The organism is Promicromonospora xylanilytica (assembly GCF_054782895.1).
Genome location: NZ_BAAGRP010000011.1, coordinates 1 through 56,598, shown reverse-complemented (window position 1 = coordinate 56,598; position 56,598 = coordinate 1). Strand labels below are relative to the sequence as shown.

Here is a 56,598-nt window from a genome sequence, read left to right as displayed (position 1 = left end):
TGCTCGTGGCGGGCAAGCGCGGCGAGGACGAGCGCGTCGCGGCGTGCGTCGTCCCTGCCAGCACGTTCGCCGACGTCAACAAGCGGGTACGCAAGCTGCTCGACGTGCGCAAGGCGTCGTTCCTGCCGATGGACCGCGCCGTGGCCGACTCGGGCATGGAGTACGGCGGCATCACGCCCGTCGGGCTGCCGGAGGCCTACCGCGTGCTGGTCGACTCCCGGTTCGCCGAGGAAGGCACGATGGCGCTCATGGGCTCGGGGGTGCGCCGGTCCAAGATCCTCATGCCGGGTCCGCTGCTGTGCGGCATGCCGGGTGTCGAGGTGACGCAGGACCTGGGCGTCGAACGCTGACGGTGGCCTCAGGCCGGTGCGATCCTGCCGTCCATCGCGGCGTCCATGCGCTCGGCGAACCGGGCACCGTCGAACGGGGCACGGCCACCCGCCGCGGACGCCGACGACGTCAGGGCGGCCCGGACGTACCGGCGGAACTCCTCGCTCAGCTCCACGTAGTGCTGCAGGCGCGGGCGAGGTGACGCCCCGTCCATCGCCAGCCGCAAGGCGTCGTTGGCCTTGCGCTCCGGGTCGTTCGTACCTTCGGCGCCCTTCCCCGTCGCGTAGTTCACGAGGGAGGCGGCGAGCCCGTCCGTCCTCGGCTCCAGGGCCCAGGGCGCCTCAGGATCGCGGTACGGCGCCTCGCGGCTCGCCGCGAACCCGCCGCGCTCGAAGATGAGCTGGTGGCTGCGCTCGTCGGTGAGGAACTCGACGAGGCGCCGGGCCGCCACCGGGTACCGGGACGCCGCCGCGACGGCGAGGCTCTGGCCGCCCAGCAGGCCGCCGCCCGGCACCGGCATGAACCCGACCCGGAACGGCGCCGCGTCGCTGCCCCGCAGCAGGCGCAGCGCCCGCGGCCAGTGCCGCAGGAAGACCGCACGCCCCGCGGCGAAGGCCGCCAGCGAGCCCTGCTCGTCGAACGCGAGCGACGCCGCCGTGCCGCTCGGCCCGTCCGTCGAGTCGCGCAGCCGACGCGCCAGGCCGTCGACGGTCCTGCCGATCCGCTCGACGTCCTCGAAGACCGGGCGTCCGGCCGCGTCCACCGAGACGGCACCCGCGCCCAGCAGGATCTCCCACAGGTTGACCGTGAACCCCTCGTAGTCGGCCAGCTGGAGGGCGATCGCCGTGTCGACGGGCGGCCGGCTGAGCCTTCCGGCGTCGCCCCCGACCTTGGCGAGGGCCTCGTGCGCGAACGCGTCCAGGCTCGCCCAGTCGCGCACCGGGATCGGGTCCGTGGCGGGCACCTCGCCGTCGTAGTACTCCGTGATCAGGTCCAGGTTGCAGTACAGCAGCCCGACGTCGGAGTTGAACGGCAGCGCGTACACCGCGCCGTCCCAGGTCCCGGCCGCCCACGGCTCGCCGAGGAACCCGTCACCCGTCGCGTCGTCGAGCTCCCGGAGGTAGCCGCTCTGCGCGAACTGCGGCACCCAGGGGATGTCGAGGTTGTAGACGTCGTAGCCGGGCTCGCGGGCCTGCGCGGCCGACAGCATCGTGCTGTAGGCGCGGTCGGCGTTGCTCGACACCTCCACGATCTGTGCGGGGTGCTGCTCGTGCACCCGGTTCCAGAGGTCCACGAGCAGTCGCCGCTGCCCGCCGTCGGTCTCGTCGCGACCGCTCAGGATCGTGAGCTGGTCGCCCGGCGAGAACGTCTCCAGGTCGGCGGCACCACCGAACAGCCGCTCCAGGCCGAGCGGCAGCCCCGCCCCGGCCAGCAGCCCCACCGCACCGCCCACGATGAACCCCCGGCGCGTGATCACACCGTGCGTCCCGTTCACCGACCCGCCACCCGCCGCGCCTCCGGTCACGTCACCGACCTCCCAGCTGTCCGAACAGGGTGGCCAGGGTGCCCTCCAGCTCACCGAACGAGCTGTCCCAGCACTCGCCGTCCCACTCGGCCGCGATCCGCCGCAGGTCGCTCACCTGGCACGACGCCTCACCGACCGCCACGACGTAGACCCGCACCCCCGCGGCGGCCTCCGCGCGGGCGGAGCGCACCAGGTCGGACGCCGACAGCTCCGCGCCCGGACCACCGCCGGGCAGGTTCTCGCCGTCGGTCAGGACGACCAGCGCGGTGAGGTGCCTGCGGGACGCGCCGTCCGGGTCCAGGCGGATCAGCTCGGACGTCGTGGCGTCGATCGCGTCGTAGAGGGGCGTGTGGCCGAGCGGCCGCAGCTCGTCGCGCAGCAGCTCCGGCGCCTCGTGCCTGGCCACCTCGCTCGCGGTCACGTCGAGGACGGGGCGGGGGCTCGACCCGGCATCGCCGGAGAACGACCAGATGCCCACCTCGTCGGAGCCGCCGAGGTGGCCGAGCGCGCCCAGCACGCCACGCTCGGCGACGTGGATGCGCAGCCGGTCGCCGTCCGCCGGCCTGCCCATGGAGGCCGACGAGTCCACGAGCACCAGGACCCGCGCCGGCCGCCGGGCGGCGCGGTACTGCTGCTCGGTCGAGAGCACGCGCGTGTGCGCGACGACACCCGTGCCGGGCCGCACCGTCGGCGCGCCCTGCAGGCCGGGCAGCGGCCCGTCCTCGCCCGACGGCGGATGGCCGTTCAGACGACGCACGCCTACCAGCAGGTCGAGTGCCTCCTGCCCGTCGGTCGACCCGAGCCATTCGACGAAGGCCTCCGACGCGGCGGCACGGCGCTCGGACGGCTCCACGTCCGACCAGGTCAGCCGCACCGCCCGGTAGTCGAGGCCGACGGCGGAGTCCGGGTAGAACGGGACGAGGGCGGCGTCGCTGCCACCGGCGGCCGAGGCCGGGCAGGCCGCACCACGGTCGAGGATCGCACGCTCGCTGGTCAGCACCGCCACCCGGGGCGGTCCGGTCCGGGACAGCTCGTCGAGCCGGCACAGCAGCGCGCCGTCGGTCCCGAGCGGCAGACCTGCCCGCTCGAGCGCGTGCCCCAGGTCGAGCTCCAGCGCCTCCCGCGCCCCGGTCCCGGGCTCGGACCCGGCGTAGAGCCGTTCGGTGTGCACGGCCGCGGCGAACGACGTGTCCGGGTTCGCCCGTACGACGTCGAGGCCCGCGGCCGCGGCCGCCGCCATCAGCTCCTGGACCGTGTCGCCGTCACCCGTCGTCGCGGTCAACGCCTGCGCGTGCGGCTCCGGCACCGCGAGCACCAGCGGCGAGCCCGCCACGAGCGTCGGGGCGGAGGCCGTGAAGCCGTTGCCCGCCCCGCGCGGGGCCACGATGTCCGCCTGCGCCATCGACTCCGCCAGCCACACGTCGGGCCGGGGACCCAGGTCCAGCGAGGCCGTGCCGCCCTGGCCGGACCCAGCGCCCCAGCCCGACTCGAAGGCGGCGCGAAGGGCGGGCCAGCCCATCCCGAACGTCGTCACGTGGTACCGGGGGCAGGAGAACGGCGTGACCGAGGCGCGCTCGAAGGCGTCCGCCACCGCCGTGAAGCCCGCGGCGCCGTCGTCCGGGACCATGACGGCGACCTCCGTAGGGTCCTCGCAGGACCGGGCGGACTGCAGCGCGACCGCCGCACCCGTCGAGCCGGCCAGCACGACCACCGTCACCGCGGCGACGACGATCCGGTGCCCCTTTGCCCACGTCCACGCCGCCGCGAACCAGCGCGCGTACGTCCGCATCCGGACGAGACCGGCCAGGCCGGCCAGGAAGAGCACGACCGAGACCACCAGCAGGACGATCTGCGTCCTGCGGTCGACGACCCCCATCGCCGCGGTGCAGATCCCGGCCACCGTGCCGAACACCGCGAACACCGTCGTCCGGTGATCCCCCCACCACGGCCGGGAACCCTCCCGGCGGTCGGACTTCTTGAGAGGCTGCCCCGTCGCACCCATACGTCCTCCCGAACGTCAGGGTCCGATATTTACCACATTGACCATGGCTTTTGCGGGTTCAATGCAATATCGGCCGCCTGCGCCCGGGAGGAGTGCTCAGTTCTCCGAGCGGCCCTTGCGCCAGTAGCCCATGAACGCCACGGACTTGCGGTCCACCTGGCACTCGTTCACGAGATAGCGGCGCAGCGTCTTGATGACGCCGGCCTCGCCGGCGAGCCACGCGTACAGCACGGTCTCCTGCGCCAGGGGGCGGCCCGCCTCGTCGACCGGCACCTCCCAGAGGATCCCGGTGTCGATGTCGACGTCGTCGGGCTCGCCCGACAGGTCCACGCCGGCGGCGGTGAGCGCGGGCGCGGTGTCCGACGACGGCCGCACACCCATGGCGAGCAACCGGTCCGCGGCGTCCTGGACCGCGGGGACCAGCACGTCGCCGTGCTCGCGCCCGTCGCGGGCCAGCCAGTGCACGCGCACACCGTCGGGCGCACCGAGCTCCCAGCCGTCCTCGGGGTGCGGCACCTCGAGGAAGACCTCGCCCACCGCGTCGTCCGGCAGGGACTCGCAGATGGCGGCGATGGCCGGCACGGCGGTCTCGTCACCGGCCAGCAGCAGCGCGTGGCTGGACGACGGCGGGGCGAACTCGACACCACCGTGGATGCCGTCGTACTCGGCGTTGGGTCCCATGATGACCAGCGGGTCGCCCGCGACGGCGTTCAGGGCCCAGCGCGAGGCAGGGCCGGTGTCACCGTGCATGACGACGTCGACGTCGACCTCGCGCAGGTTCTGGCGCACGGTGCGGACCGTGTAGGTGCGCATCGGGTTGCGCTGCTCGTCCGGGAGAGAGCGCCACGTGGCGTACCAGTCGGGGTCGTCGCGGCGCAGGCCGTCCCAGCCACCACGAGGCGCGGGGAGGAGCAGCTTGATGCGCTGGTCGCGGCCGTTGTCGGCGAACTTGTCCAGGTCCGGGCCGCGGAACGTGAAGCGGACGAAGGACGGGCACAGGCGCGTCACGCGCGCTACCTCGACATCGAACATTCGCGAGGGCTTGGCTTCGAGCCCCTCGGTCTGGGTGGTCACGACGGTGAGCCTAACCTAACTTTGCACCCCCTGTGCCACCCCTCCACGCAGTGACCCTGGTCACCGGAGAATCCGCTCAGCGCCATTATCACGAAGTCGCGATCGACGAGAAACAGGACGACGGGCTACGGAATAGATCACCCCTTCTGGCGCATAATTAACCCTGTACAAAGGGTGCATCTTGCCTCCTGGCCCTCTTTACTGGGTAGCGATCGGCCTACGCAACGACCTTGCCCCTGGCGCCGTCGCCGCCGCCGTCCGCGGCCGGCCGCACGCTTACCTCGTACTCGCTGGAGAGCCTCCACCATGATCGACCACTTCGCGCTGGGCTGGGTCACGCCCGTCATCTCGTTCCTGCTCTCGTGCGCCGGGTGCGCCGTGGGCCTGACCTGCACCGCCCGGGCCCGCGTCTCGCACGGTCTCGCGAGCACCGCGTGGCTCGCCATCGGCGCCGTCTCCATCGGCGGTACCGGCATCTGGGTGATGCACTTCGTCGCCATGCTCGGGTTCCACGTGCGAGGCACCGAGACCCGCTTCGACGTCCCCCTGACGATCGCCAGCGGCCTGCTCGCCATCGCCGTCGTGGGGCTCGGCCTCTTCATCGTGCGCGCGGCGGGTGTCGGACCCTTCGCGCTCGTCGCGGGCGGCACCGTGACGGGTCTGGGCATCTCCGCCATGCACTACCTCGGCATGCGTGCCGTGCACGTCGGCGTCGAGCTCACCTACCACCTGCCCACCGTGCTCCTGTCGGTGGCCATCGGCATCGTCGCGGCGACGGCGGGGCTCTGGCTCTCCGCGAAGGTGCACAACTTCGCCGCGGGCGCCGGCGCCATGCTCATCATGGGGGTCGCGGTCTCCGGCATGCACTACACGGGCATGGCCGCGATGCGGGCCGAGGTCGTCAGGGGCACGGTCATCGTCCCGGACGTGGGCGTCTCCGTCGCCGCGCTGCTGGGCCCGCTGATCATCGGCGTCACCATCAGCACGATCCTGCTGCTCCTGGTGGTCGGCCTGGCGCCGAGCGCGGCGGAGCTGGAGGCCCAGGAGAAGTTCAAGGGCTGGCAGGGGCGGCAGGAGGAGATCGAGCGCGAGGCGGCCGAGCCCCGCCGCCGGTCCCAGCTTCTTTGACCGTGGGAACGCTCTCAGGACAGTCGGGGCCACGCTAGACCCTCCCCGGTGGGGCGGCGGGGCACGCCATCACCTGCGGGGCACGCCATGATCCGCGGAACCCGCCTGGATCGGTGGATCAGGGCGTGCCTCGCGGACGATGGCGTGTCCGCGACCGGCGTGGGCTCAGCCGTCGGTCTCCGGCACGCGCGTGGCCCAGGCGGCGACGGCCACGGCCGAGGCGACGTTCAGCGAGTCCACTCCCCCGGACATCGGGATCCGGACCGTCAGGTCGCACTCGGCGATCGTCCGCGCCTTGAGGCCGTCGCCCTCGGTGCCGAGCACCAGGGCGAGCCTCTCGGGCGGGGCGGCCACCAGGTCGTCCAACGAGATCGAGTCGTCCTCCAGCGCGAGCGCCGCCACCTTGAAGCCGTGCTCGTGCAGGGTCCGGATGCCGCTCGGCCAGGGGTCGATCCGCGTCCACGGGATCTGGAAGACGGTCCCCATGGAGACCCGGACGGCTCGCCGGTAGAGCGGGTCCGCGCAGCTCGGCGTGAGCAGCACGGCGTCGACCCCGAGGGCCGCGCACGCCCGCATGGCCGCGCCGATGTTCGTGTGGTCCACGATGTCCTCGAGGATCACCACCCGCCGGGCCTCCGCGCCGCCGCGTGCGCCGGCGAGCAGCTCGTGCACGCCGGGCAGCGGCGGCCGGTGCATCGCCGCCAGCGCGCCGCGGTGCAGGTGGAAGCCCGTGATCTCCTTCAGCAGCGGCTCCTCGGCGACGTAGACGGGCGCTCCGGTCGCCGCGATCAGGTCCGTCATCGAGTCCAGCCACTTCGGCGCCATGAGGAACGACCGTGGCCGGTGGCCGGCCGCGAGCGCCCGCCGGATCACGGTCGAGCTCTCCGCGATGTAGAGGCCCTTGGCCGGTTCGTGCTTGGAGCGCAGGACGACGTCCGTGAGGCTGTTGTAGTCGGCAAGGCGCTCGTCGGCGGGGTCGTCGATGCGGACGACGTCGAGGGTGGTCACCGGCCCATTCTGCCCCTCGGTGCCGCGAGCACCCGACAACGGCGTGATCGTGGCGGGCCGACCTCGGCCGGCGTCCAGAACCAGTTCTCGCGCCCCGATCCGCAGAACGACGCCGTTATCGTCCCGTTATCTCTCACAGCGAAATCCTCTCGGCTTCCCCAGAGCCCCAAGACTCCATATGCTCCGGGCAAGGAAAGTTCGTCCCGCTCGTGAGGAGAGTTGCGATGAGAACTACCCGAAATCCCCGGTCGTCCCGTGCGCGGCGCGGCAAGGAGGCCAGTCCACACCCGGCGTTGCCTCCGTCCTACGCTGCGATGATCGAGCGCACGCCGTCGCTGGACGACGCGCAGCTCGAGTCGCTGCTCGAGCGAGCGGTCGCCGGAGCGGACGCCGCTCGCACGCTCGACGCCACTGCGGTCTCCCCCAGCTTCCGTATGCAGCTCGAAGAGCGGGTCAAGGACGGGCAATACGCGAAGGAGCGTCTTGTCCTCGCCCACCTCCGGCTCGTTCCCGCCGTCGCAGGCTCCTACTCCGGCCGCCTGCCGTTCATGGACCTGGTGCAGGAAGGCAACGTCGGCCTGGTGCGCGCAGCGGACTCGTACGACCCCGCGCACGGCACGTTCGCCGCCTACGCCACCCGCTGGGTGCGCCGCTCCATCGTCCGCGCGGTCGCCGCAGCGGAGCATGCCGAGACGGCGAGCCAGAGCGGTCCGACCCCCGAGCAGACCATGCTGCGCCGCCGCGTCCGGCAGGCCCTGCGGCACCTGGACGCCGTGGAGGCCCGGGTCCTGGAGATGCGCTTCGGACTGCTGGACGGCACCACGCGGACCCTCGACGAGATCGGCCGCCGCCTGGGCGTCACCAAGGAGCACGTGGCGCAGATCCTCGAGCGGGCGCTGGCCCGGCTGCGCGACGTCGTCAGCCCGGCTCCCCTCGCTGCGTGACCGCCGGCTGGGCACCCGACGGCCCAGCCGGCGTCAGCCGCGCGACCACCTCGTCCAGCGCCGCGTGGTAAGCCCACGACGACTGGTACCCGGAGTGGGTCGCCACGGCGAAGAGATAGGCCGACCGGTCCATCTCCTCCGCCCCGCGGTCCACCTCGTTCACCCCGTACCCCACCACCGGGAAGCCCAAGAAGTCGGTGCGCCGCCACAGGTTCACCCACGCGGGCTTCGTACCGCAGGTCAGCAGTGACATCAGCGTGACCTGTACCCCCGAGCCGGGCTCGGGGCGCTCCGGCGTCAACGACGCCGCCGGGGCCGCCCCGGGTCCGGGACCACCCAGCGGCTGACCGTCCCGCGCCAGATCGTCCTGCACCTGATCGTCCTGCGCCCGACCGTCCTGCGCTTGATCGTCCCGCACCTGGCCGCCCCACGGGTCCGCCGACCAGCCCGGGCCTGTGCACGGTGGCGTGCCCGTCGTCGTCGGGCCCAGGAGGTCCGGGAAGAACCGGCCGAAGAACGGCCGCAGCTGCACGCCGTAGGTCAGCAGGCCGATCCGGCCGTCGGTGACGTCCGGCACCGGGTTGCCCGCCCGGATCAGCACCACCGCGGAGGCCAGCACCCCGCCCATCGAGTGCGCGGACAGCACCACGCGGCGCGTGGGGGCCACACGAGCACGCTCGGCGTCGTCGGCGATGTCCGCGCCGGTGAGCCAGGCGTCCACCCGGGAACGCACCTCCGGCACCACGCGTTCGGCGTAGCTCGGCGGACCGAACGGGTGGGCGCTGCGCGGCAGGAAGCACAGCAGGTCCCACAGCAGGCCCCACGGCCGCGACGGGCCACCGCCCGTGCCACCCGCGAGGGCACTGACCACGAGCGTCGCCGCGAGCACGCCCAGCGCGGGCACCGCGAGCCCGGACAGCCACGGCGGCACCTGCACGTCACCGGTGTCGCTGTGCTGCGCGATCAGCGGGATGTGCGCCACGAGGGCGGCGACGTACGCGGCGGCCGCCAGGGCGCCGACGGCGAGCTCCGCCCGGTGCGACATCGCGGCGACCTGCCGGCCGCGCAGCACCCGCTCCAGCACGGGGTTGGGGCCGCCGTCGGGCTCGGGGGCGTCCGCCACGGCACGCCAGGCCGGGACCGCCGGACCGTAGGGCGGCCCGAACGTGCGGGGCGCGCCGGGGATCCACAGTGCCCGGGAGCGGACCACGTCCATCACGTACGGTCCGGCCAGCGCCACGCACAGCAGCACGACGAACACGAGCGCGATCACCACGGACGCCGTGCCGAACTCGGTGTAGACGGGCGGGACCCGCACGAGGTCGGCGTCCGGCACGCCGCGCGCGATGCCGACCAGGCCGTCCCCGAGCGGCGTGGGCGCCGCCTCCTGACCGTTTCGCAGGAACCACTGCACGCCCAGCACGAGCAGGCTCGAGTACACGGCCGCCGACGCGGCGGACACCAGCAGGAACACGCCAGGCCCCGCGCCGTTCCAGCCCTCGTAGGCGCGGCGCCGCAGCACCGCCGCCGCCAGCACCACCACGGCGGGGCTCAGGACGGCGAGCACCGCCACCGCGACGAGCAGGTACCGCAGCGGGGCACCCGGCTGGACCACCAGCACCACCGCCACGCAGACCGTGGCGACGACGGGCACCGCCGTCCAGGCCGCGACGGCGACGGCGCTGCGCGCGGTACGCCAGGCCAGACCGGTCGCCGCGATGCCGAACAGGCCGACGCCGAGCAGCGCGGGCACCAGATCCAGCCCGATCAGCGCCGGCATGTCGTGCGGCTGCGGCCCGGCGAGGCCCGCGTAGCAGGCCAGCAGCCAGACGAGGAGGCCGGCGGCGAACACCCCGAGACCGGCCCGGCCCTTCCAGCGCGGGGAGAGGGCCTGTACGCCGTCGTCGTCGGTGCGCAGGGCGACGAACGCGCACGCACCCACGATCACGACCAGGCCGGCCACGGGTAGGCCCGGCATCGGCAGGCCGGGGTCGGCGTACCGGGTCCAGGTGAGGAACTGCCCCGTCAGGGCGAGCGCGGCGCCCAGGTGCGCCCACAGCAGGCCGGAGCCCGTGCGCTGCGACCAGAAGCCGGCCCGGTGCAGCGGCGGGCCCGACGGCGCCCGCGTGCGCCCGGCGCGCATCACCGAGAACTTGGACTCGAACCGGACCTGGCCGCTGTGCGCCACGGCCACCAGCACGGCGACCAGCAGCACCGGGGCGAGCGACAGGAGCGCCAGCCGGTCGCCGACGTCCATCCGGGCGAGGCCGTAGAGCACGGCGGGGACGCGCGCGCAGACCGGGACCACGGAGTCGGGCCCCGCCGTCGCCAGGCCCATGCAGCGGGTGCCGATCACGGAGAGCGAGACCGTCGCCACCGCCGACACGAACAGGAGGGTCAGGCCCAGCGAGAACACCCGCGTGAGGGCAGCGGTCGACTCGGGGCGCAGGCTGCCCGACGGCGGACGGTGGGCCGCCGGGTCGGGCCGCGGGATGCGGCGGGCCCAGTACGCGGCGTTCGCCAGGCCGAACGGGACCATCGCCGCCCACAGGAGGCGCACCGCGAAGGTGCCGACCACACCCAGCAGACCACCGAACGGAAGGCCGCCGACCCGTGCCATCGCGCCCCACGAGTAGGCCTCGCGGCGCACGTCGGGCCGGATCGCGTGGACGTGTCCCGGCGGGAGCGCCTTGTCCCGCCTCTCGACGTGCGGTCTCGGGGTCCAGAAGCTGCCGAGGCCGTCCCCGTCCGACCGGGTCACCTCGCCGCGGCCGAGGTCGAGCGTGCCGTGCGGCGGGGTGTTCGCGATGCCGTGGATCCGCAGCTCGAGAATGCTGGGCTGGGCGTTGTCCATAGCGCCCCAAAGTAGGGCCGCGCGTGGACGACACGCGTGCCGCCACGCGCGGCCCGGTCACATCCTGCGCACATCCCGTAGCGCCGTGCGTCCCGGCCCGCCGATCCGGTGCTCAGGACCCGGCCGTCGAGGCGAGCACCGCCGCGGCCAGCAGCAGGTCGTAGACCACGCAGGTCTCCGCGTACCAGCGCCACACGACCGCGTTCGCCCGGTGGTGGAACACGTCCCAGACGCCGTGCCCCACGAGCCCGGCCGCGAGCACGTACGCGCCGGTGTCCTGCCCCGCGAGGGCGCCGGCGAGCAGGCTGATGCCCCCGAACACGGCCAGACCCGCGGCCTGCAGCAGAACCATCGACCGGCCCCGGATCCGGTTCCGCAGGATGCCCACCACGGGGTACACCAGGGCCATCGCGAAGACCAGCCACGTCGGCACGCCGGCTCCCCCGCCCGCGAGCGTGCCGACGAGGAGCAGCAGCCCGACCAGCACCGGCCACCGGCTGCGCAGCCAGGCCAGGTCGAACCTGTGGACGTGCTCCGTGTACTCGGCCGGCCGGAGCAGCATCGCGCCCGCCATCGCCGGGACCATCAGCACGTGGCCCCAGAGCATCAGGTCGCCCGCGCTCGTGACACCGGCCCAGAACAGCGCCAGCAGCACCGCGAACGGCGCCGCCATCGCCGCGTTCATCTCCCAGGTCGCGGACCAGGCGTGCCGCCGCAACCGCATCCACACGGTCATCGCGGCCACCATGTCAACCACCATGACCACCGCGCCGACGTCCGCCCGGGCCAGCACCGCCTCGATCCCGAGGACCGCACCCGCCCAGTCCCATGCCGGCGCCAGGAGCATCATCCCGAGCACCATCACGACGACCATCTCCGCCAGGTGCACCAGGAACCGCAGCGCCTTCCGCCCTGGCGTCGCGGGTGCGGTCCGGTGGGGCACCGGGTGGGCCGCCGTTGCCGCCGTTGCCGCCGTCGTCGCCGTCGTCGTTGCCGTCGTCTCTGTCATGTCTCCGTCTCCCTCGGTCCGGGCGGCGTTCCTCGCCGCGCTGGTCCCCACGCTGTCCGACGGCGACCGCGGCCAGTAGTGCCGGACCGCACCCCGGCAGGCGCACATGTCACCGGCCCGCATGACAGATGTCATCAAGGCCCGGCAGGACGCCCCGACCGCCGTCGGCGCTGGCAGGATGACGTCATGAGCACCGCACGGACCGTCGCCGACGACGGCGGCAGCGGACTCGCGAGCTTCCGCCGCAACATCTGGTGGGGCCTCGCGGGGACCGTGGCGTGCGTGCTCGGCTTCGCCGTCGGTGACTGAGTGCTGGACCCCGCGGCGCCGGCCGGGGCGCGCGCCCTCACGGGTCTCGCGACCGCGACCACGGTCGTGGCCTGCGGTGTCCTGCTGGGCCGGCTGGTCCGCGACCGGGCGCCGTCGGTCGGCTGGCTGGCCACCGTCTGCTGCGCGGCCGTCGTGGCCGCCGCGGTGCCGCTCGCCCTCGGCCGCTTCGGGATCTGGTCGCTGGCGCCCGCCGCCACCATCTCGGTGCTGGCCATGTTCCTGCCCGCACGCCGGGCGTGGACGGTGCTGGGCGCCGCGCTGGTCGTGCTGCCGGCGATCGGCCTGAGCACGGCACTGGTCACCGGTGAACCCGACGTGGGGCACGCCGTGTGGATGCCGGCCCTGATGGTGCTGGCGTTCGGCCCCGCGATGCTCGGCATGCTCCGCGGCTGGCAGGTCGCCGCCCGCCTCGACGACGCCCGGCGGCTCGCCGGGCAGCTCGCCGTGGCCGACGAGCGGCTTCGGTTCGCCGCCGACCTGCACGACATCCAAGGGCACCACCTCCAGGTGATCGCCCTGAAGAGCGAGCTCGCGGCGCGGCTCGCGGAGGCCGACCCGACACGGGCCGCCGAGCAGATGCGCGAGGTCCAGCAGCTCGCAGGAGACGCCCTGCGCGAGACCAGGGCCCTGGTGCAGGGCTACCGGAGCACCACGCTGGACGCCGAGATCGCCAACGCGTCCAAGGTCCTGGCCGCGGCCGGCGTCCAGGTCCGGGCCGACGTCGACGCCGACCTCGCCGCGGCCCTCCCCCAGGCGCCACGCGCCCTGCTGGGCCTGGTGGTGCGCGAGGCGACCACCAACCTGCTGCGGCACAGCCGCGCCACCCGTGCGGCGATCGTCCTGCTGCCCGACGGCGCCGGGGCGCGCCTCGTGATCGACAACGACGGCGCGCGTCCGGCCCGGCCGGGCGACGAGCCCGCGGGCCCCGGCGACGGCACCGGGCTCGTGTCCCTCGCAGAGCGGCTCGGCGCCGTCGGGGGGCACCTGACCTGGGACGGCGACGACGACCGGTTCGTGGTCACGGCTACGGTGTCCGGATGATCCGCCTCCTGCTGGCCGACGACGAGGAGCTGCTGCGCGGTGCTCTCAGCTCCCTCCTCGATCTCGAGGACGACCTGCGGGTCGTCGCCCAGGCTGCCACCACGACCGACGCCGTGCGCCTCGCCGAGCAGCACCGACCCGACGTCGCGGTGCTCGACCTGGAGATGCCGCCCGCCGACGGGCTGCACGCGGCCGCGCAGATCCTGGCCCGGTCCGACGGCACGCCGCCCCGCGTCATCATCGTCACGAGGCACGCCAGGCCCGCCGTCCTGCGCCGGGCGCTGGCCGCGGGCGTGAGCGGGTTCGTGCCCAAGTCGACGCCGGCGGCGCGGCTGGCGCAGATCGTGCGCGACGTCGCCGTCGGGCACCGCTACGTGGACCCGGAGATCGCCGCGTCGGCGCTCACGGAGAACGAGTGCCCGCTGTCCGACCGTGAGCTGGAGGTGCTGCGCGCGGCCCGCGCGGGCGCGCCCGTCTCGGACATCGCGGCCACGGTGCACCTCGCACCGGGGACCGTGCGCAACTACCTGTCGTCCGCGATGGCCAAGCTCGGGGTCGCGACCCGCCACGCGGCGGCGCACCGGGCATGGGAGGAGGGCTGGATCTGATGAAGGCCGACCACTACGACGGCTTCGCCGACAGCTATGCGGCGGAGAACGCCTCGAGCCTGCTCAACACGTACTACGACAAACCCGCCATGATCCGGCTCGCCGGCGACGTGAGCGGCCGGAGCATCCTCGACGCCGGCTGCGGTACCGGCCCGCTGACGGCGGAGCTGCGCACCAGGGGTGCCCTCATGACGGGGCTGGACGGCAGCCCCGCGATGCTCGAGCACGCGCGCAGGAGGCTGGGCGACGACGTGCCGCTGCACGTCGCGGACCTCGCCCAGCCGCTGCCGTTCGCGGACGACTCGTTCGACGACGTCGTCTCCTCCCTCGTCCTGCACTACCTCGAGGACTGGTCCGCGCCCCTGGCCGAGATCCACCGGGTACTCAGGCCCGGCGGCCGGCTCATCCTCTCGGTCAACCACCCCACCGTGCGGGTGGTCACCAACCCGGACGAGGACTACTTCGCCACCACCCAGTTCTCGGACGAGTTCGAGCTGGCGGGCGAACGAGCTGTGCTGACGTTCTGGCACCGGCCGCTGCACGCGATGTTCGACGCGTTCGCCGGTGCGGGGTTCCGCGTCCGCGTCCTGAGCGAGCCGCCGCCCGCACCGGACACTCCGCCCGAGCTCCTGCCACCACGCATCACCGGCGGAGAGCGGACGGCCTTCGTCTGCTTCATCTACTTCGTGCTCGAGGCGGACTGAGCGCTTCGCGCACGACGAACGGCGCGGGCACGTGGCAGCCGCCGGCGGGCATGGTGTGCTGATTCGGTAGGTGCCGGCTGGGCTGAACCTCATCAGACCTGGCGCCCACGCCCTGGGCTACCACCCCACCGACACCCTGCCGCGCCGGCACCCTGCTCACGGCGCCCTGCCTGGTTGTCGTGCCCTGCCGGTCGCCGTCCCTAGTTGTCGTGCGCCTGCCGGTCGCCGTCGACGTAGTACCAGCGGCCGTCCTCGCGCACGAAGCGGCTGGTCTCGTGCAGGCTCCCGCGCACACCGGTGGCCGGGTAGCGGTAGTAGGCGGTGAACTCGACGACGCCGGCGGTGTCGAACGGTCCGCCCCGCTCCGTGCGGTGGATGTCCAGGCGGCGCCACTGCTCGTCACCGGCCTCGACGGCGGGCGGCCGGGTCTGCGGGGCCCAGGTCGCCAACAGGTAGGCGGTGTCCCCGGTCGCGAACGCGGAGTACCGCGAGCGCATCAGCGCCTCGGCGGTCGGCGCGGTCGCGGCACCGGAGTGGTAGCGCCCGCAGCAGGCGCCGTAGGTGTCGCCGGAGAGGCAGGGGCAGCGTTCGTCGTCGTGCACGCGACGATCCTCGCACCCCGGCCGGCGTCGTGGGCGCGCCGGCCCGCCGCCCGTCCGCTGACGGCGCGCTCGGCTACGCGAACGTCTCGTGCCCGAGTACCGCCAGCAGGCGGATCTTCTCCTCCGCCTCGCTGCCCGGTGCGGGTGTGAGCACCAGGAGCGCCTGCGACTGGTCCTCGGTGAACAGCGCCTGGCAGTCCACGTCGATACTGCCGAGCTCCGGGTGCACCAGGGTCTTGTGGTCCTCGAACCGGCGGGACACCTCGTGCAGCTCCCACACGCGGACGAACTCGGGGCTCTCGCGCAGCAGGACGCGCAGGATCTCGTCGGCGACCGAGCCAGGACCCGCTGCCGCGTGCGCCGCCCGCAGGGAGGCGGCCTGGCTGCGGCCCTGCCGTTCGTGGTCCTCGGGCGGGTACACGTCGCGCGACTCCGGCTCCATGAACCAGCGGTAGACGTTGCTCCGGGCCAGGCCGGACGCGGGTGGCGTACCGAAGATCGCCTCGGCCAGCCGATTCTGGACCAGCACCTCCCCCAGACCGGACAGGATCAGGGCCGGGGAGTCCTCCAGACGGTCCAGGACGCGCAGGAGCGGGGGCGCCACGTGGGAGTCGAGCGGCATGCGCCGGGGCACGCCGTGGCCGGCGAGCCGGAAGACGTAGTCGCGTTCCTCCGCGGTCAGGCGCAGGGCCCGCGCGAGCGCGGCGAGCATCTGCTCGGACGGCTGCGGCCCGCGCTGCTGCTCGAGCCGCGCGTAGTAGTCCACGGACATCCCGGTCAGGGCCGCGACCTCCTCGCGGCGCAGTCCCGGTGCCCGACGGCGCGGCCCGGGCACCAGGCCGACGTCGGCGGGGCGCAGCGCCTCGCGGCGTCGGCGGAGGAAGTCGGCGAGGGCTGCGCGGTTCATACGCCTATGGTGCGCCGCTCCGCCCGCGGGAGCCAGGGACCGCCGGTCCCTGGTTCCCCAGGCCTCTCCCGCTGCCCACGCGGGGCCCGCACGCTGGAGACATGAACATCACCGGTAACACCATCTTCATTCCCGGCGGCAACCGTGGCATCGGCCTCGCCCTGGCGGTCCGCCTCCAGGCCAAGGGCAACACCGTGATCATCGGCGGCCGGGACAAGGAGGCTCTCGACGCCGTCGCCGTCGACCACGGGTTCGCCACCGTCCGCCTCGACACCACCGACCCCGACTCGGTCCGAGCGGCCGCCGCCGAGGTGATCGAGCGGTTCCCCGACGTCAACGTGCTGGTGCCGATGGCAGGGATCATGCGAGCGGAGGACTGGCGCACCCCGAGCTTCCTCGAGGACGCCGAGGCGGCCGTGACCACGAACCTGCTGGGCCCGATCCGGCTGATCGCCGCGTTCACCGAGCACCTGCAGACCCGGTCCGACGCGACCATCCTCACCGTCTCCTCGGGCCTCGCGCACGCACCGCTGCGCCCGACGCCGACCTACAACGCGACCAAGGCCGCGATCCACATGCTGTCGGAGTCGATCCGGCTGCAGCTCTCCGGCACGAGCGTGGCCGTGACGGAGCTGGTGCCGCCGTCCGTGCAGACCGAGCTCATGCCCGGCCACGGGACCAACCCGCACGCGATGCCGCTGGACGAGTTCGCCGACGAGGTGCTCTCGCTCCTGGAGTCCCGGCCGGACGCGCACGAGATCCAGGTCGAGCGGGTCAAGTTCCTGCGTTACGGCGAGGTCCGTGGCGACTACGACCAGGTCGTGGCGACCCTCAACGGCACGGACCCGCACGCGACCGCCTCCGCGAGGTAGTCCCCTGGCGAAGTAGTCACCTGGCGAAGTAGTCGCCCAGCTCGCGCTACGTGACTACCTCGCCAGACGACTACCTCGCCAGGTGACTACCTCGGCGGGAGGGTGGCGGTGAGGGTGGTGGCGCCCGGGTGGGTCAGCGTGAGCGCCGCGCCACCCCCGCCGTCCGCGCCACCCCCGCCGTCCGCGCCATCCCCGCCGTCCGTGGCACCCGCACCGTCCGTGGCATCCGCACCGTCGGCCGGCTCGATCCGGTAGTCACCGAGGAATCCGCCGAACCGTACCCGGCCCTCCGCGTCGGTGCGCAGCGTGGTGGGCGAGAGCCACCACTCGTCCTTGACCAGCGCGCGCAGCCGGTCGAACGCCGGCTTGGGTGAGCCGTCCGCCCGCAGCAGACCGCCCGGGGCGCCCAGCCACATGCCGCGGTCGGACAGGCCCCAGTACGTCGTGGCCTCCACGCTCGGGTGGGACAGCAGCGTCCGGTAGTGCCGCTCGACCTCGTCGGCCTGGCGCTCCTCCCCCTCCGGCGTGGACGGCCACGACTCGACCTGCCAGTCGTTGAGGTCCACGATGTGCGCGGGCATCACGTCGCCCGACAGGAGCGTCGTCTCCGTGAAGTGGATCGGGATGCCGTACCGGGAGAACCTGTCCAGGATCGCGAGGGTCTTCTCCTCACCCCATGCGCCCTGGTGCATGTGACTCTGCAGGCCGAGCCGGTCGATCCGGATCCCGGCCTCCAGCACGGCCTCGATGAGGCACTCGTACCCCGTGGACATGTCGAAGTCGTTGAGCAGGAGCGTCGCGCCCGGGTTCTCGGCGCGCGCCTCCTCGAACGCCATCCGGATCATCCCGACGCGGCCCATGCGCCGCGCCAGGGGCGTGATCGCGTTCTCCTCCGCGGTGAAGACCGGCATGATCACCACCTCGTTGATCGCGTCCCAGGTGTCGACCACGCCGCGGAACGCCGCGACGTCGCGCCGGATGCGTTCCCGCTGCAGGCGCTCGACCTCGTCGTCGGGCAGCCCGCGGAGCCAGGCCGGCTGCACCGTGTGCCACACGAGCGGGTGCCCCTTGACCACGACGCCGCGTTCGGCGAACCAGCGCGCCGCGCCCCGCAGGCGCTCGGTCTGCGGTGCCCCGCGCTCGGGCTCGAACGTGCCCCAGTAGAACGGGAGCGTGGTCTGGTTGAAGACGTCGAACCACGCGTCGGCGAGGCGCCCGTCGTACTGCGGGTCCTGCGAGGTGCCGTTCGCGAGGTCCATCAGGTCGAACCCGATGCAGCCGAACAGGAACGCGTGCCGCGTCTGCCGGACGACGACGTCGCGGTCGGCCAGCGGTGCACCGTCCGGTCCGCGCAGGGTCACCGTGGCGTCGGCGCGCCGGTGCGCCAGGCTCGGGTCGGGCGTGCGTCCTTCGGTGGGCGCAGTGAAGAGAGAGGTCACGCGCCGACCATAGCCGCCCGCCTCACTCGTGCGGCACGACGACGAGCAGCTCGCCCACCTCGCACTGCAGCACGTCGCAGATCGCCGTCAGCGTGGAGAACCGGATGGCCCGCGCGCGGTCGTTCTTGAGCACCGACAGGTTCACCACCGTGACCCCGACCAGCTCGGCCAACCGCGCCAGCGTCATGCCACGCTCCGCCAGCAGCTCATCGAGGCGGCAGTGCACGCGGCCGTCGCTGTCCTCCGTCGGCATCAGATGAGGCCCTCGGTCTCCCGCTGCAGGCGGGCACCACGCTGGAACGCGTACCAGACGGAGCCGAGCATCAGCCCTGCCGCGAACAGGATCCAGTCGGTCCCCATCCTCTGGCCGAGGTCGACGCCGACGCTCCCCAGTGCGCTGTTCGCGGCCATCACCCGCAGGGTCGGGATCGCCACGGAGCCGAGCACGAGCGTGATCGACGTGACCTTCATCGCCCGCAGGCCACCAGGGGCGAAGAAGTCGCCGCTCGCGAACGACCTACCGAGCACGGCGAAGCACACGGCCACCGTCATCAGCACCAGCGTCGGCAGCAACGCGGCGGTCAGCACGGCCGCGTACGGCACCGGGCCCAGATCGGACACCCGGATCACCGCCTCCGTCGCCTGCGCTGCGGCGGTGCCGCCCAGGAGCACGTCCTGGGGCACGTGCGCGAGATCGATCGGGACAGGGACGTCCCGGTTGGGCAGGATCCGCACCAGGTCGCGGACGATGAATCCCAGCCCGGCAAGGACCGCCAGGCCGCCCGCGAGCGCCATCACCTCGAAGTTCCGTCGCTGATCGTCGAGCCGTCTGGCCATCGCCACCACCCCTGTTCGTCGACATATCGCTTATCGATACTATCGAAGCACGATATGCCGCCGGCGGTCAACGAAACCGCTGAGTGCGGGCCATGTGCCGGCCGGAACGGTCTCCGGCAGCACACAGCCCGCACTCGACGACGTCGGTCGGGTCAGCCCGCCGGCTCCTCCACCACCGGGGCCGCGAACTGGCTCGCGTACAGCCGCGCGTAGGCGCCGTCGGCGGCGAGCAGGTCGTCGTGCGAGCCCTGCTCCACGATGTCGCCGTGCTCCATCACGAGGATCACGTCGGCGTCACGGATCGTCGACAGGCGGTGCGCGATGACGAACGACGTGCGGTCCTTGCGCAGCCGGTTCATCGCCTCCTGCACGAGCACCTCGGTGCGGGTGTCGACGGACGAGGTCGCCTCGTCGAGCACCAGGATCGCCGGGTCGGCGAGGAACGCCCGCGCGAGCGTGAGGAGCTGCTTCTCACCGGCCGAGACCGACGAGCCCTCCTCGTCCACGACGGTGTCGTAGCCGTCGGGGAGGGTCCGCACGAAGGGGTCCACATGGGTGGCCCGGGTGGCGGCGAGGAACTTCTCCTCGTCGACCACGGCGCCGTCCGGCACGCCGTACCGCAGGTTCTCCTCGATCGTGCCCTTGAAGAGCCAGGTGTCCTGCAGCACCATCCCGACCGACGAGCGCAGGTCGTCGCGCGACATCTCGCGCGTGTCGACGCCGTCGAGCGTGATGCGGCCGCCATCGACCTCGTAGAACCGCATGAGGAGGTTGACCAGGGTCGTCTTGCCCGCGCCGGTGGGACCGACGATGGCGATGGTCTGGCCCGGCTCCGCGACCAGGTTCAGCCCGGTGATGAGCCGCTGGTCGGGCGTGTACGAGAACGTCACGTCCTCGAAGGCGATCCGGCCGCGCACCGGCTCCACCTTCTGCGACCGCTCCGGGTCGGCCGACTGCTCCGGCGCGTCCAGGAGGTCGAACACCCGCTCCGCCGAGGCCACCCCGGACTGGAGCAGGTTCATCATCGAGGCCACCTGCGTGAGCGGCTGCGTGAACTGGCGCGAGTACTGGATGAACGCCTGCACGTCACCCAGCGACAGCGTGCCGGACGCCACGCGCAGCCCGCCGATCACCGCGACGAGCACGTAGTTCAGGTTGCCGAGGAACCCCATCGCGGGCTGGATGGTGCCCGAGATGAACTGCGCCTTGAAGCTCGACGAGTACAGCGCGCCGTTCTCCTTGGCGAACACCTCGGCGGTCGACTCCTGGTGCCCGTAGACCTTCACGAGCGAGTGGCCGGTGAACGACTCCTCGATGTGCGCGTTCAGGCGCCCCGTGGCCGCCCACTGCTCCACGAACTGCGGCTGGCTGCGCTTGGCGATCTGCATGGTCACGACCACGGACAGCGGTACGGTCACCAGGGCCACGAGCGCGAGCACCGGCGAGATCCAGAACATCATGCCGAGCACGCCCACCACGGTGAGCAGCGCCGTCACGAGCTGCGCGAGGGTCTGGGTGGTCGTCTGGGCCACGTTGTCGATGTCGTTGGTGACCCGGGACAGGATCTCGCCGCGCTGCTTGGCGTCCACGTACGACAGCGGGATGCGGTGCAGCTTGGACTCCACCTCGTCGCGCAGGTTCCGCATGGTCCGCTGCACCACTCCGGTGGTGATGCGCGCCTGCAGCCAGCCGAACAGGAAGGCGCCCACGTAGGCGGCCACCACCCAGCCGAGGGTCTGCATCAGGAACGCGAAGTCGATGCCCTGACCGGGCACCAGGCCCGGCATGCCGGAGATCAGGTCGGCCATCTGGTCCTGACCCTGCCGGCGCAGCTCCTCGACCGCCTGCTCCTTGTTCACCCCCTCGGGCAGCTGGGCGCCCACGAAGCCGGCGAAGATGACGTTCGTCGCGTCGCCGAGCAGCTTGGGCCCGAGCACGGTGAGGGCCACCGAGCCGATGCCCAGCACCAGGAGCACCACGACATTGATCCGCTCGGGGCGCAGCGAGCCGGCGAACCGGCGCAGCGAACCCTTGAAGTCCATCGGCTTCTGCACGGGCATGCCCATGCTGCCCATCGGCCCGCCCCCGCCCGGGCCACGCCCGGGCGGGGGGCCGGACGGCGCGGGCTTCGTGGCCGTAGCCCCGTCGCCCTGGGACTTGTCCTGCGCGCTCACGCTGCCTCCTCCAGTGCCTTGCGGGACACCCGCACCCGGTCGGCCCGCACGATCGGGGCTCCGCCATCGTCGATCACGCTGCCTCCTCCAAGCTCATCTGGGACGTCACGATCTCCTGGTACGTCGGGTTGTCGGCCAGCAGCTCCGTGTGCGTCCCGCGGCCGACGATGCGGCCGTGGTCGAGCACCAGGATCTGCTCGGCATCACGGATGGTCGCCACCCGCTGCGCGACGACGATCACCGTCGCCTCGCGGGTCCGTGGCCGCAGGGCGGCCCGCAGACGCGCGTCGGTGGCGTAGTCGAGGGCGGAGAAGCTGTCGTCGAACAGGTAGATCCGCGGCTCGCGGATCACCGCGCGGGCGATGGCGAGCCGCTGCCGCTGCCCGCCGGAGAACGTGGCACCGCCCTGCGCGACGACGGACTCCAGACCGTCCGGCAGCGCCTCGACGAAGTCGCGGGCCTGCGCCACCTCGAGCGCCGCCCACATCTCCTCCTCGGAGGCGTCGGGCTTGCCGTACCGGAGGTTGTCCGCGACGGTCCCGGTGAACAGGAACGCCTTCTGGGGCACCAGGCCCATCACGGAGCCCAGCTCCCGCTGCAGCACGTCGCGCACGTCGATGCCGTCGATCCGCACCGAGCCGCCCGTCGCGTCGAACAGCCGGGGCACCAGGTTGAGCAGCGTCGACTTGCCGGAGCCCGTCGAGCCGATGATGGCCGTGACCTGGCCGGGCTCGGCCGCGAACGTCAGGTCGTGCAGAACGGGCGCCTCGGCACCCGGGTAGCGGAACTCGACGTCCTCGAAGGTGACGCGGCCACGGGGGGCGGGCACGGCGTCGGCGTCAGCTCCGGCACCACCCGAGGGCAGGGCGACCGGCACCGCCGGGTCGACGACGGACGGCTCGGTCTCCAGGACCTCTCCGATGCGCTCCGCCGCGACGGCGGCGCGCGGGATCATCATGAAGATCATCGTCGACATCATCACGGCCATGAGGATGTACATGAGGTAGCTCAGGAACGCGGTGAGCGAGCCGATCTGCAGGCCGCCCGCCTCGATCTCGCGTGCGCCGAACCACAGCACCGCGACCGATGACATGTTCATGATCAGCATGACCACGGGGAACGTGAGCGCCATGAGCCGGCCCGCGCGGAGCGAGGTGTCGAACAGCTCCTCGTTCACCGTGCCGAACCGCTCCTTCTCCCGCTGCTCGCGCACGAACGCGCGGACCACGCGCAGGCCGGTGATCTGCTCGCGCAGCACGGCGTTGATCGCGTCGATGCGCTTCTGCATCCGGCGGAAGTGCGGCACCATGCGCCACACGATGAGACCCGCCGTGACACCGAGCACCGGCACGATGACCAGCAGCAGGCCGGACATCGTCACGTCCTCCGACAGCGCGAGGATCACGCCGCCGACCAGCATGATCGGCGCCATCACCATGATCGTGAACGTCATGAGCACCGTCATCTGGACCTGCTGGACGTCGTTGGTGCCGCGCGTGATCAGAGTCGGCGCGCCGAACTGCGCCATCTCGCGCGCCGAGTAGGTCTGGACGGTGTGGAAGAGGTCGCGGCGCAGGTCCCGGCCGAAGGCCGTGGCGACCTGCGCGCCGAAGTAGACGGCCACGACGGAGGCGGCGACCTGGCCGAGCGAGACGACGAGCATCCAGCCGCCGGTGCTCCAGATCCGGCCGATGTCGCCGACCACCACGCCGTCGTCGATGATGTCCGCGTTCAGGCTGGGGAGATAGAGCGCCCCGAGCGTCTGCAGCAGCTGCAGGACCAGCACGGCCACCACCGCCCAGCGGTACGGACCCAGGTAGTTCCGGGCTAACGTGACAAGCATCTAGAGAGAGTTCCCTTCGGGGCTGGGGGCTGGAGAACCGGGGGCCGCGGTGCCCGGCACCGCACCACTGGAGGCTGCAGGGTCGCTGCCGCCGGTGCCAGGCTTTTTCCCGGGACCGGCGAGGCCGTTCACGAGGGCGTCGGCAAGCACGTCGGCGGGTATCTCGGGGTGCAGGTGGTCGATCCGTGCGTGCACGCCCGCGATCGCCGAATCGATCAGCGAGACGGCCACCTCGACCGGGACCCTGAGGCGGTGGCGATCGGGGGCCAGTACCGCGGTGATGCCCTCGACCGTGGCCTCGTGCTGACGGGCACGCTGGTCCAGGAACATCCGGCGATAGCTGTGCAGGCGCTCGTGCTGGTCGGGCGGGGGCGCCATGCGGCGCAGCACGGACATCCACCGCATCACCTCGGCCGTGCGGCTGCGACCCTTCTCGATCACGAGCTCCAGGCGCCGCTCCAGCGGCAGCGCCTGGTCGATGCCGGTCAGCTCGGCAAGGGTCTCCTCGGGCCGTCCCGCGCGGGTCAGGCCCTCGACGGCGACCGCGCCGACGAGCGCCGTCTTGTCACCGAACGCACGGAACAGCGTGCCCTCCGCGACGCCGGCGGCCTCGGCGAGCTCCCGGCTGGTGACGTCCACGCCGCGTTCGGCCACCAGCGGCATGACCGCGGCGGCGATGGCGGCCCGTCGTTCGTCCGGAGTCATCGGTGATGCCCGGCGTCGTGCGTTGTCCATGGCGCCGACGGTAAATGAGTGAGCACTCACTCCGCAACCCGTTTCTTCGCTGAGCGAATCTCCTCACACCGTCGAAGCCATCCGGGCACCCCCTCCGGACACGCCGGAAGCCCCCCGGTGCGAACACCGAGGGGCTTCCGGGACTGGTGACGCTACGGTCAGCCGGCCGGCGGTGCCGGAGGCACCGGCGGGGGCGGCGTCGATCCGCCGCCGGGCTGCTGGCCACGCTCCGTGCGCGGGTCGAACGGCTCGCCCGAGCGGGTACCCGCGCTCGTCGCGTCGGCCACCGCGGCCTCGGCCTGGCGCTGCGCCTCGGCCAGGGCCTCGCCCGGGTCCTGCAGCAGCGGCTTGTCGAGGACGGACGTCCGCGGGCCGGTCGACGGGCTGTCGTCGCCGGACGGGTCCGGGATGCCCGGCGTGCCGGGCGCGCCGCCGAAGCCCTTGGCGATGCTGCCCAGCGCCGCGGTGAACTCGGTGGGGATGACCCACGTCGTGTTGGAGTCGCCCTTGGCGATCTGCGGGAGCATCTGCAGGTACTGGTACGCGAGCAGCTTCGGGTCCGGGTCACCGCGGTGGATGGCCTCGAACACCTGGATGATCGCGCGGGACTCACCCTCGGCACGCAGGATCTGCGACTGCGCGTCACCCTCGGCGGTCAGGATCGCCGACTGCTTCTCACCCTCGGCGGTCAGGATCGCCGACTGCTTGATGCCCTCGGCGGTCAGGATCGCGGCACGGCGGTCCCGCTCGGCGCGCATCTGCTGCTCCATCGCGCCCTGGATCGAGGGCGGCGGCTCGATCGACTTGAGCTCGACGCGGTTGACGCGGATGCCCCAGCGCCCGGTCGCCTCGTCGAGCACGCCGCGGAGCTGGCCGTTGATCTGGTCACGGCTGGTGAGCGTCTGCTCCAGGTCCATCGAACCGATGACGTTACGGAGCGTGGTGACCGTGAGCTGCTCGATGGCCGTGATGTAGTTCGCGATCTCGTAGACCGCCGACTTGGCGTCCGTCACCTGGAAGTAGATGACGGTGTCGATCTCGACCACCAGGTTGTCGCTGGTGATCACGGGCTGGGGAGGGAACGACACGACCTGCTCGCGCAGGTCCACGCCCGCACGGACGCGGTCGACGAACGGCACCAGCACGTGCAGGCCGGGGTCGAGCGTCTTCGAGTACCGGCCCAGGCGCTCGACCACGAGCGCCACCGACTGGGGAACGATCCGCACCGCACGGATCACCGCGACGACACCGACGATCACGACCAGGGCAATGATCAGATAGAGCAGGACTTGCCCGAATGACTCCACGAGGTCTCCTTACGCGGGCACCCAGGCCCGCACGGACGGTTTTCACGCTTCTGACAGCAAAGCTTCTGACTGGGACTTCTCTGGCTACTGCTTCACGCTGCTGGTACTGCTGGTGCTGCTCGGGAGCGCCCAGGAGCCAGGCGGCTACGCCGGCTCGACGACGGCTGTGGCGCCGTCGATCTGGACCACACGAACGCTAGTGCCGGCGGGCAGCAGAGGCGAGCCGGGTACCGCCCGCGCGCTCCACACCTCGCCGCTCAGCTTGATCAGCCCGGAACCGGTGCTGACCTCCTGGACCACCGACGCCGTACGCCCCACGTTCGCCTCGGCGTTGGTCGGCGCCTTCGGCGTGTTGTTGCGCAGGTGGCGGATCAGCGTGGGCCGCAGCGTCACGAGCAGCACCACCGATGCCACCACGAAGACGATGGCCTGCACCCACAGCGGGGCCCCGGCTGCGTTCGCCACACCAGCGGCCACCGCGCCGCCCGCGAACATGATGAAGACGAAATCCAGCGACAGGAGTTCGATCAACGCGAATACCAGCGCGGCTCCTACCCACCACAACCAGTCCATGGGTGCTCCCTCCGAGCGTCCACTCCGGCCGGTGACCGGTCGTCGGCGGAACCTCTCCGCCGACGGGTCCTCGCGGTGAATCCACCGCCACCTCGGACCTTTGCCCGGACTTTACCAAGGTCCCGAGACACAGTGGTAGCAAAAACCGGTGATTCAACATGATTTCTTGAGAGCGCCGACTTTTTCAGCGGCGGAAGTGCCCGCACGCCTCAATTCTCCCGCTATGACGGCACGTCAGCGGGCGGCGCGCGCGAGCCAGCGGCCGCCGCCGTGCGCCACGATGAGCGGCAGCCCGAACGCCTCCGACAGGTTGTCCGCCGTGAGGACCTCCTCGATCGGTCCCGCGGCCTGGATACCCGCTTTCTTCATGAGCAGCAGGTGCGTGAATCCCGGCGGGATCTCCTCGACGTGGTGCGTCACGTGCACGAGGACGGGCGAGGCGGGATCGTGCGCGAGCTCGGACAGCGCGCCGACCAGCTCCTCGCGACCGCCCAGGTCGAGGCCGGCGCCCGGCTCGTCGAGCAGCAACAGCTCCGGGTCGGTCATGAGGGCCCGGGCGATCTGGACGCGCTTGCGCTCCCCCTCGGACAGGGTGCCGTACGTGCGGTCCGCGAGGTGGTCGACGTCGAACGCGGCCAGCAGGTCCTTGGCGCGCTGCTCGTCGAGCTCGTCATAGGTCTCGTGCCAGCGGCCGGTCACGCCGTAGGCGGCGGTCAGCACGACGTCGCGCACCGTCTCCGACGTCGGCAGGCGGTCGGCGAGCGCCGCGCTCGAGATGCCGATCCGCGGGCGCAGCTCGAACACGTCGACGGCGCCGAGGGTCGAGTCGAGGATCGTGGCCTTGCCCGACGTCGGGTGCAGGCGTGCTGCGACAATCTGGAGGAGAGTTGTCTTGCCCGCACCGTTCGGCCCGAGCACGATCCACCGTTCTCCTTCGTTCACCTGCCAGTCCACGGAGTCAAGGATGGTCGAGGTGCCGCGACGGACGGTGACGCCCGCGAGTTGGAGAACCGAGCTCATGGGCACCGACGATACCCGAGGAGGAGTCATTTACAGTTCTGCGGTGGACACCGATCAGGAGCTCCCCCGGAGCGTGCTGCTCGCCCTCTGGCTGCAGGGGGTCGGCGACACCTCGGACGCCGTGAAGTCCGTGGTGGGCGAGGACGAGCCGCACACCGTCGAAGGGTTGCCGGGCTTCGCCGACGGCACCGACCTCGACACGCTCTTCACCGCCTGGACCACCGGGCCGCGCGAGGTGTGCGCGCTGCTGCCGGCGCCCGGCGACGCGGCGGGCGTGCCCGCGGCGGCCAATCACGAGGCGACGGACGCCGGGGAGTGCGTGGTGGTCACCACGCCCCTGGGGAGCTGGGCGGCGGTCCCCCGCGTCCAGGCGTTCGGCAGCCACATCGAGCCGGGGCACATGGTGACGTGGCACGTGCTGGAGGTCCCCGCGTGGACCACGCTCGTGCACGCGGCGATCGGCTCGGTCGCCGACGCCGAGCGCGAGCTCCGCACGAGCCTGATGACCGCGACGGACGCCCTGGACCAGCTCGACGTCGCCCGCTGGCGCGACGACGCCGCCGATGCCATCGAGCGGATCCGGTCGGCCAGCACGTCGTCGTGGCCGGTGCCGCACCTGGACGGCCGGCGTGCCCGCGTGCTCGACCTGGCCAGCCGGCTGCGCGCCATCGTCGCGCTGGGCACCGTGGACGACGGCGGCGCCGTGAACGTCTTCCAGGTCGACCAGCGTTCCACGGCGCTGCGCGAGGTGGACCGCACGGCCCGCCACGCGATGAGCGCGGCGACCTACGGCGAGGTCCGGTGACCGGTCAGGCCTGGTCGAGCACCTGCCGGTAGACCTCCATCGTCCGGTCGCCGATCGCCGACCAGGTGAAGTGCTCCTCGGCCCGACGCCGGCCGGCGGCTCCCATCGCGGCGGCCCCCTCGGTGTCGGTGGCGACCCGGGTCAGCGCCGCCGCCAGGTCGGCGACGAACCGGTCGGGGTCCAGCGGCGTGCCCGTGCCGTCGTCCGACTGCTCGATGGGGACCAGCACGCCGGTCACGCCGTCGTCGACCACCTCGGGGATGCCGCCGGTGGCCGTGCCGACCACGGGCAGGCCCACGGCCATGGCCTCGAGGTTCACGATGCCGAGGGGCTCGTAGACGCTCGGGCACACGAAGACGGTGCAGGCCGACAGGACCGCCACGAGGTCGGGCCGGGGCAGCATCTCCTCGATCCAGACCACGCCGGTGCGGGACTCGCGCAGCCGTTCGACCAGGCCCACGACCTCGGCCATGATCCCGGGAGTGTCCGGCGCGCCGGCGCAGAGCACGAGCTGGACCTCCGGCGGCAGCTCCGCCGCGGCCCGCAGCAGGTACGGCAGGCCCTTCTGCCGCGTGATCCGGCCCACGAACACGACGGCCGGGCGGTCGGGGTCGATCCCGTACCGGCGCACGGCCACCGCGGCGGCGGTCCGCGCAGCGACGTCGTCCGCCGCGGGGCGCCGCCAGCCCGACAGGTCGATGCCGTTGTGCACCACGTGCACCCGGTCCGGGTCGAGCTCCGGGTAGACGCGCAGGATGTCGGCCCGCATGCCTGCGGAGACCGCGATGACGCCGGCGGCACGGAGGTAGGCGGTGCGCTCGGCCCACGACGACAGCGCGTACCCACCGCCGAGCTGCTCGGCCTTCCAGGGCCGCAGCGGTTCCAGGGAGTGCGCGGTGACGACGTGCGGCACCCCGTGCAGCAGGCCGCCCAGGTGGCCCGCCATGTTGGCGTACCAGGTGTGCGAGTGCACCAGGTCGGCGCCCGCCACGTCGTCCGCCATCAGGAGGTCCGTCCCGAGGGTCGCCAGTGCCGCGTTCGCCCCCGAGAGCGCGGCGGGCGTCACGTAGCCCGTGACGCCCGACGCCTCGGTCGGGGCGTCGCGCGGGCCGTCGAAGCAGCGCACCCGCACGTCGGCGTGCTGCGCCAGCACCGTGGCCAGCTCGGCCACGTGCACGCCCGCACCTCCGTACACGTGCGGCGGGAACTCGCGGGTCAGCAGGTCCACGCGGAGGTCACTGCCCGGCCGACGGCCGGGGACGGGAGCTCGCTCCGGGGCTGGCGCGGGGTGGGGGGCGAAGCCGGGTGTTACGGAGACGTCGGGCACGGTGCCAACCTAGCGCGCGTGCCCACCCCGCGCGCCACCTGACGGACCGGCCCAAAAGGGCTTAATGTCACCCGTATGGCTTCCGCCCCCCGCGTCCTTGCGATCGTTCTCGCCGGCGGCGAGGGAAAGCGGCTGATGCCGCTGACCGCCGCCCGCGCCAAGCCCGCAGTGCCCTTCGGCGGCATCTACCGTCTGGTGGACTTCGCCCTCTCCAACATCGTCAACTCGCGCTACCTGCACGTCGTCGTGCTGACGCAGTACAAGTCCCACTCGCTGGACCGCCACATCTCGAAGACCTGGCGCATGTCGCCGCTGCTGGGCAACTTCGTGGCGCCCGTGCCGGCGCAGCAGCGCGTCGGCAAGCACTGGTATCTCGGCAGCGCCGACGCGATCTACCAGTGCCTCAACATCATCGACGACGAACGGCCCGACATCGTCGTCGTGGTCGGCGCCGACCACGTGTACCGCATGGACTTCTCCCAGATGGTGGACGCGCACATCGAGTCGGGGGCCCGCGCGTCGGTCGCGGCGATCCGGCAGCCGATCAGCATGGCCGACCAGTTCGGCGTCATCGACGTGGATCCCGCCGACCCGACGAAGATCCGCGAGTTCCTGGAGAAGCCCACCGACGTCACGGGCCTGCCGGACTCCCCCGGCGAGATCCTCGCGTCGATGGGCAACTACGTGTTCGACGCCGACGCCCTGGTCGAGGCGGTGACCAAGGACGCCGCCAACCCGGACTCACGGCACGACATGGGCGGCGACATCATCCCGGCGTTCGTGGCCGACGGCGAGGCGGGCGTCTACGACTTCATCCGCAACGACGTGCCGGGTTCCACGGAGCGGGACCGCGGCTACTGGCGCGACGTGGGAACGATCGACTCGTTCTACGACGCGCACACCGACCTCATCGCCGTGCACCCCATCTTCAACCTCTACAACTACGAGTGGCCGCTGTACACGGGGTACACGGGGCTGCCGCCGGCCAAGTTCGTGCACGCGGGGCCCGGACGCATGGGGCACGCGGTCGAGTCGATCGTCTCGCCGGGCGTGCTCATCTCGGGCGCCCAGGCCGGCGGGTCGGTGCTCTCCCCCGGCGTGCACCTGCACTCCTGGTCCAACGTCTCCAACTCCGTGCTGATGGACGACGTGCAGGTGCACCGGTACGCGCACGTGCACCGGGCGATCGTCGACAAGAACGTGGTGATCAACGAGCGGGCCCGCATCGGCGTCGACCACGACGAGGACCGCGCGCGCGGCTTCACCGTGACGGAGAGCGGCCTGGTGGTGGTCCCGAAGGGCACGGTCGTCGACTGACCCGTCCGGCGGCAGATCAGCTTGCGGTTCGGCGAGGGACGGCGGGCCGGCGTCTTGCGGTTCGGCGAGGCCCGGGCCGTGTCGGCGGCATCCGGCACACTGGTCCCCGTGAAGCGACTCATCGTGACCGACGTGGACTCGACCTTCTTCCGCCAGGAGGTCATCGAGCTCATCGCCGAACATGCCGGTACCCGGGACGAGGTCGCGGCGGTGACCGAACGGGCGATGCGCGGCGAGCTCGACTTCGCCGCCTCCCTGCGGGAGCGGGTGGCGACGCTGGCCGGTGTGCCCGTCGCCGCGCTCGACAAGGTGCGCGCCGCCGTCGAGCTGACGCCGGGCGCCCGCGAGCTCGTCGCCGAGTGCCAGGCCCGCGGCTGGGCGTTCGGGCTCGTGTCGGGCGGGTTCGCGGAGATCGTCGAGCCTGTCGCGCGGGAGCTCGGGATCGAGCTGCTGCGGGCCAACCGGCTGGAGGTCGCCGACGGCGTGCTCACCGGCCGCACCGTGGGGCCCGTGATCGACCGGGCGGCCAAGGCCGCGACGCTGCGCGAGTGGGCCGCCGCGCTGGACATCCCGCTGGAGCACACGGTCGCGGTCGGCGACGGCGCGAACGACCTGGGCATGATCGAGATCGCCGGCGTCGGCGTGGCGTTCAACGCCAAGCCGGTGGTCCGGGCGCAGGCCCCCCACTCGATCGAGACCCGCCTGGACGCCGTCCTCGACCTCCTCTGAGGCCACCTGTCAGACGCCGACGGACGTGTCAGACGCTCAGGTCACCAGGGTGATCTGAGCGTCTGACACGTCCGGTGGTGTCTGACACGTTCTGGTCAGGCCGGGCGGGTCACTTCGGTGAGGCGGGCCGTCTTGCGGTCCCAGGTCGCCCAGTCCTCGTCGGCCTCCAGGACCGAGTACGTCCCCGTCGGGACGCCGACACGTACCTGAGCGAGCGCCCCGTCCTCCGACCCCGGGCCGGCCAGCAGCTCGGCCGTGCCCGCCATGGCGGGCTCGTGGCCGATCACCAGCACCGTCCGGGTCGCGGGGTCGAGCTCACGCACCAGCGCGAGGACGGCGCGCGGCATCGCACCCAGGAGGTCGTCGGTGAACGACACCGGCGGCTCCCCCAGGTGCTTGCGCGCCAGGTCCCAGGTCTGGCGGGAACGCACCGCCCCTGACACGAGGACGGCGTCGGGCACGAGGCCGGACGCGACCAGCGCCGCACCGACCTTCACTGCCTGGTCCCGGCCACGCAAAGCGAGCGGCCGCTGCTCGTCGGGAAGTTCCGACGGCGGCTCCGCCTTCGCGTGGCGGAGCAACACCAGCCGCCGCACGGGCTCCGTTGCGGGCTCCGTACCCGACGCTCTGCCCATCAATGCCTCCTGCCCATCTATTGAGCCAGGTCTATTGACCCATGGCGTGCACGCCGCCGTCGACGTGCACGATCTCACCGGTGGTCGCCGGGAACCAGTCCGACAGGAGCGCGCACACGGCACGTGCCGCCGGCTCCGCCGTGGTCTGGTCCCAGCCGAGCGGGGCTCGGGTCGGCCAGGCGTCCTCCATCGTCGCGAAGCCCGGGATGGACTTGGCGGCGGTGGTCCGGATCGGCCCGGCCGAAACGAGGTTGCAGCGGATCCCCTCAGGCCCGAGGTCGCGCGCCAGGTAGCGGTTCGCGGACTCCAGACCTGCCTTGGCCACGCCCATCCAGTCGTACACCGGCCAGGCGAACTGCGCGTCGAACGTCAGGCCGACGACGGCGCCGCCGTCGGTCATGAGCTCCCTCGCCGCCACGGCGATCGACTTGTACGAGAACGTGGAGACGTGCAGCGCGGTGGCGACGTCCTCCCAGGTACCCGACAGGAAGTTGCCGCCCATGACGGACTGCGGCGCGAACCCGATCGAGTGCACGACGCCGTCGAGCCGGTCGAAGCCGGCCGCGCGCACCGCGTCGGCCAGCGCGTCGAGGTTCTCCTGGCTGGTCGCGTCGAGCTCGACCACCGGTGCCTCGACCGGGAGCCGCTTCGCGAAGGCCTGGGTCAGCTTCATCTGCCGCCCGAAGGACGAGAGCACGACCTCCGCACCCTCCTCCTGAGCGAGCCGGGCCGCGTGAAATGCGATCGACGAGTCCGTCAGCACGCCCGTGACGAGCAGCTTCTTACCTTCGAGGAGACCCATGTTGTCCTTCCGATCGGGCGCAGGCGTGCCGAGGCGACCCCTGCGCTGGGTGCGAGCGTAATGCGGATTGCGGCGTGGAACGAAACTCCGCGCCGTACGTGAAGTCGAGAATGTTGGATATATTCGGGCAAACCCGCTGGTAGCGGGGCCAGAGTACGGCTCAGTGCCCCATCCCGAGACCACCGTCGACCGGGATGACCGCGCCGCTGACGTAGCCCGCGGCATCGGACGCGACGAACGACACCACGGCCGCGACCTCGTCCGCCGAGGCGAACCGGCCGGCCGGGATCGTCTTCAGGTAGCCCGCGCGCACGTCGTCGGACAGCGCGGCCGTCATGTCGGTCTCGACATATCCGGGCGCGACGACGTTCGCGGTGATCCCGCGCGCGCCGAGCTCACGCGTGATCGAGCGCGCCATGCCCACCAGGGCGGCCTTCGAGGAGGAGTAGTTGACCTGGCCGGGACCGCCGGACAGGCCGACGATCGAGCCGAGCAGCACGATGCGGCCCTTCCGCGCGCGGATCATGCCCTTGGACGCGCGGCGCACGCAGCGGAACGTGCCGGTGAGGTTCACGTCGACGACCGACTCGAACTCCTCGTCGCTCATGCGCATGAGGAGCTGGTCCTTGGTCACGCCGGCGTTGGCGACGAGCACCTCGACGGGGCCCATGTCCTTCTCGATGGCGGCGAACGCCGCGTCGACGGCCGCCGAGTCGGTGACATCCGCCACGAAGCCCTCGACGCCCTTGGGCAGGTCTCCGCCGCGGTAGATCGTGGCGACGCGGTCGCCGTCCGCCACGAAGCGCTCCGCGATGGCGCGGCCGATACCGCGAGCCGCACCCGTCACGACGACTACTCGGCCGGTGGGACCTGCGGAAATGCTCTGTGTGGCGGGCATGGTGGTCACCTGAACTCCTCGATGCTGGGCTGGCATACGTTCGTATGAGGCCGCGCGAGGCTGGGGGGCAGCGGCCGGTACCTGGGTCGATCCGGGTCCGCTGCGACGCTACCCCGCGCGTCGGCCGCGCGCCGCGCGTGCCGGGCCACAGGGATCCAGCGGTCCTTGTCGGTTTCCTACAACAACCCGTGTGACGCACCTGCGTGAGCCGACGCCGCAGGGCGTACCCGCGCAGGTTCCCGGCAGACGTAGACTGACAGGATGAGCGAGCCGGTCCCGTCCATCACCTCGGCCCCCGAGCCGCTGGCCGTGGACCAGGCGCGCCGCACGCGCAGCTACCTCATCCAGATGTCCATCCGCGTGGTGTGCATCGTCGGCGCCGTGCTGGTCGACGGCTGGGTCCGGTGGGCCCTCGTGGCAGCCGCCGTGGTACTGCCGTACTCGGCCGTGCTCATCGCCAACTCCGGGCGGGACCAGGTCACGCACGACACCTCGCCCGTGACCCCGCAGGCCGCCCCGGCGCTCACCGAGCTGCCCGACCCCTCCCCTGACGTGCCGAAGGCCCCGGACGGCTCCCCCGCCCCGGGCGCCGGCCGCGTCATCGACCACGTGGACGACTGAGAGAACCTCCGATGGACCTCCTCGGCCTCTCCGGCCCTGCCCCCGACGGCCCTGCCCCCGACCCCGTGCCCGACGGCGAGCTGATCTGCAGCTCCAAGGGCTGCCGCGCCCAGGCCGCGTGGGGCCTGCTGTGGAACAACCCGAAGCTGCACACCCCCGAGCGCCGCAAGGTGTGGCTCGCGTGCGACGAGCACCGGGAGCACCTCGAGCAGTTCCTGGCGTCCCGGTCGTTCTGGAAGCAGACGGTGGCGGTGGGGGAACTGGACCGGGTGTCGTGAGCGACAGCACCACCGGCGCAGGCCTCCCGGGCGACGAGTCCCGTGGCCCCCGCACCACGCGGCAGTGGGTGATCCTGGCGGTGGCCGCCGTGGTCCTCGCCGCCCTGTGCCTCGTGGCCGGGCGCTGGCAGTGGGAACGGTCCGAGTCGCGCAACGCCGAGATCGACCTCGTCAACGCGAACTGGTCGGCGCCGGCCGTTCCGGTGGGCGAGATCCTCGAGGGGCCCGGCGCCGCCCTCGGCGAGTCGGAGGTCTGGCGTCCGGTCGTGCTGGAGGGGCACTACGTCACCGACGCGACGGTGCTGCTGCGCAACCGCCCCGTCGCCGGGCGCAACGGCTATCACGTGCTGGTCCCGTTCGAGGCCCGGGTCGGCGGCCAGGACATCGTGCTCGTCGTCAACCGTGGCACCGTGCCGCTCGGGCGTGACGCGGCCGGGCCCAACGCGGTCCCGCCGCCGCCCTCCGGAGAGGTCACGGTCGTGGCGTCCCTGCGTGCGGACGAGCCGCCGTCGGACCGTGGCACGCTGCCCGGGCAGGTACAGGCGATCTCGACCGAGCAGGTCCTCGCGGCAGGGCCGGACGGCGGCGCCTGGGCCGAGGGCCGCACCGTCGGGGCGTACGGGGCGGTACGCACCGAGCAGCCCGCACCCGAGACGGCGCTGACCACCCTGCCCAAGCCCGACACCGACCCGGGCTCGCACCTGTCGTACGCGTTCCAGTGGGGCATCTTCGCGATCGGCGCGATCGGCGGGTACGTCCTGCTGTGGCGCAGGGAGCGCGGGGCCCTGCGTGGCGAGTCGGTCTCTGCGGGCGACCTGCTCCTCGCCTCGGACGACGGGGCCGACGCCGACGGCGTGCGGGCGCGCAGGCCGGCCCGCGAGCGCCGGCGCACGGCGGAGGACGAGGAGGACGCGCTGATCGAGGCCCAGCTGCGCTGACGCGGCCGGCCGCTGACCGGCGCGTCAGGCCCGCACCCTGGCCGGGCGCGTCAGGCCAGCGAGACCAGTTCCGCGTACTCGTCGCTCCAGAGGTCCTCGTCGCCGTCGGGCAGCAGCAGCACCCGTTCCGGCTCGAGGGCGTCGACGGCGCCGTCGTCGTGCGTCACCATCACGACCGCGCCCTCGTACGTCTTGAGGGCCCCGAGGATCTCGGCGCGGGACGCGGGGTCGAGGTTGTTGGTGGGCTCGTCGAGGAGCAGCACGTTCGCGCCGGACACGACGATCGTCGCCAGGGCGAGCCGGGTCTTCTCACCGCCGGACAGCACGTTGGTGGGCTTCTCGGCGTCGTCCCCGCTGAACAGGAACGAGCCGAGCACCGAGCGCACCTGCGTGTCGGTGAGGTCGGGTGCCGCGTGCCGCAGGTTCTCGACCACGGTCACGTTCATGTCGAGCGTGTCGTGCTCCTGCGCGTAGTAGCCGAGCTTGAGCCCGTGACCGGGCACGACCTCGCCGGTGTCGGCTGCCTCGACGCCGGCCAGGATGCGCAGCAGCGTCGTCTTGCCGGCACCGTTGAAGCCGAGGATGACGACCCGGGACCCGCGGTCGATCGCCAGGTCCACCCCGGCGAACACCTCCTGGGACCCGTACGCCTTCGACAGCCCGTTGGCGGTCAGCGGCGTGCGGCCGCAGGGTGCCGGGGTCGGGAAGCGGAGCTTGGCCACGCGGTCGGAGGCGCGCTCGGCCTCGAGCCCGCCGAGCATCTTCTCGGCGCGCTTGATCATGTTCTGGGCGGCCGTCGCCTTGGTCGCCTTGGCGCGCATCTTCTCGGCCTGGGCGAGCAGCGTGCCCGCCTTCTTCTCGGCGTTGGCCCGCTCGCGCCGACGACGCCGCTCGTCGGTCTCGCGCTGCTCCAGGTACGCGTCCCAGCCCAGGTTGTACTGGTCGAGCTCGCCCCGGTTCGCGTCCAGGTGGAACACCTTGTTCACGGTGGCGCGCAACAGGTCGACGTCGTGGCTGATCACGATGAACCCGCCGCTGTACGCCCGCAGGTAGTCGCGGAGCCAGATGATGGAGTCCGCGTCGAGGTGGTTGGTGGGCTCGTCCAGCAGCAGCGTCTCGACGCCGCTGAACAGGATGCGCGCGAGCTCGATCCGGCGGCGCTGGCCACCGGAGAGCGTGCCGAGGGGCTGCGCGAGGACGCGCTCGTCCAGGCCGAGGTTGGCCGTGATGATCTGCGCCTCGGACTCCGCCGCGTACCCGCCGGCGGCCAGGAAGCGCGCCTCCAGCTTGGGGTAGCGCTCCATCGCCGCGTTCTGCGTGGCCGTGTCCAGCGAGGCCATCTCGCCCTCGGTCTGGCGCATCTTCGCGATGACGTGGTCCAGGCCGCGCGCGGACAGCACGCGGTCCATCGCGAGGACCTCGAGGTCTCCCGTGCGCGGGTCCTGCGGCAGGTAACCGATGTCGGTACCGCGCACGATCTGCCCGGCGGTGGGCTGGGTCTCCCCCGCGAGGGTCTTGGTCAGCGTGGTCTTGCCGGCACCGTTGCGACCCACCAGGCCGATCCGGTCGCCCGAGGCGACCCGGAAGTTCGCCTCGCTCAGCAGCACGCGCGCGCCGACGCGCAGCTCGACGCCATGGGCAGTGATCACGCAGGTGGTCCTCACGGTCGGGGTGGTGGTCGGTCGTTCGGCCCACAGCGGCGGGGGCCGGACCAGTCTAGTGCGTAACGTCCAGGGATTACGGTGCGTTGCCTCACGCTTCCCTTCCGGACGGGACCGGCCGCACTTCTGGACGGGACCTGCCGGTCGACGGTACCTTCACCTCTGGTACTACGTTGTACCACTGTCGTCAGAGGCGCGACGGGGCACGTCATCGAGGACGTGCCACCGGGCGCCCGAAGGGATGAGAAACCATGCAGCTCCGGTTCGTCGCCGTCCTTGCCTCGCTCGCACTGGCCCTCGGCGCCACCGCCCTGCCCGACGGCGGTGGCGGTACCGCCCCGGCGGCGGCCGCCCCGGCGGGCACCGGCTCACCGCCGTCAACAGCGACCGGCTCTCCGCCGTCGTCCGGCACGGGCGCCTCGCCGTCGTCGGGCACCACGTTCACCAACCCGATCACCGAGCCGTTCGCCGACACCTACGCCGACCCCGCCGTGATCCGCGGCAAGGACGGCTGGTGGTACCTGTACGCCACGAGCGACCCGCTGGTGTCGGGCGGGCCGTTCGGGAACATGCACGTCTCCAGGTCGCGCGACCTGGAGACCTGGGAGTACGTCGGCACGATCTTCGACGAGGAGAACCGGCCGGCCTGGGCCGCGAGCGCCTCGTACTTCTGGGCGCCGGACATCCGCTACGTGGACGGCCAGTACGTCATGTACTACACGGTGACGGACACCGCGGCGAACCCCGACCCGTGGGACTACACGATCGGCGTGGCGACGGCACCCACGCCGACGGGTCCGTGGACCGACTCGGGCGGGCCGGTGCTCGACCCGCGCCCCGCCGGCGGCGGCACGTACCTGAACACGATCGACCCGGCGCTGTTCACGGACGACGACGGCTCGCGCTACCTGTACTTCGGCGGCTTCAACGGCGGGATCTGGGTCACGCGCCTGGACGAGTCGGGGACCCGGGCCGTGGGTGAGCCGACCCGGGTGACGGTCGCCGACCGGTACGAGGGCGCCTTCGTGGTCAAGCGGGACGGCTGGTACTACTTCATGGGCTCGTCGGCCAACTGCTGCGCGGGCCCGGTGACGGGGTACAGCGTGTACGCGGGGCGGTCGAGGTCGCCGCTGGGCCCGTTCACGGACCACGAGGGCGTGAGCCTGAACGAGTCCCGGGTGGGCGGGACGCAGGTCGTGGCGCAGAACGGCAACCGGTGGATCGGGGTGGGGCACCACGCGGTGCTCACCGACGTCGCCGGCCAGGACTGGATGTACTACCACGCCATCGACAAGGACGACGCGTGGCTGGACGAGCCCGGCGGCGTGAACCGGCGGCCCACCCTGGTCGACCGGATGGACTGGATCGACGGGTGGCCCGTCGTCAACGCGGGCGCGGGCCCCAGCGAGGGGCCGCAGCCCGGGCCGGTGTCGGCGAGCGGGCTCGGCATCGTGAGCGACGACCCGGCATCGGGGTCCGGTCTCCGGCGCGTCACCGGCACGCTCACGACGGGTTCCGACGAGTCGGGCGACGCGGGCGCGATCGCGCGGCTGGTGCCGGACCGGCGGGGCGCCGCGGTGGCACGGACGGCGCCCGCGCCGCGTGACGTGCGGGTCGAGGCGGACGTGCGGCTGCCGGGCGACGGGGCGGTCACGGTCGCGCTCGGGAGCGACCGGGCGGCGGTGTCGGTGCGGCTGGACGCCGAGGCGCGCGAGCTCGTCGTCGGGCAGGGCCGTCAGCAGCTGCGGGCGGACGTGCCGGACGACGTGGACCTGACCTCGTGGCACGTGCTGAGCGTCGGCGCGCGTGACGGTGTGGTCGACGCCCGGCTGTCCTCGAGCGGGCTGGGCGACGTGGACGCCGAGGTGCGGTTCGAGCCGCGGCGCGAGCTGCCCCGCAAGGCGCCCGTGCACCTGGTGGCCGACGGCGGCGAGGCGCAGCTCGACAACCTGACCGTCGTGCCGGCGCACGAACCGGTGACCGAGCGCGTCGCCGAGCCGCAGGCGGGCGCTGTCACGTTCGCCGAGGAGTTCGAGGGCGAGCTGGACCAGGGCTGGCGGTGGCTGCACGAGCCGGCGGACGTCGAGGTCTCGGGCGGCGCGCTGTCGTGGCCGCTGACCGGGCACGACCTGGTGGGGGCCACCAACGACGCGCCTGCGCTGCTGCGCGACGCGCCGGAGGGTGACTACGTGCTCGAGGCCACCGTGACGCTGCCGCTGGGCCAGGACACCGTGCGCAACTACCAGCAGGCCGGCCTGCTGGTGCACGCGGGCGACGACGACTTCCTGCGGCTCGCGCCGGTGTCGATCTGGCAGACCCGCCAGGTCGAGTTCGGCAAGGAGCTCACGGCCGACGGCCGCACCTGGTTCGGCGGCCACGTCTCCGGTCCGGTCGACGACCGGATGCACCTGCGCCTGTTCCACACCACGGACCCGGCCACCGGTGAGCACGAGTACCGTGCGGCGTCCTCGCGGGACGGCAAGAGCTGGCGCTTCGGCGCCACCTGGACGCTCCCGGCGGGCACGGACCCGGAGGTCGGCATCTACGCGGGCGGCGGCGCCACGCCGGCAACGACGGCAAGGTTCGAGACGGTCCAGCTCCGCGAGATCGACTAGCCGTCCCGTTGAGTGCTGGATATCTGCCCTGTCGGAACGTTTCGACAGGGCAGATCTCCAGCACTCAACGGAGGTGTGACCCATACTTCACCCGCAGAACGAGCGGACGCGTCGGCGCCGTCGTACCGTCCAGGCATGGGCACCGACTCACCGAGCGTTCCCGTCACCCTGGCCGACATGCTGCCGAACCTCCGCACCGGCCGGCTGGCCCGGGGCGACGACCTGACCAACAACCGGCCGGCGAAGCACCTGATCGCCCGACGCCGCGCGTACCGGCGGCAGCACCTCGGGCCCCTCGTGCGCGGACGGCTGCGTGGCCGGTACGACCCGCAGCACCGCGCCCTGAGCCGCCGTATCGCCGGCGTGCGGGGCGTCGCCGGCGAGCTCTGGGAGCTCGTGGCACAGCGCCCGGTCTGGCGCGTGATCCAGTCGATCCAGGTCCCGTCGTCGAGCTCGGGGCACCTCCGCGCGCCCGGTTCCCCGCAGCACGGCGGCGCCCTGGAGCTCGACCAGCTCGTGATCGGGCCCTCCGGCGTCTACACCATCGAGAGCGTGTACCGGCCCGTCCAGGACGTCACCGCCGACTCCGCCCGGGACGCCGCGCGGCGCACGCAGGAGATCCTGGGCCGGGCGACGCGGGTACCGGTCACCGTGCAGGCACTGATCGTCTTCGTCCGCACGGACCAGCCCCGGGTCGAGGGCCCGCGCGACGGCGTCGAGGTGCTCACGGCGGACGAGCTCGTGCCGTGGCTCGAGACCCGGCGGCCCACGCTCACCGAACGTGAGTTGGAGATCGTGCACCTCGCGGCCCGCGACCGGCGCACCTGGACCGGCTGACCACGGGCCCCGTCCCGGCCCGCCGGGCGCCCCGGGGTGCCGCACGCCGTACCGGGGGTACGGACCCCGCTGTCGCGGTAGCGTTGCCGCGTGACGTTCAGCGAGGGCGGGCAGTTCGAGGGTGGCCGGGTCCGTAAGGGCGGCGGGCGCAGAGGCGCCGTCGTCGCGGGCGGTGGCGGCGGCGTGGCCATCGTCGTCGCGCTGCTCTACATGCTGGTGACCGGCAACAGCCCGGCCGACATCCTCGGCGGCACCACGTCCGACGCCGGTGGCGGCGGTGAGCAGAGCTACGTCGGGGAGTGCACCGCGGAGCAGGCGAACACCGACCCCGAGTGCCGGCTGAGCGCCGTCGTCGACTCGCTGGACGTGTACTGGGCCACGACCCTCCCCGAGCAGGGCGGCGTCGAGTACCAGCTGCCCGAGGTCGTCAGCTTCACCGACGCCGTCGACACGGGCTGCGGGTCCGCGACGTCGTCCACCGGACCGTTCTACTGCCCGGCCGACACCACCGTGTACGAGGACCTCGCGTTCTACGACCAGCTGTCCAGCCAGTTCGGCGCGGAGGGCGGGCCCCTGGCGGAGATGTACGTGACGGCCCACGAGTTCGGGCACCACATCGAGAACCAGCTCGGCCTGTTCGAGCGGGCCGACCGGTCGGGCACCGGACCCGAGTCCGACTCCGTGCGCATCGAGCTGATGGCCGACTGCCTCGCCGGGATGTGGGCGGGCAACGCCGCGACCACCGAGGACCCCGACACCGGCGTACCGTTCCTCGAGCCGATCACGAAGGACGAGCTGAACCAGGCACTGTCCGCCGCCGCGGCAGTGGGCGACGACAACATCCAGCGCCGGTCCGGCGGCGACGTGAACCCCGAGGCGTTCTCGCACGGCAGCTCGGAGCAGCGCGTCAAGTGGTTCACCATCGGCTACGACGGTGGCACCATCCAGGACTGCAACGCGCTGGACGCGCGTTCCCTCTGACACTACGGTGGACCGCATGCACCTCAGCGCACGCACGACGACGCCGGACCCCTCCGGCGCGCGCTGACCTGCACTCAGCACCTCAAGGCCCCGGAGCTCGCTCCGGGGCCTTTGTCATGCACGACGGCGACCGGGGCGGCTCCCTCATCGAAGGAGCACCACCATGCACGTAGCCCCCACCGTCGACGACCGCAGCGCCCCGCGCGGCGGCGACCGGCGTGCCGACCACCGCGACCTCGGGCGGGACATGCGGATCTTCGCCTCCAGTCCCCTGGTAGGGCCCGGCCTGCCGCTGTGGCTGCCCGCCGGTGCCGCCGTGCGGTACGAGCTGGAGCAGTACGCGCGCGAGGTTGCGCTGCGCACCGGCTGCGAGCCCGTGTACTCCCCCGTGCTCGGCAAGAGGTCCCTGTTCGAGCGGTCGGGCCACTGGGCCAAGTTCGCGGACGACATGTTCCCACCCCTGCACACCGGCGGCCCCGGACCGGACGACGGCGCGGAAGAGCCCGCCGACGTCGACCCGCTGGTGCTCCGGCCCGCCAACTGTCCGCACCACGCGCAGATCTACGCGTCCGAGCCGCGCTCCTACCGCGACCTGCCGGTGCGGTACTCGGAGCTCGCCCCGATGTTCCGCGCGGAGCGGTCCGGGGTGCTGTCGGGGCTGAGCCGGGTGCGGCAGATCAACCTGGACGACGCGCACGTCTTCTGCCGGCCGGACCAGGTCGGCGCGGAGGTGCGTACCGCCCTGGACGCGATCCTCGAGGTGCTCGCCACCCTGGGGATCGAGGTGTCGTGCCTGCGGCTGTCCGGCCGGGACGCCTCGGACAAGTGGCTGGGGTCGCCCGAGCAGTGGGGGTCCGCGGAGCGGGTGCTGGCCGACGTGCTCGACGCCGTGCCCGCCGGAGCGCCCTGGCACGCGGCGCCGGGCGAGGCCGCGTTCTACGGCCCCAAGATCGACGTCCAGGTGCTCGACGCCGGCGGCCATGAGGAGACCCTCGCGACCGTACAGCTCGACTTCAACCAGCCGGAGCGGTTCGACCTGACCTACGTGGCGGCGACCGGCGAGCGGGAACGGGTGGTCATGATCCACCGCGGCACCGTCGGCGCCATGGAACGCATGGTGGCCTTCCTCCTGGAGAGCCACGGCGGTCGCCTGCCGTTCTGGCTCGCGCCGGTCCAGGTGTGCCTGCTCCCGGTGGCCGACGCCGCGGGCGGGCACGACGTCGACGACGAGGTGGACCGGCTGGTAGCGGTCCTGCGCTCCCGCGGCGTACGCGTCCGCGTGGAACGGGACGGGTCGCTGGGCAACCGGATCCGCCTGGCCCGACGCCGGCGCGACGCCCTGCTCGGCGTGCTCGGCCCGCGCGAGGCCGAGGCGGGCGAGGTCGCGATGACCGATCCGGGCTCGGGCACCAAGGCGTCCGTGCCGATCGCGGAGCTGGCGGACCGGCTCGCGGAGGCCGCGAGGAACCGGGTGCCGCGGGTCCCCCTCTGAGCGACACAGCGCGCGAACCAGTACGACCAGAGGATGACGCCCGCGCCAAGAATCAGGCCACGGCCTGACGCCCCGGCCCTCGTCGAGTTCATAGGTTGAGGACCGCCGGCCCGCTGGCCCGCCCACCTGCCGTCCTCGGCGGCAGATGGGGCGGGGCCAGGGGCCGGACGACCGATCCCAGCAGCATCGACTCGAGGAGCAATCTCGTGGACACCACCGTGTACGTCCCGGCGGACCAGCCGGCCCCTGTGCCGGGCGGCGCCGCCCGCGCCGTGCGGGCCCGGAACCTGACCAAGACGTACGGCAAGGGCGAGGCCACCGTGCGCGCCCTGGACGGCGTGGACGTCGACTTCGAACAGGGCCGGTTCACGGCGATCATGGGCCCGTCCGGGTCGGGCAAGTCGACCCTGATGCACCTCCTGGCCGGGCTGGACTCCGCGACCAGCGGACAGGCGTTCCTCGGTACCACCGAGATCACCGGCCTGAACGACAAGGCCCTGACGCGGTTGCGTCGCGACCGGGTCGGGTTCGTGTTCCAGCAGTTCAACCTCCTGCCGATGTTCACCGCCGAGCAGAACATCACCCTGCCCGTCGAGCTCGCCGGCGGGAGTGTGGACCGGGCGTGGTTCGACACGCTGGTCGACACCCTCGGCCTCGCCGGTCGGCTGACGCACCGCCCCGGAGAGCTCTCCGGCGGGCAGCAGCAACGCGTCGCGATCGCCCGCGCCCTGATCGCGCAGCCCGACGTCGTGTTCGCCGACGAACCCACCGGCAACCTCGACTCCCGCTCCGGGGCCGAGGTCCTGTCCTTCCTGCGCCGCTCCGTACGCGAGCTGGGCCGCACCATCATCATGGTCACCCACGACCCCTCCGCCGCCGCGTACGCCGACCGCGCCGTGCTGATCGCGGACGGTCGTATCGCGGGTGACATCACCGACCCGACGCCCGAGTCCGCGATGGCCGGCCTCGACGCCCTGCGCACCCTCGAACCCTCCGTCACCACGGGCTCCGCCGCAGACACGACCAACGGGACCGGTGCCTGATGGCCGTCTCCTTCCCCACCGCACGTCTCACCCTCGGGCAGATGCGCCGCAGCGCGGGCCGCCTCACGTCAGCCGGCGTCGCCATCCTGATCAGCACGGCCTTCGTCACCGTGACGCTGCTCGCCGGGACCGTCATCCAGGAGACGACCCGCGACGTCGTCGCGGCGGGATACGCCGACTCCGACCTCGTCGTGTCCGCAGCGGACGAGTCCGCGGAGGCCTCGGACAGCTCGTTCACCGACGAGGACGTCACGGCCGTCGGCTCGGTCGACGGTGTCACGGCCGTCCAGCCCGTCACGAGCTGGTCGGGCAACCTGCGCAACGGCGGCAAGGGCGGCCGCCAGATGTTCGCACCCGTCCCCGAGGACCCCCGGCTCTCGCCGCTCGAGCTGACCGACGGCGCCTGGCCGGCCGCCGCCGACGAGGTGGCGCTGACCACCCAGGTCGCCGAGCGCCTCGAGGTCGGCCTCGGCGACACGCTGAAGCTCTCCCGCACCCTGTACCCGGAGGGCTGGGCCGAGAGCGGGGCGGCGGACCCGGCGGACGAGCTCGGCGAGCCGGAACGGGTCGTCGAGACCCTGACCGTGACCGGCCTCGCCGCCGACCCCTACGGCGCCTACACGATCTCCGGCGGAGCCGCCGCGGTCCCGTCCGCCACGCTCAGCGCCTGGAACGCCGCCGAGCCCTTCCCGACGTCGGTCAGCCAGCTGCTCGTCACGCTCGACACCCCGCCCACCGGCACCAGCGTCCCCGCGGCGCTGCGCACCGCGATCCAGGACGTCGTCGGCGCGGACGCCGCTCAGGTGTCCGTCGAGACCACCGAGGCGGCGGCGACAGCGAAGGCCTCCGGCCTGACCGGTGGTGAGGACCTCATCTTCATCGTGTTCGTCATGGCGTTCGCCGCCATCGCACTGCTCATCGCCGCCATGGTCATCACCAACACGTTCCAGGTGCTCGTCGCCCAGCGGACCAGGACGCTCGCGCTCCTGCGGTGCATCGGAGCGGGCACCGGCCAGGTCTACCGCAGCGTCCTCCTGGAAGCCGCGATCCTCGGCCTCGTCGCGTCCGCGGTGGGCACCCTGACCGGCGCGCTGCTCGCCCAGGCCGCACTGCTGACCGTTCCGAGCTTCGACCTCGGGGTGCCGATCCCGACGACGATCACGCCGACCGTGCAGTCGATAGTGCTGCCGCTCGCCGTCGGCACGGTCGTGACGGTCCTGGCCGCGCTCGCCCCGGCCCGCTCGGCGACCCGGGTCGCACCGCTGGCCGCGCTGCGGCCGTCCGACGCCCCGACGCTCCGCGCCCGCACCGGCCGGGTCCGGCTCGTGTTCGCGATCCTCTCCCTCCTCGGTGGCATCGCGCTGCTCGGCCTCGGCGTCGCCCTCGGGAGTGCGAGCTCCCTGGGACCCGGTGTCGCCGCTGCGGTCGGCGGCATCGCCTTCACGTTCTTCGGCGTCGTGCTGAGCGCGGTGCTCTGGCTGCCCCGCGTCGCGGCGGCCCTCGGCGCCCTGGTGGCCCGCACGGGTCCCGCCTCCCGCCTGGCGGTCGCCAACACGCTGCGCAACCCGCGCCGCACGGCGGCGACCTCCACCGCGCTGCTCATCGGCGTCACCCTCGTGACCATGATGTCCACCGGCGCGGCCAGCGCCCGCGCGACCTCGGAGCGAGGCCTCGCAGGGGCCTTCCCGTACGACGTGAGCGTGTCCACCACCGCACCCGAGTACGTCGAGGGCCTGCGCGACGCCGTCGCCGGAACCTCCGGCGTCTCCGCCGTCACGGTCATCACCACGGCGACGGGCACGATCGCCGACGACAAGGAGACGTGGCTGAATGCCGCGGACCCGGACGAGCTGGCCGCCGTGGTGAACGTGCCGGAGGAGGCGGAAGGGCTCGCGGAGGGCTCGATCCTGCTGACCCAGGACACGGCGGACTGGTTGTCCCTCGACGCGGGCGACAGCACCCCCGTCTCGGGCCCGAACGGCTCGGTCGACCTGACGGTCGTCATCACGGGCTCCAGCCAGCTCGACCGGACCGTCACGCCCGAGGACCTCGCCCGCGTCGCCGACGCCGATCCCTGGACCGAGATCTGGGGGCACATCTCGGGTGCCGACACCGGGGCGGTGCTGACGGAGGTCCAGGACGCCGCCGCGCAGGTCGACCTCGACGCCGGCGTCGTGGGCCCCGCCGCTCAGGCCGAGCAGTTCCGGCAGATCGTCGACATCATCCTCGGCATCATGGTGGGGCTGCTCGCCGTCGCCGTGGTGATCGCCCTGGTCGGCGTGACGAACACGCTGTCGCTCTCGGTCATCGAGCGGACCAGGGAGTCCGCGACCCTGCGGGCCATCGGCCTCAGCACGGGCCAGCTGCGCGGCATGCTCGCCGTCGAGGGCGTCCTCATCGCCGGAGTCGGGGCGGTCGTCGGCATCGTGCTCGGGCTGATCTTCGGCTGGGCCGGCGCCGCCACCACGCTGTCCCTCATGGGCGACGTGCAGTACGCCGTCCCGTGGGCGGAGCTCGCGATGTGCCTCGGGGTCGCGCTCGTCGCCGGACTCCTCGCGTCGGTCATGCCGGCGCGGACCGCGGCCCGCACCTCGCCGGTGGCGGCGCTCGGGGCGGAGTGAAGGCGCGCCGGGCCTGGTCCGCCGAGGTCAGGCCCGGCGCGCCCGAAACTCGTCGATCGGCCACGACGTCAGGGCTCCGATCCGCACGGTGGTGACCGCGCCGTCGGCGTCCCGTTCGACCTGGACGGGCTCGCCGACCGTGGTGAAGCCGGCCACGGGCTCCTGCACCAGACGGCCGTCGGCCACGACCAGGCGCACCGCCACCTCGTCCGGCCGCGGGAAGCGCGGGTTGATCGAGTGCAGGATCCCGCCGAGGTTCACGACGTCGGCCACGCCCCACAGGTTGGCGAAGCGTCCGACGGGCGCGTCGGCCGGCACGGGCGGCACCGGCTCGCCCGTGCCGGCGGCGGACGCCGCGACGTCGTCCGCCGCCGCGAGCGCAAGGTTGACCAGGTGGATCACGCCGGTCGCGACCTGGTCGGCGATGCCGTCGACGGAGTTGGTCAGGCAGGACACGACGAGCCCGTCGACGGGGTCGATCCAGGTGCGGGTGATGTGCCCGGGGTACCCGCCGGAGTGCCCGACGAGCTCGCGGTCGCCGACCTTGCCGAGCGCCATACCTACGCCGTACCGGCCGCGTTCCGCACCCCTGACCACGACGCGGGACTCCTCGCGCTGCACGAGGCGCTTGCTCTTGTCGCTGAGCAGCGTGGTGTCGCCGAGCACGTGCACGCCGCCGTAGCGGACCATCTCGAGCGCGGTGGAGTACCAGCCGGTGGCGGCGGCCATGGCGCGGGTGTCCACGTGCGGGACGACGCGGCGGGTGTCCCCGTGCGTGATGCGTCCGGTGTGGCCGGCGGCGTACTCGGAGGCACGGGCGGGGTCCAGCTCGGTGCCGGTCCGGGTCAGTCCCAGCGGTTCGACGACGGCGGCGCGCGCCACCTCGTCGTAGGTCTTGCCGGTGACCTGCTCGATGATGACGCCGAGCAGGCTGTAGCCGATGTTCGTGTACTTGAAGTGCTCGTTCGGCCCGAACACGACGCCCTCGGTGCGCACGCACTCCAGCACCTGCTCGCGGTCGAGGAACGGCCGGCGGTGCTGCCAGAAGTCGCCGTCGGACGAGTCGCGGATGAGGCCCGCCTGGTGGCCGAGCAGCTCCCGGACGGTGATGTCGGCGGCCCGCGAGCCGGCGAGCTCCGGTACGAGCTCGCCCGCGGTGTCGTCGAGGCGCAGCTTGCCGTGCTCGACGAGCCGCATCACGATGACGGTCGTGAACGTCTTGGAGTGGGAGGCGACGCGGAACAGGTGGTCGCTCGTGAGGTCCTCCCCCGTCTCGAGGTTCGCCTTGCCCCAGGCCAGGTCGACGAAGACCTCCCCGCGGCGGCCGACGGCCAGCTGGAGGCCGGGCATGCCGTGGTAGGCGGCCTGGAACGCGGCCCAGTCGGCCAGGTATGGGGCGATCGAGCGGAGGATGGCGGGGGTGCGGTCGTCGGTCACAGCAGCATCATGCCCCGGATGCTCAGCGCTTCCGCACGTGCCGGGGAGTGCCCTGCTCCTGGTTCCGCCGCACCATCTTGACCACCCACCACACGAGCAGCAGCCCGACCACCACGATGACGACCTTCTGGAACACCCCGACGCTCTCCTCGACGACGTGCCACTGGTCGCCCAGCAGGTAGCCCGCACCGACCAGGAGCGTGTTCCAGACACCGGAGCCGAGCGTCGTGAACGCGAGGAAACGCCAGATCGACATGCGCTCCACGCCGGCGGGGATCGAGATCAGGCTGCGCACGATCGGGATGAGCCGGCCGATGAGCACCGCCCAGTCCCCGTGCCGGGTGAACCAGCCCTCCGCCTTGTCCACGTCCTCGAGCGACACCAGCGGCATCCGGTCCACGATCGCGCGCAGCCGGTCACGGCCCAGCCACGCCCCCAGCCCGTACAGGAGGATCGCGCCGACCACGGAACCGATCGTCGTCCAGACCAGGACCTGCCACAGGATCAGGGAGCCCTGCGAGGCCGTGAACCCGGCCAGCGGCAGGATGACCTCGCTGGGCAGGGGCGGGAACAAGTTCTCGAGGGCGATCGCCACGCCTGCGCCCGGTGCGCCGAGGGTCTCCATCAGCCCGATGGCCCAGTCGGCGACGGTCGAGGCGAAGCTGTGTGTCGTCATGAGACCTACGCTATTGGTCTTTCGCGGTCGGACGAACTGTGCGCATCCGTCCGCTCCTGTGGGGCAGGCCGCAGGTAGGGTGCGGTTTTCCGCAGTCCGCGCGGGCGGCGTCGTCCTTATCCTGGCGAGGTGGACCCCGCCCCCGCCGTCTGGCGCAGCACACCTGCCCGCATGCTGTGGGGCGCCGCCCTCGGGGCGGTGACCTGGCCGGTAGACCTGGTGGGTGCGGTGGCGGCGCTGGTGCGGCGTCCGACGCCGCCCGAGGTCGTGGGCTCGCTGGTCGCGTGGCATCGCCGTCGTACGGTGCGTTTTCTCGGGTGGGCCGACCCCGCCGTCGGTGCGCTCACCTCTGCCCGGGCCGCGCGGTACCTCGCGGCGCGCGTGGGCGTCGGCCTGGTGGGCACGCTGGTGCTCGGGCTGCTGGGGTACGGGCTGTTCGGCGTGGTGGTGAGCCTGGCGTCGTGGCTGTTCGACGTGCGCCTCACCGTGGACGCGTCGTTCCAGGGCGACGGCCTGTCGACGCGGGACGTGCTGGTCCTGGTGCCGATCGGCGCGGTGCTGCTGTACCTGAACCTCATGGGACTGGTGGGCGTCGGCCTGCTGGACCGGTCGGCGGCCGCGCGGTGGCTGGCGCCGAGCCGGAGCGAGCGGCTGGAGGCGCAGGTCGAGTCGCTGACGGTGAGCCGGGCTGAGCTGCTCGCGGCGCTGGACGCCGAACGGGGGCGGATCGAGCGGGACCTGCACGACGGCGTGCAGCAGCGGGCCGTGGCGCTGGGGCTGCTGGTGAACCGGGCGCGGCGGGCTGTCGGTGCTTCGTCTTCTGGTTCGTTGTTGCTGGAGCAGGCTGCACGGGAGGCGGAGCTGCTGGTCACTGACCTGCGGGACGTCGCGTGGCGGGTGCGGCCCACCGCGCTGGACACGCACGGGCTGGCGCCGGTGCTGGCGGAGCTCGTGTCTCGTGCTGGGGTGCCGACGGAGCTGGAGTGGGACTCTCCTGGGCGGCTGCCCGCCGGGGTGGAGACGACGGTGTACTACGTCGTGGCGGAGGCGCTGACCAACGTGGCGAAGCATGCGGGGGCCGGGTCGGCTGGTGTTCTGGTGCGGGTTCGGGGTGCTGGTGACGTTGCGGGTGATGGCGTGCCGGGAGGTGCCAGCGTGGACGTGGTGATCAGCGACGACGGCGTCGGCGGCGCCGTGCTCTCGCCCGGGCACGGGCTGGCCGGGCTGGCCGGGCGGGTGGCCGCTGCGGGCGGCACGCTGGCCGTGGACAGTCCGGCCGGCGGGCCGACGAGGATCGAGGTGACGCTGCCGTGCGCGTGATGCTGTCCGAGGACTCGACCCTGCTGCGGGAGGGCATCCGCAGCCTGCTGGCGGACGAGGGGCACGACGTCGTCGCCGCCTACGGCTCCGCAGAGCCCCTGCTGGCGCGGCTGGCGGCGGAGCGGCCCGACGTGGTCGTGCTGGACGTGCGGATGCCGCCCACACACACCGACGAGGGCGTCCGCGCGGCGGTGGAGATCCGGGAGCGCTGGCCGGAGGTCGGGATCCTGGTGCTGTCGCAGTACGTGGAGCGCGAGTTCACGCAGGTGCTGCTCGGGGACGACGCGCGCGCCGTCGGGTACCTGCTCAAGGACCGGGTGATGGGCGTGGACGACTTCCTGGACGCGCTGGACCGTGTGCACGGCGGGGGTCTGGTGCTGGACCCGGACGTGGTGCGGCAGCTGTTCCGGGACACGTCTCATCCGCTCGGCATGCTGAGCGAACGGGAGCGGGAGGTGCTCTCGCTGATGGCCGAGGGGCGGACCAACGCGGGGATCGCGGCGGCGCTGTACGTGTCGACGTCGGCGGTGGAGAAGCACTCGAACGCGATCTTCGACAAGCTCGGGCTGACGGCGGAGGGCGGGTACAGCCGGCGGGTGCTGGCGGTGGTGCGGTACCTGGAGTCGTGACGGGCGCCGGCCGGACGGCTGCCTGGATATGACGTTGCCTCGTGCTGCGGCCCGTCCATAGGGTCCTTCGGTGCGCATCTTCCTCGCCGGGGCGACCGGCGTGCTCGGGTCCCGTCTGCTGCCGCTGCTGGTCGCTGCGGGCCATGACGTCACCGGGACGACCCGCTCTCCCTCGCGTGCAGGTGTCATCGAGCAGCTCGGCGGCAGCCCCGTCGTCGTGGACGTGTACGACGTCGAGGCGCTCACCGCCGCCGTCGTCGGCTCCCGGCCCGACCTGGTGATGCACCAGCTCACGGACCTGCCCGACGCCGCAGCGGAGATCCCGGCGCGCGCCGCCGCGAACTCGCGGATCCGGACCGAGGGGACGGCCAACCTGCTCGCGGCGGCATCGGCGGCGGGTGCCCGGATGCTGGCGCAGTCCATCGCCTGGACGCCGCCCGGCCGGGGCGACGCCGTCGCGTGGCACGAGACCGCCGTGCTGGACGCGGGTGGGGTCGTCGTTCGGTACGGGCAGCTCCACGGTTCGGGGACGTACTACGAGTCGGAGCCTCCTGCGCACCCGCGGATCCACGTGGACGACGCCGCTCGGCGGACCGTGCCGCTGCTGGAGGCGGCCTCAGGCGTCGTCGTGCTGGCTGACCCGGAGTGCTGAGACGGTCCGCCGTCACGTCAGGCAGTACGCCGCTGCGGTGGCGGCCGCGAAGGGGACGAAGCCGTCGCCCGTGCCGGAGGCGAGCAGCATGGTGAGGCTCCGGCCGTCGTCGCGCCGGTAGGCGTAGGTGACGTAGCCGAGGAGCTGGCCGCCGTGGCCCCAGAGCCGGCCACCGCAGGGCAGGTCGAAGCGCTCCAGGCCGAGCCCGTAGTGGAAGCCCATGCCCATCGGCACCGTGGTGCGCATCTGTGCCAGGGAGTAGTCGCTGATCAGGCTGCCCCCGAGGAGGGCGTCGAAGAAGACCTGGAGGTCGCGGGTCGTGGAGACCATCTCGCCCGCGGCCCAGTCCAGGGAGACGTTCTGGCCGGTGACGTCGACGGGCTTGCCGTCGTCGAGGGTCGCTGTGGCGTGGACGGCGGGGTTCTGGAGGTTCGCGTCGTGTCCCGGGAAAGAGGTGCCGGTGAGGTTCAGCGGGCGCAGGACTCGGTGCTCGATCACGCTGCCGTACGGCTGTCCGGTGACCGCCTCGATGAGCTTCCCTGCGACGATGTAGTTGGTGTTCGAGTAGCGGAAGTCGGTGCCGGGCGCGAAGTACGGCTCGTGCCGGAAGGCTTCTGCCAGGAGCTGTTCGGGCGCGTACTCCCTGAAGCGGTCCTCGCCGCGCCAGCGGTTGGTGGACCAGCCCTCGCCCTTCATGTAGTCGTACAGGCCGCTGGTGTGGTTGAGGACCTGGCGGACGGTGATGTTCTCGCCGTTCGGGACCGTGCCTGGCAGGTAGGTGTCGATCGGGGCGTCGAGGTGGATCCTGTTCTCGTCGACGAGCTGCTGGATCGCCGTGGCGACGAAGGTCTTGGTGATGCTGCCGATGCGGAAGTGTTCGGTGCCCTGGGGTTGTCTGGTGCTGTGCGGCTGCTTCGTGCCGGCGGGGGCCGGGGTGCCGTTGGTCCAGGAGCCGGCCGGGCCTGGACCGGTCACCGCGAGGAGGGTCGCCGACGTCGAGGGTGCGGTGCCGGCGGTGACCGCGTGGAGGGTCTGATCCCGTGCGAACGTCAGGGCGAGTGCGGCCGCTGTGGTGAGGGCGAGGGTGCTGAGGAGGAGGGTCGCGATGGTGCGGCGGAGTCCGGACTGGCTTGGCATGCTGCTCAACCTAGGAAGCCCCGGCCTGGTGGGGACTGCGGAAAGCCGTACGGAACCGTGTGGTGGGCCCCTAAGGCTGAGTAGCCACGTCCACGCCTGATGTGCGCGGGATGCGGGTGCGAACCATCGCCCGCAGCAACTCCCGCGTCTCCTGGTCCGTCGAGTAGATCAACGTGCCGACCATCCCGCGGGTGAGCAGCACCTTGTAGGTGTTGCGCGTGAGTCGGTCGAACTGGGCGTCGGTCACGCTCTTCTTTGTCAGTTCTCCGTCGCGGCTCTCCGCACGCCGTACCACCCACCCTCCTCGGCCGGCGTCGGCGCCCTGCCGCCAGACAAGGTCCGGTCCGAGGATTACTCCGTTCCAGTCGTACTCGAAACCCTGCGCCGTGTAGACACAACCGACCTGGCCGAACCCTGCCGGGTCCGTCGCCCACAGCGCCGACGGCGGCGCTCCGCCGACCGACCGGTCGCCACGCAGATTCCAGGGACGCTGCCAGGCTCCGATCGTGACGTCCGGGACCAGAGAACCGTCGTCACGGGGATCGGACCAGGGCCAGCAGAAGCCTGCTGTCATCCGGGCGCCCTTGCCCATGGTGCGGTACGCCTGCAGGCGAGACTCGAGTTCCTCGGGCGAGTCCACGACGTCGACCTCGAAGTTCTCGTCGAGACCGTCCCACGGCTGGGGACCGGCGTCGGGATCACGGAGCCCGAGAAGTCGCTCCACCCACCCGATGTACGCGAGGCTGCCGCCGGACCGGAACTGGTCGGCGAGATCGATCGCGTGCACCTCAAGGCCCTTGGCCTCCGCGGCGACCCGTATGTCGTCGGGGGTCCCCATCTCACCGGGACGCACCACCTGGTTCTGGTCCAGCAGAAACACCGGCACCCGGGCCGCATCGAGCAGCTCGTCCACCTGTGCACGCGCCTTCTCCCGCAGCTCCTTGCGGGTATATCTGTCCACGGACTTCTCGCGGATGCGGTGCGCCTCGTCCAGGATCAGCACCTCAAGGCCGTTGCGCTCCGCCTCCATGAAGTTGTTGAAGTACTTGAACAGCCCTTGCGTTCGCGACGAACCCTTGCCGGCCACCTTCCGCAGGGTCTGGGTAAAGCTGCGGGAGCCGGTTGCATGAATCGCGGCACGGCCCTCCCGCGCGAGCTCGCCCATCAGCGACAGTGCGATCACGGACTTTCCCGAACCGGGGCCGCCGGTCACCAGGACGACCGACTTGGAGTCGGCGGCTGCCGCCTTCTTCACCTGATGCAGAACCAGGTCTCGGACCGTCTTCTGCTCGTCGAGCAGTACGAACTGCTCCTGCTCGCGAATCTCCTGGGCCACGACCGCCATCAGCTGCTTCGACGGCGCGGTCCTGGACCTGACGAGGCGGTCGGCCGCAGCGACGCCTGAGGAGTCCTTGGCGAGAAGCGACTGCAGGTGCTCGATGAACTGACCCCGGCTCTCCCCCGTGAACATCGGCGCCCGCGCGAGTTCCTTACTGGCCAGCAGATCGCCGACACCGAAGTCGGTCGCGTTGTGCAGGTACGCGACGCCCTGCAGCTCGTCGGGCGTGTGCTCGAAGGCACGCGAGAAGTCACGCAGGTACTGGACGTAGCCGGCTACCTGGGTGCTCGGATGTGACGACAGGTAGCGGGCACCGTCGATCTCGACGAGCGCGTCGTCGTCCTCCCACAGGTTTGCCTGGCTCCACTGTTTGAGCTCGACGATGACGTAGGAGTGCTTCCCTGTCCGTGGGTGCACACCGGCGAGAATCGCATCGGTCCGCTTCGAGGTCAGCGGGAGCCGATGCTCCAGGAGCACCTCGACCTGGTCAAGACCGGCGTCGCTGAGGTCGCGGGCCAGTGCGGGAAGCGAGTTGCGCCACGAGCGACGCTCCCCCGCTCCGACATGCACGCCCTGCCGGGAGAGCTGGTCAGCGAGGTGTGTCTCCACAGCGGATGAATCTGTGTTGAGCGACGACGACAACGCCGCCGCCGAGTAGCGGATGACCGACAAGAACGTCCCCTGAGCAGCACGAATGAACGTGCGGCGGGGACATATCCGCTTGTCGGAACGGAAGTCCGTCGATGCCGCGTGGGCAGGGCGAGTCTATGCACGCTACGCGCTGAGGGTGGTGCAGCGCATGGGTGATTCACGCAGTCAGAGCACCGGTTGCCCTGGCGGGAACCGGTGGTCGTTCCTCGTGATCTTCGCGTGGGCCGCCTGGATCAGGTCCACCCCGCAGACGTCGGCGAGCTGGACCAGGTAAAGGAAGACGTCAGCGAACTCCTCCTCGATACCGGTCCTGGTCTCCGGGTGCGCCAGCTTCTCGTGGACCTGGCTGTCCGTGAGCCACTGCATCTCGGCCAGGAGCTCCCCCACCTCGCCCGCGAGCGCCATCGCCAGGTTCTTGGGCTTGTGGAACTGGCCCCAGTCCCGGGCTACCGCGAAGTCGCGGAGCCGGTCCCGGACTGACTCGATGGTGGCGTCGTCGTTCATGGGGTTGATTGTGCCGGGACAGCTACGAAGAGACCGAGCGGACTGTCCCGAGCCGGGTTACAGGCTCGGCACTGCAGGCCCCTGGCGCAGGTGCCGTTGACAGCACGGACGCGGGCGCGAGGATGAAGAACGTCAGGACTCCGGGCGGGCACGACGAGTACGTACGCAAGCTCTCGGACGATGGATGGAGCAGTCGCACGACCGGAAGGGACGGCGAGATCACGATCCTCGAAAAAAGGACGGCCACAAGGCTGCCGTGCGAGAAAGCCGGCAGCTGGGACGGCTGGACCTCCGAGTACACGACACCTGGCAACAAGAAAGCAGATCTCAAGGTTCGATTTGGGGCGTCTGAATGACCTACACCTTTGCGCGTGACCGATCCGAGTACGACGCGTTCCTGTCCCGCATGCGGCAGATCGTCGATCCCGGGAAACGGCTGCCGGCTTGGCCCTTCCTGTCGAACTTGGGACAGATCGACGTCTGCGAGTACAACGAGTTCTCCGACGACGACTTCACCGAGGCACTCGAGGCCCTGGCCCGGGGCGCACGACGACGAGAGCATCTCGCTGGTCGTCGTGGACCCCGACCCGGAGGCGTATCAGATCCGCGACCTCGGACATTTCCCCGCTTTCTCCGTTCCGACGGGCGACATCGGGAGCTCGTACTGGGAGGCGGTGTCCTACGAGCCGCCGGGTGACCCGGGTGGGGCGGTGCTGTACGCCGACGCCTTTGCCATCTTCGGAGAATCGGGTAGCTGGGCGGTATGGGGGCAGCGGGACTGGGAGGTCGTTCTCGTCCGGGAGGAGGGCACGACGCGTCCGTGGCGCGAGCAGACGGACATCTTCGTCTCGCCCGAGGTTGCCGTCCAGAGGTTCATCCAGCCGGAGCTGGGCGGTTCGAGATGGTCACGTGCGGAGATCGACGGGTTCGTCTCGCGGATGAGCGACCCCCGGACGCGTTGAGTGTGGTGTCGCTCGGCAGGCTTGCGTGCTCGCCGGGCGACACTGTGACGTGGCCGGTCGCACGGCGTGGTTGAGCTGCTGGACGTCCGGGCCGTCAGCCCTGCCGGAGGTGCCCCCGTTCGACGGCCTCGCGGATCGCCGTCCGGTAGCCCTCCGGCATGGCTAGGTCCACGGCGTCGGCGGGCGTGACGAGGACGAGCTCCTGGTGCTCGTCGCTGCGGACGGGCGGGGCATCGCCGTCGTACGTGGCAAGGAACGTCAGGACGAAGACGTGGCGGTGCGGGAACACGCGGTAGACCCACGTGTGGAAGGGGTCGCCGACGACGGCATCCCAGGCGAGCTCCTCCTGGATCTCCCGGGCGAGGCACGCCGCGGGCTCCTCGCCCGGTTCGAGCTTGCCGCCGGGGAGCTCCCACTCGTCGCGCTCGTTACGCAGGAGGGGTAGCCGGCCTCGCCAGCTGATCACGGCCTTCAGCGAGACGGGGAGCTGGTACTCGTAATAACCGGCATCGCGCTTGATCAGGTAGGGCTCGTCGGGGGAGCGTGGGGTGAGTACCGTCATCGGTCGACGATAGCCGCGGTCCCGGGGAGGAAGCTCCAGGCACCACGGTTTGGGTGAGGGAAAGCGTGGAGGTTGAGGTCCGAAAGAATCCTGACCAGGGAGCCGCAGAAGATTTCATCGGGTGGCCGACGTTCGTCGAGATAGCACCCGAATCCAGCGACACATCGGACAGCCAGGTGCTCGGCCAGGGCCGCGGCAAAGTCGTGTCTGCTGGAGCGGGGTTGAGGTGGTCTGACCTGCGTCTTTGCTGGTGAGACGGGATG

At 72.1% G+C, this 56,598-nt stretch carries 53 protein-coding genes (1 of these 53 only partly in view); 25 read left to right on the top strand and 28 right to left on the bottom strand.

Annotation, left to right across the window (positions count from 1 at the left end; translation table 11 throughout):
* Positions 1-350: the 3' portion of a YbaK/EbsC family protein gene (locus ACYVK7_RS12515; RefSeq protein ID WP_460888042.1), read on the top strand. The gene continues 229 nt to the left of window position 1, outside the view; the window shows 350 of its 579 coding nt (coding positions 230-579); its start codon lies off the left edge, out of view; the stop codon is at positions 348-350.
* 8 nt (positions 351-358) lie between these two features.
* Here ACYVK7_RS12515 and ACYVK7_RS12510 read toward each other — a convergent pair whose 3' ends face one another.
* The 3 genes from ACYVK7_RS12510 to ACYVK7_RS12500 all read right to left on the bottom strand — a co-directional run bounded on the left by ACYVK7_RS12510 (position 359) and on the right by ACYVK7_RS12500 (position 4,931).
* The gene (locus ACYVK7_RS12510) at positions 359-1,855 is read right to left on the bottom strand and encodes an extracellular solute-binding protein (RefSeq protein ID WP_460888041.1); all 1,497 of its coding nucleotides are present in this window, start codon (positions 1,853-1,855) and stop codon (positions 359-361) included.
* Position 1,856: 1 nt separating this feature from the next.
* A complete protein-coding gene (locus tag ACYVK7_RS12505; RefSeq protein ID WP_460888040.1) occupies positions 1,857-3,857 on the bottom strand; it encodes a vWA domain-containing protein in 2,001 nt (666 codons plus the stop codon).
* 96 nt (positions 3,858-3,953) lie between these two features.
* Positions 3,954-4,931, bottom strand: a complete 978-nt coding sequence (locus ACYVK7_RS12500) for a siderophore-interacting protein (RefSeq protein WP_460888039.1) — start codon at positions 4,929-4,931, stop codon at positions 3,954-3,956.
* Between the two features lie 306 nt (positions 4,932-5,237).
* Here ACYVK7_RS12500 and ACYVK7_RS12495 point away from each other — a divergent pair, with 306 nt between their 5' ends.
* On the top strand, positions 5,238-6,059 hold the full coding sequence (locus tag ACYVK7_RS12495; RefSeq protein ID WP_460888038.1) for an MHYT domain-containing protein: 822 nt from the start codon (positions 5,238-5,240) through the stop codon (positions 6,057-6,059).
* A gap of 165 nt (positions 6,060-6,224) precedes the next feature.
* On the opposite strand, the gene ACYVK7_RS12490 is transcribed toward ACYVK7_RS12495, so the two are convergent.
* Positions 6,225-7,067 carry a TrmH family RNA methyltransferase gene (locus ACYVK7_RS12490; RefSeq protein ID WP_460888037.1) on the bottom strand — a complete coding sequence of 281 codons (843 nt, stop codon included), beginning with the start codon at positions 7,065-7,067 and terminating at the stop codon, positions 6,225-6,227.
* A gap of 314 nt (positions 7,068-7,381) precedes the next feature.
* Here ACYVK7_RS12490 and ACYVK7_RS12485 point away from each other — a divergent pair, with 314 nt between their 5' ends.
* Complete coding sequence (locus ACYVK7_RS12485; protein ID WP_460888036.1) at positions 7,382-8,011, top strand: sigma-70 family RNA polymerase sigma factor; 630 nt, start codon at positions 7,382-7,384, stop codon at positions 8,009-8,011.
* Here ACYVK7_RS12485 and ACYVK7_RS12480 read toward each other — a convergent pair.
* Both ACYVK7_RS12480 and ACYVK7_RS12475 read right to left on the bottom strand, forming a co-directional pair.
* The gene (locus ACYVK7_RS12480) at positions 7,986-10,865 is read right to left on the bottom strand and encodes a hypothetical protein (RefSeq protein ID WP_460888035.1); all 2,880 of its coding nucleotides are present in this window, start codon (positions 10,863-10,865) and stop codon (positions 7,986-7,988) included. The two genes, ACYVK7_RS12485 and ACYVK7_RS12480, sit on opposite strands and share 26 nt — an antisense overlap.
* Positions 10,866-10,977: 112 nt before the next feature.
* Positions 10,978-11,874: a hypothetical protein gene (locus ACYVK7_RS12475; RefSeq protein WP_460888034.1), complete on the bottom strand. Its 897-nt coding sequence runs from the start codon at positions 11,872-11,874 to the stop codon at positions 10,978-10,980.
* A gap of 186 nt (positions 11,875-12,060) precedes the next feature.
* Here ACYVK7_RS12475 and ACYVK7_RS12470 point away from each other — a divergent pair, with 186 nt between their 5' ends.
* The 4 genes from ACYVK7_RS12470 to ACYVK7_RS12455 are packed head-to-tail and all read left to right on the top strand — an operon-like array spanning position 12,061 to position 14,557.
* On the top strand, positions 12,061-12,183 hold the full coding sequence (locus tag ACYVK7_RS12470) for a hypothetical protein (RefSeq protein ID WP_460888033.1): 123 nt from the start codon (positions 12,061-12,063) through the stop codon (positions 12,181-12,183).
* A complete protein-coding gene (locus ACYVK7_RS12465) occupies positions 12,184-13,245 on the top strand; it encodes a sensor histidine kinase (protein WP_460888032.1) in 1,062 nt (353 codons plus the stop codon).
* Positions 13,242-13,853, top strand: a complete 612-nt coding sequence (locus tag ACYVK7_RS12460; protein ID WP_460888031.1) for a response regulator transcription factor — start codon at positions 13,242-13,244, stop codon at positions 13,851-13,853. Before ACYVK7_RS12465 ends, ACYVK7_RS12460 begins: the two co-directional genes overlap by 4 nt.
* Positions 13,853-14,557, top strand: coding sequence for a class I SAM-dependent methyltransferase (locus ACYVK7_RS12455; protein ID WP_460888030.1), 705 nt, complete (start codon positions 13,853-13,855; stop codon positions 14,555-14,557). The genes ACYVK7_RS12460 and ACYVK7_RS12455 overlap by 1 nt, the downstream gene beginning before the upstream one ends.
* 200 nt (positions 14,558-14,757) lie before the next feature.
* Here ACYVK7_RS12455 and ACYVK7_RS12450 read toward each other — a convergent pair whose 3' ends face one another.
* Positions 14,758-15,159 (bottom strand): YchJ family protein, encoded by a 402-nt coding sequence (locus ACYVK7_RS12450; protein ID WP_460888029.1) that lies wholly within the window; start codon positions 15,157-15,159, stop codon positions 14,758-14,760.
* A gap of 73 nt (positions 15,160-15,232) precedes the next feature.
* Positions 15,233-16,066: a helix-turn-helix transcriptional regulator gene (locus tag ACYVK7_RS12445; protein WP_460888028.1), complete on the bottom strand. Its 834-nt coding sequence runs from the start codon at positions 16,064-16,066 to the stop codon at positions 15,233-15,235.
* Between the two features lie 101 nt (positions 16,067-16,167).
* Here ACYVK7_RS12445 and ACYVK7_RS12440 point away from each other — a divergent pair, with 101 nt between their 5' ends.
* Positions 16,168-16,938, top strand: coding sequence for an SDR family oxidoreductase (locus ACYVK7_RS12440; protein WP_460888027.1), 771 nt, complete (start codon positions 16,168-16,170; stop codon positions 16,936-16,938).
* A gap of 86 nt (positions 16,939-17,024) precedes the next feature.
* Here the strand turns inward: ACYVK7_RS12440 and ACYVK7_RS12435 are convergent, their stop codons facing one another.
* The 9 genes from ACYVK7_RS12435 to ACYVK7_RS12395 form a co-directional block, all read right to left on the bottom strand.
* The gene (locus ACYVK7_RS12435) at positions 17,025-18,377 is read right to left on the bottom strand and encodes an endo-1,4-beta-xylanase (protein ID WP_460888026.1); all 1,353 of its coding nucleotides are present in this window, start codon (positions 18,375-18,377) and stop codon (positions 17,025-17,027) included.
* Between the two features lie 22 nt (positions 18,378-18,399).
* Positions 18,400-18,630, bottom strand: coding sequence for a helix-turn-helix domain-containing protein (locus ACYVK7_RS12430; protein ID WP_460888025.1), 231 nt, complete (start codon positions 18,628-18,630; stop codon positions 18,400-18,402).
* A complete protein-coding gene (locus ACYVK7_RS12425) occupies positions 18,630-19,214 on the bottom strand; it encodes a hypothetical protein (protein WP_460888024.1) in 585 nt (194 codons plus the stop codon). The genes ACYVK7_RS12430 and ACYVK7_RS12425 overlap by 1 nt, the downstream gene beginning before the upstream one ends.
* 152 nt (positions 19,215-19,366) lie before the next feature.
* Positions 19,367-21,274 (bottom strand): ABC transporter ATP-binding protein, encoded by a 1,908-nt coding sequence (locus ACYVK7_RS12420; RefSeq protein ID WP_460888241.1) that lies wholly within the window; start codon positions 21,272-21,274, stop codon positions 19,367-19,369.
* A gap of 187 nt (positions 21,275-21,461) precedes the next feature.
* Complete coding sequence (locus ACYVK7_RS12415; protein ID WP_460888023.1) at positions 21,462-23,231, bottom strand: ABC transporter ATP-binding protein; 1,770 nt, start codon at positions 23,229-23,231, stop codon at positions 21,462-21,464.
* Positions 23,232-23,966, bottom strand: coding sequence for a TetR/AcrR family transcriptional regulator (locus ACYVK7_RS12410; protein ID WP_460888022.1), 735 nt, complete (start codon positions 23,964-23,966; stop codon positions 23,232-23,234). It abuts the gene before it with no gap.
* A 158-nt stretch (positions 23,967-24,124) separates the two neighbouring features.
* Positions 24,125-25,273, bottom strand: coding sequence for an SPFH domain-containing protein (locus ACYVK7_RS12405; protein ID WP_460888021.1), 1,149 nt, complete (start codon positions 25,271-25,273; stop codon positions 24,125-24,127).
* 144 nt (positions 25,274-25,417) lie between these two features.
* Positions 25,418-25,846 carry an NfeD family protein gene (locus ACYVK7_RS12400; RefSeq protein ID WP_460888020.1) on the bottom strand — a complete coding sequence of 143 codons (429 nt, stop codon included), beginning with the start codon at positions 25,844-25,846 and terminating at the stop codon, positions 25,418-25,420.
* Between the two features lie 234 nt (positions 25,847-26,080).
* Complete coding sequence (locus ACYVK7_RS12395) at positions 26,081-26,866, bottom strand: ABC transporter ATP-binding protein (protein WP_460888019.1); 786 nt, start codon at positions 26,864-26,866, stop codon at positions 26,081-26,083.
* A gap of 43 nt (positions 26,867-26,909) precedes the next feature.
* On the opposite strand from ACYVK7_RS12395, the gene ACYVK7_RS12390 reads away from it, so the two are divergent.
* Entirely contained in the window at positions 26,910-27,671 is a 762-nt protein-coding gene (locus tag ACYVK7_RS12390) for a hypothetical protein (protein WP_460888018.1), read from the top strand.
* A 4-nt stretch (positions 27,672-27,675) separates the two neighbouring features.
* Here the strand turns inward: ACYVK7_RS12390 and glgA are convergent, their stop codons facing one another.
* Complete coding sequence (gene glgA / locus ACYVK7_RS12385; RefSeq protein WP_460888017.1) at positions 27,676-28,899, bottom strand: glycogen synthase; 1,224 nt, start codon at positions 28,897-28,899, stop codon at positions 27,676-27,678.
* Positions 28,900-29,073: 174 nt separating this feature from the next.
* Between glgA and ACYVK7_RS12380 the strand changes: the two genes are divergently transcribed.
* On the top strand, positions 29,074-30,315 hold the full coding sequence (locus ACYVK7_RS12380) for a glucose-1-phosphate adenylyltransferase (RefSeq protein ID WP_460888016.1): 1,242 nt from the start codon (positions 29,074-29,076) through the stop codon (positions 30,313-30,315).
* 108 nt (positions 30,316-30,423) lie between these two features.
* Positions 30,424-31,044 (top strand): phosphoserine phosphatase SerB, encoded by a 621-nt coding sequence (gene serB, locus ACYVK7_RS12375; protein WP_460888015.1) that lies wholly within the window; start codon positions 30,424-30,426, stop codon positions 31,042-31,044.
* 95 nt (positions 31,045-31,139) lie between these two features.
* Here the strand turns inward: serB and ACYVK7_RS12370 are convergent, their stop codons facing one another.
* The 3 genes from ACYVK7_RS12370 to fabG form a co-directional block, all read right to left on the bottom strand.
* Complete coding sequence (locus tag ACYVK7_RS12370) at positions 31,140-31,679, bottom strand: SixA phosphatase family protein (protein WP_460888014.1); 540 nt, start codon at positions 31,677-31,679, stop codon at positions 31,140-31,142.
* Positions 31,680-31,710: 31 nt separating this feature from the next.
* Positions 31,711-32,481, bottom strand: a complete 771-nt coding sequence (fabI, locus tag ACYVK7_RS12365) for an enoyl-ACP reductase FabI (RefSeq protein ID WP_460888013.1) — start codon at positions 32,479-32,481, stop codon at positions 31,711-31,713.
* A gap of 160 nt (positions 32,482-32,641) precedes the next feature.
* Positions 32,642-33,379 (bottom strand): 3-oxoacyl-ACP reductase FabG, encoded by a 738-nt coding sequence (gene fabG / locus ACYVK7_RS12360; RefSeq protein WP_460888240.1) that lies wholly within the window; start codon positions 33,377-33,379, stop codon positions 32,642-32,644.
* Between the two features lie 261 nt (positions 33,380-33,640).
* On the opposite strand from fabG, the gene ACYVK7_RS12355 reads away from it, so the two are divergent.
* From ACYVK7_RS12355 to ACYVK7_RS12345, 3 genes are read left to right on the top strand one after another with little or no spacing between them, the layout of a single operon-like run.
* Positions 33,641-34,000: a DUF3099 domain-containing protein gene (locus ACYVK7_RS12355; RefSeq protein ID WP_460888012.1), complete on the top strand. Its 360-nt coding sequence runs from the start codon at positions 33,641-33,643 to the stop codon at positions 33,998-34,000.
* A gap of 11 nt (positions 34,001-34,011) precedes the next feature.
* Entirely contained in the window at positions 34,012-34,278 is a 267-nt protein-coding gene (locus tag ACYVK7_RS12350; protein WP_460888011.1) for a hypothetical protein, read from the top strand.
* The gene (locus ACYVK7_RS12345) at positions 34,275-35,216 is read left to right on the top strand and encodes an SURF1 family cytochrome oxidase biogenesis protein (protein WP_460888010.1); all 942 of its coding nucleotides are present in this window, start codon (positions 34,275-34,277) and stop codon (positions 35,214-35,216) included. Before ACYVK7_RS12350 ends, ACYVK7_RS12345 begins: the two co-directional genes overlap by 4 nt.
* Positions 35,217-35,266: 50 nt before the next feature.
* Here ACYVK7_RS12345 and ACYVK7_RS12340 read toward each other — a convergent pair whose 3' ends face one another.
* Positions 35,267-36,865, bottom strand: a complete 1,599-nt coding sequence (locus tag ACYVK7_RS12340; RefSeq protein ID WP_460888009.1) for an ABC-F family ATP-binding cassette domain-containing protein — start codon at positions 36,863-36,865, stop codon at positions 35,267-35,269.
* 263 nt (positions 36,866-37,128) lie between these two features.
* On the opposite strand from ACYVK7_RS12340, the gene ACYVK7_RS12335 reads away from it, so the two are divergent.
* The 6 genes from ACYVK7_RS12335 (at position 37,129) to ACYVK7_RS12310 (ending at position 46,466) form a co-directional block, all read left to right on the top strand.
* Positions 37,129-39,492, top strand: a complete 2,364-nt coding sequence (locus tag ACYVK7_RS12335; protein ID WP_460888008.1) for a family 43 glycosylhydrolase — start codon at positions 37,129-37,131, stop codon at positions 39,490-39,492.
* Between the two features lie 135 nt (positions 39,493-39,627).
* Positions 39,628-40,329: a hypothetical protein gene (locus ACYVK7_RS12330; RefSeq protein ID WP_460888007.1), complete on the top strand. Its 702-nt coding sequence runs from the start codon at positions 39,628-39,630 to the stop codon at positions 40,327-40,329.
* Between the two features lie 90 nt (positions 40,330-40,419).
* Entirely contained in the window at positions 40,420-41,310 is an 891-nt protein-coding gene (gene ypfJ / locus ACYVK7_RS12325; RefSeq protein ID WP_460888006.1) for a KPN_02809 family neutral zinc metallopeptidase, read from the top strand.
* A 163-nt stretch (positions 41,311-41,473) separates the two neighbouring features.
* Positions 41,474-42,802, top strand: coding sequence for an aminoacyl--tRNA ligase-related protein (locus tag ACYVK7_RS12320; protein ID WP_460888005.1), 1,329 nt, complete (start codon positions 41,474-41,476; stop codon positions 42,800-42,802).
* Between the two features lie 206 nt (positions 42,803-43,008).
* Entirely contained in the window at positions 43,009-43,845 is an 837-nt protein-coding gene (locus ACYVK7_RS12315) for an ABC transporter ATP-binding protein (RefSeq protein WP_460888004.1), read from the top strand.
* The gene (locus ACYVK7_RS12310) at positions 43,845-46,466 is read left to right on the top strand and encodes an FtsX-like permease family protein (RefSeq protein ID WP_460888003.1); all 2,622 of its coding nucleotides are present in this window, start codon (positions 43,845-43,847) and stop codon (positions 46,464-46,466) included. Before ACYVK7_RS12315 ends, ACYVK7_RS12310 begins: the two co-directional genes overlap by 1 nt.
* Before the next feature lie 27 nt (positions 46,467-46,493).
* Here ACYVK7_RS12310 and ACYVK7_RS12305 read toward each other — a convergent pair whose 3' ends face one another.
* Both ACYVK7_RS12305 and ACYVK7_RS12300 read right to left on the bottom strand, forming a co-directional pair.
* On the bottom strand, positions 46,494-47,903 hold the full coding sequence (locus tag ACYVK7_RS12305) for a serine hydrolase domain-containing protein (RefSeq protein WP_460888002.1): 1,410 nt from the start codon (positions 47,901-47,903) through the stop codon (positions 46,494-46,496).
* 22 nt (positions 47,904-47,925) lie between these two features.
* Positions 47,926-48,579 (bottom strand): DedA family protein, encoded by a 654-nt coding sequence (locus ACYVK7_RS12300; protein ID WP_460888001.1) that lies wholly within the window; start codon positions 48,577-48,579, stop codon positions 47,926-47,928.
* A 129-nt stretch (positions 48,580-48,708) separates the two neighbouring features.
* On the opposite strand from ACYVK7_RS12300, the gene ACYVK7_RS12295 reads away from it, so the two are divergent.
* From ACYVK7_RS12295 to ACYVK7_RS12285, 3 genes are all read left to right on the top strand, one after another.
* Positions 48,709-49,899 carry a sensor histidine kinase gene (locus ACYVK7_RS12295; RefSeq protein WP_460888000.1) on the top strand — a complete coding sequence of 397 codons (1,191 nt, stop codon included), beginning with the start codon at positions 48,709-48,711 and terminating at the stop codon, positions 49,897-49,899.
* The gene (locus ACYVK7_RS12290; protein WP_460887999.1) at positions 49,890-50,528 is read left to right on the top strand and encodes a response regulator transcription factor; all 639 of its coding nucleotides are present in this window, start codon (positions 49,890-49,892) and stop codon (positions 50,526-50,528) included. Before ACYVK7_RS12295 ends, ACYVK7_RS12290 begins: the two co-directional genes overlap by 10 nt.
* A gap of 70 nt (positions 50,529-50,598) precedes the next feature.
* On the top strand, positions 50,599-51,180 hold the full coding sequence (locus tag ACYVK7_RS12285) for an NAD-dependent epimerase/dehydratase family protein (protein ID WP_460887998.1): 582 nt from the start codon (positions 50,599-50,601) through the stop codon (positions 51,178-51,180).
* A 12-nt stretch (positions 51,181-51,192) separates the two neighbouring features.
* Here the strand turns inward: ACYVK7_RS12285 and ACYVK7_RS12280 are convergent, their stop codons facing one another.
* From ACYVK7_RS12280 to ACYVK7_RS12270, 3 genes are all read right to left on the bottom strand, one after another.
* Positions 51,193-52,317 (bottom strand): serine hydrolase domain-containing protein, encoded by a 1,125-nt coding sequence (locus ACYVK7_RS12280; protein WP_460887997.1) that lies wholly within the window; start codon positions 52,315-52,317, stop codon positions 51,193-51,195.
* Positions 52,318-52,387: 70 nt separating this feature from the next.
* The gene (locus tag ACYVK7_RS12275; protein ID WP_460887996.1) at positions 52,388-54,265 is read right to left on the bottom strand and encodes a DNA/RNA helicase domain-containing protein; all 1,878 of its coding nucleotides are present in this window, start codon (positions 54,263-54,265) and stop codon (positions 52,388-52,390) included.
* Between the two features lie 207 nt (positions 54,266-54,472).
* Positions 54,473-54,811, bottom strand: coding sequence for a nucleotide pyrophosphohydrolase (locus ACYVK7_RS12270; protein WP_460887995.1), 339 nt, complete (start codon positions 54,809-54,811; stop codon positions 54,473-54,475).
* Positions 54,812-54,933: 122 nt separating this feature from the next.
* On the opposite strand from ACYVK7_RS12270, the gene ACYVK7_RS12265 reads away from it, so the two are divergent.
* Both ACYVK7_RS12265 and ACYVK7_RS12260 read left to right on the top strand, forming a co-directional pair.
* Positions 54,934-55,167 (top strand): hypothetical protein, encoded by a 234-nt coding sequence (locus ACYVK7_RS12265; protein ID WP_460887994.1) that lies wholly within the window; start codon positions 54,934-54,936, stop codon positions 55,165-55,167.
* 219 nt (positions 55,168-55,386) lie between these two features.
* Positions 55,387-55,773, top strand: a complete 387-nt coding sequence (locus tag ACYVK7_RS12260; protein ID WP_460887993.1) for a hypothetical protein — start codon at positions 55,387-55,389, stop codon at positions 55,771-55,773.
* Between the two features lie 94 nt (positions 55,774-55,867).
* Here ACYVK7_RS12260 and ACYVK7_RS12255 read toward each other — a convergent pair whose 3' ends face one another.
* Complete coding sequence (locus ACYVK7_RS12255; protein ID WP_460887992.1) at positions 55,868-56,335, bottom strand: NUDIX hydrolase; 468 nt, start codon at positions 56,333-56,335, stop codon at positions 55,868-55,870.
* Positions 56,336-56,598: the final 263 nt, after the last annotated feature.

What these genes read in the sequence shown, in the direction of transcription:
- ACYVK7_RS12505 (WP_460888040.1), bottom strand. Translation starts at nt 3,857, where the DNA reads ATGGGTGCGACGGGGCAGCCTCTCAAGAAGTCCGACCGCCGGGAGGGT.
- ACYVK7_RS12495 (WP_460888038.1), top strand. Translation starts at nt 5,238, where the DNA reads ATGATCGACCACTTCGCGCTGGGCTGGGTCACGCCCGTCATCTCGTTC.
- ACYVK7_RS12485 (WP_460888036.1), top strand. Translation starts at nt 7,382, where the DNA reads ATGATCGAGCGCACGCCGTCGCTGGACGACGCGCAGCTCGAGTCGCTG.
- ACYVK7_RS12480 (WP_460888035.1), bottom strand. Translation starts at nt 10,865, where the DNA reads ATGGACAACGCCCAGCCCAGCATTCTCGAGCTGCGGATCCACGGCATC.
- ACYVK7_RS12475 (WP_460888034.1), bottom strand. Translation starts at nt 11,874, where the DNA reads ATGACAGAGACGACGGCAACGACGACGGCGACGACGGCGGCAACGGCG.
- ACYVK7_RS12470 (WP_460888033.1), top strand. Translation starts at nt 12,061, where the DNA reads ATGAGCACCGCACGGACCGTCGCCGACGACGGCGGCAGCGGACTCGCG.
- ACYVK7_RS12460 (WP_460888031.1), top strand. Translation starts at nt 13,242, where the DNA reads ATGATCCGCCTCCTGCTGGCCGACGACGAGGAGCTGCTGCGCGGTGCT.
- ACYVK7_RS12455 (WP_460888030.1), top strand. Translation starts at nt 13,853, where the DNA reads ATGAAGGCCGACCACTACGACGGCTTCGCCGACAGCTATGCGGCGGAG.
- ACYVK7_RS12445 (WP_460888028.1), bottom strand. Translation starts at nt 16,066, where the DNA reads ATGAACCGCGCAGCCCTCGCCGACTTCCTCCGCCGACGCCGCGAGGCG.
- ACYVK7_RS12440 (WP_460888027.1), top strand. Translation starts at nt 16,168, where the DNA reads ATGAACATCACCGGTAACACCATCTTCATTCCCGGCGGCAACCGTGGC.
- ACYVK7_RS12430 (WP_460888025.1), bottom strand. Translation starts at nt 18,630, where the DNA reads ATGCCGACGGAGGACAGCGACGGCCGCGTGCACTGCCGCCTCGATGAG.
- ACYVK7_RS12425 (WP_460888024.1), bottom strand. Translation starts at nt 19,214, where the DNA reads ATGGCCAGACGGCTCGACGATCAGCGACGGAACTTCGAGGTGATGGCG.
- ACYVK7_RS12420 (WP_460888241.1), bottom strand. Translation starts at nt 21,274, where the DNA reads ATGCCCGTGCAGAAGCCGATGGACTTCAAGGGTTCGCTGCGCCGGTTC.
- ACYVK7_RS12415 (WP_460888023.1), bottom strand. Translation starts at nt 23,231, where the DNA reads ATGCTTGTCACGTTAGCCCGGAACTACCTGGGTCCGTACCGCTGGGCG.
- ACYVK7_RS12410 (WP_460888022.1), bottom strand. Translation starts at nt 23,966, where the DNA reads ATGGACAACGCACGACGCCGGGCATCACCGATGACTCCGGACGAACGA.
- ACYVK7_RS12400 (WP_460888020.1), bottom strand. Translation starts at nt 25,846, where the DNA reads ATGGACTGGTTGTGGTGGGTAGGAGCCGCGCTGGTATTCGCGTTGATC.
- ACYVK7_RS12395 (WP_460888019.1), bottom strand. Translation starts at nt 26,866, where the DNA reads ATGAGCTCGGTTCTCCAACTCGCGGGCGTCACCGTCCGTCGCGGCACC.
- ACYVK7_RS12380 (WP_460888016.1), top strand. Translation starts at nt 29,074, where the DNA reads ATGGCTTCCGCCCCCCGCGTCCTTGCGATCGTTCTCGCCGGCGGCGAG.
- ACYVK7_RS12370 (WP_460888014.1), bottom strand. Translation starts at nt 31,679, where the DNA reads ATGGGCAGAGCGTCGGGTACGGAGCCCGCAACGGAGCCCGTGCGGCGG.
- fabI (WP_460888013.1), bottom strand. Translation starts at nt 32,481, where the DNA reads ATGGGTCTCCTCGAAGGTAAGAAGCTGCTCGTCACGGGCGTGCTGACG.
- fabG (WP_460888240.1), bottom strand. Translation starts at nt 33,379, where the DNA reads ATGCCCGCCACACAGAGCATTTCCGCAGGTCCCACCGGCCGAGTAGTC.
- ACYVK7_RS12355 (WP_460888012.1), top strand. Translation starts at nt 33,641, where the DNA reads ATGAGCGAGCCGGTCCCGTCCATCACCTCGGCCCCCGAGCCGCTGGCC.
- ACYVK7_RS12350 (WP_460888011.1), top strand. Translation starts at nt 34,012, where the DNA reads ATGGACCTCCTCGGCCTCTCCGGCCCTGCCCCCGACGGCCCTGCCCCC.
- ACYVK7_RS12335 (WP_460888008.1), top strand. Translation starts at nt 37,129, where the DNA reads ATGCAGCTCCGGTTCGTCGCCGTCCTTGCCTCGCTCGCACTGGCCCTC.
- ACYVK7_RS12330 (WP_460888007.1), top strand. Translation starts at nt 39,628, where the DNA reads ATGGGCACCGACTCACCGAGCGTTCCCGTCACCCTGGCCGACATGCTG.
- ACYVK7_RS12320 (WP_460888005.1), top strand. Translation starts at nt 41,474, where the DNA reads ATGCACGTAGCCCCCACCGTCGACGACCGCAGCGCCCCGCGCGGCGGC.
- ACYVK7_RS12310 (WP_460888003.1), top strand. Translation starts at nt 43,845, where the DNA reads ATGGCCGTCTCCTTCCCCACCGCACGTCTCACCCTCGGGCAGATGCGC.
- ACYVK7_RS12300 (WP_460888001.1), bottom strand. Translation starts at nt 48,579, where the DNA reads ATGACGACACACAGCTTCGCCTCGACCGTCGCCGACTGGGCCATCGGG.
- ACYVK7_RS12280 (WP_460887997.1), bottom strand. Translation starts at nt 52,317, where the DNA reads ATGCCAAGCCAGTCCGGACTCCGCCGCACCATCGCGACCCTCCTCCTC.
- ACYVK7_RS12270 (WP_460887995.1), bottom strand. Translation starts at nt 54,811, where the DNA reads ATGAACGACGACGCCACCATCGAGTCAGTCCGGGACCGGCTCCGCGAC.
- ACYVK7_RS12265 (WP_460887994.1), top strand. Translation starts at nt 54,934, where the DNA reads ATGAAGAACGTCAGGACTCCGGGCGGGCACGACGAGTACGTACGCAAG.
- ACYVK7_RS12255 (WP_460887992.1), bottom strand. Translation starts at nt 56,335, where the DNA reads ATGACGGTACTCACCCCACGCTCCCCCGACGAGCCCTACCTGATCAAG.